The organism is Microbacterium sp. HJ5 (assembly GCF_054824025.1).
The window spans coordinates 1-57,237 of record NZ_JSYE01000034.1; the positions used below are offsets into that span (position 1 = coordinate 1).

Annotated in this window: 52 protein-coding genes and 4 tRNA genes (1 of these 56 only partly in view); 35 read left to right on the forward strand and 21 right to left on the reverse strand. The window is 69.9% G+C overall.

Annotation, left to right across the window (positions count from 1 at the left end; genetic code table 11):
* From OB08_RS14435 to OB08_RS14445, 3 genes are all read right to left on the reverse strand, one after another.
* The coding region (locus OB08_RS14435; RefSeq protein WP_461475899.1) for a biotin/lipoyl-containing protein at positions 1-445 on the reverse strand (445 nt) is incomplete at its 3' end.
* Between the two features lie 61 nt (positions 446-506).
* Positions 507-1,880, reverse strand: a complete 1,374-nt coding sequence (lpdA, locus tag OB08_RS14440; protein WP_461475901.1) for a dihydrolipoyl dehydrogenase — start codon at positions 1,878-1,880, stop codon at positions 507-509.
* Positions 1,880-3,355, reverse strand: a complete 1,476-nt coding sequence (locus tag OB08_RS14445) for a leucyl aminopeptidase (protein WP_461475903.1) — start codon at positions 3,353-3,355, stop codon at positions 1,880-1,882. Before OB08_RS14445 ends, lpdA begins: the two co-directional genes overlap by 1 nt.
* A gap of 85 nt (positions 3,356-3,440) precedes the next feature.
* Between OB08_RS14445 and OB08_RS14450 the strand changes: the two genes are divergently transcribed.
* The 3 genes from OB08_RS14450 to OB08_RS14460 all read left to right on the forward strand — a co-directional run bounded on the left by OB08_RS14450 (position 3,441) and on the right by OB08_RS14460 (position 6,685).
* A complete protein-coding gene (locus OB08_RS14450) occupies positions 3,441-4,364 on the forward strand; it encodes a proteasome assembly chaperone family protein (RefSeq protein ID WP_461475905.1) in 924 nt (307 codons plus the stop codon).
* A gap of 222 nt (positions 4,365-4,586) precedes the next feature.
* Positions 4,587-5,993 (forward strand): RNA polymerase sigma factor, encoded by a 1,407-nt coding sequence (locus tag OB08_RS14455; RefSeq protein ID WP_461475907.1) that lies wholly within the window; start codon positions 4,587-4,589, stop codon positions 5,991-5,993.
* Entirely contained in the window at positions 5,990-6,685 is a 696-nt protein-coding gene (locus tag OB08_RS14460; RefSeq protein WP_461475909.1) for a coenzyme F420-0:L-glutamate ligase, read from the forward strand. The genes OB08_RS14455 and OB08_RS14460 overlap by 4 nt, the downstream gene beginning before the upstream one ends.
* A gap of 66 nt (positions 6,686-6,751) precedes the next feature.
* Here the strand turns inward: OB08_RS14460 and OB08_RS14465 are convergent, their stop codons facing one another.
* Complete coding sequence (locus OB08_RS14465; RefSeq protein WP_461475911.1) at positions 6,752-7,774, reverse strand: sugar-transfer associated ATP-grasp domain-containing protein; 1,023 nt, start codon at positions 7,772-7,774, stop codon at positions 6,752-6,754.
* A gap of 46 nt (positions 7,775-7,820) precedes the next feature.
* Between OB08_RS14465 and OB08_RS14470 the strand changes: the two genes are divergently transcribed.
* Positions 7,821-8,567, forward strand: coding sequence for an alanine racemase C-terminal domain-containing protein (locus tag OB08_RS14470; protein WP_461475913.1), 747 nt, complete (start codon positions 7,821-7,823; stop codon positions 8,565-8,567).
* Positions 8,564-9,610: an alanine racemase gene (locus OB08_RS14475; RefSeq protein WP_461475915.1), complete on the forward strand. Its 1,047-nt coding sequence runs from the start codon at positions 8,564-8,566 to the stop codon at positions 9,608-9,610. The genes OB08_RS14470 and OB08_RS14475 overlap by 4 nt, the downstream gene beginning before the upstream one ends.
* Before the next feature lie 7 nt (positions 9,611-9,617).
* On the opposite strand, the gene OB08_RS14480 is transcribed toward OB08_RS14475, so the two are convergent.
* A complete protein-coding gene (locus tag OB08_RS14480; protein WP_461475917.1) occupies positions 9,618-9,842 on the reverse strand; it encodes a DUF7455 domain-containing protein in 225 nt (74 codons plus the stop codon).
* Between the two features lie 169 nt (positions 9,843-10,011).
* Between OB08_RS14480 and OB08_RS14485 the strand changes: the two genes are divergently transcribed.
* Complete coding sequence (locus OB08_RS14485) at positions 10,012-12,084, forward strand: DNA gyrase/topoisomerase IV subunit B (protein ID WP_461475919.1); 2,073 nt, start codon at positions 10,012-10,014, stop codon at positions 12,082-12,084.
* A gap of 187 nt (positions 12,085-12,271) precedes the next feature.
* Here OB08_RS14485 and OB08_RS14490 read toward each other — a convergent pair whose 3' ends face one another.
* A complete protein-coding gene (locus tag OB08_RS14490) occupies positions 12,272-14,728 on the reverse strand; it encodes a DNA gyrase/topoisomerase IV subunit A (RefSeq protein ID WP_461475921.1) in 2,457 nt (818 codons plus the stop codon).
* 68 nt (positions 14,729-14,796) lie between these two features.
* Here OB08_RS14490 and OB08_RS14495 point away from each other — a divergent pair, with 68 nt between their 5' ends.
* The gene (locus tag OB08_RS14495; protein WP_461475923.1) at positions 14,797-15,912 is read left to right on the forward strand and encodes an alkaline phosphatase family protein; all 1,116 of its coding nucleotides are present in this window, start codon (positions 14,797-14,799) and stop codon (positions 15,910-15,912) included.
* A gap of 18 nt (positions 15,913-15,930) precedes the next feature.
* Here OB08_RS14495 and sepH read toward each other — a convergent pair whose 3' ends face one another.
* Complete coding sequence (sepH, locus tag OB08_RS14500; protein ID WP_461475925.1) at positions 15,931-16,965, reverse strand: septation protein SepH; 1,035 nt, start codon at positions 16,963-16,965, stop codon at positions 15,931-15,933.
* Positions 16,966-17,176: 211 nt separating this feature from the next.
* Here sepH and OB08_RS14505 point away from each other — a divergent pair, with 211 nt between their 5' ends.
* On the forward strand, positions 17,177-17,470 hold the full coding sequence (locus OB08_RS14505; RefSeq protein WP_461475927.1) for a DUF4193 domain-containing protein: 294 nt from the start codon (positions 17,177-17,179) through the stop codon (positions 17,468-17,470).
* Here the strand turns inward: OB08_RS14505 and OB08_RS14510 are convergent.
* Complete coding sequence (locus OB08_RS14510) at positions 17,445-17,933, reverse strand: DUF3093 domain-containing protein (RefSeq protein ID WP_461475929.1); 489 nt, start codon at positions 17,931-17,933, stop codon at positions 17,445-17,447. The two genes, OB08_RS14505 and OB08_RS14510, sit on opposite strands and share 26 nt — an antisense overlap.
* A 12-nt stretch (positions 17,934-17,945) precedes the next feature.
* Here OB08_RS14510 and dut point away from each other — a divergent pair, with 12 nt between their 5' ends.
* The 5 genes from dut (at position 17,946) to dxs (ending at position 24,851) form a co-directional block, all read left to right on the forward strand.
* Positions 17,946-18,428, forward strand: a complete 483-nt coding sequence (dut, locus tag OB08_RS14515) for a dUTP diphosphatase (protein WP_461475931.1) — start codon at positions 17,946-17,948, stop codon at positions 18,426-18,428.
* Positions 18,425-19,024: a DUF3710 domain-containing protein gene (locus OB08_RS14520; RefSeq protein ID WP_461475933.1), complete on the forward strand. Its 600-nt coding sequence runs from the start codon at positions 18,425-18,427 to the stop codon at positions 19,022-19,024. Before dut ends, OB08_RS14520 begins: the two co-directional genes overlap by 4 nt.
* On the forward strand, positions 19,021-19,818 hold the full coding sequence (locus tag OB08_RS14525; protein ID WP_461475935.1) for a DUF3159 domain-containing protein: 798 nt from the start codon (positions 19,021-19,023) through the stop codon (positions 19,816-19,818). Before OB08_RS14520 ends, OB08_RS14525 begins: the two co-directional genes overlap by 4 nt.
* Positions 19,819-19,956: 138 nt before the next feature.
* Positions 19,957-22,791 (forward strand): aconitate hydratase, encoded by a 2,835-nt coding sequence (locus tag OB08_RS14530; RefSeq protein WP_461475937.1) that lies wholly within the window; start codon positions 19,957-19,959, stop codon positions 22,789-22,791.
* 98 nt (positions 22,792-22,889) lie between these two features.
* A complete protein-coding gene (gene dxs, locus OB08_RS14535) occupies positions 22,890-24,851 on the forward strand; it encodes a 1-deoxy-D-xylulose-5-phosphate synthase (RefSeq protein ID WP_461475939.1) in 1,962 nt (653 codons plus the stop codon).
* An 88-nt stretch (positions 24,852-24,939) separates the two neighbouring features.
* On the opposite strand, the gene OB08_RS14540 is transcribed toward dxs, so the two are convergent.
* From OB08_RS14540 to OB08_RS14555, 4 genes are all read right to left on the reverse strand, one after another.
* Positions 24,940-27,084 (reverse strand): 3-hydroxyacyl-CoA dehydrogenase NAD-binding domain-containing protein, encoded by a 2,145-nt coding sequence (locus OB08_RS14540; RefSeq protein ID WP_461475941.1) that lies wholly within the window; start codon positions 27,082-27,084, stop codon positions 24,940-24,942.
* Between the two features lie 12 nt (positions 27,085-27,096).
* On the reverse strand, positions 27,097-28,302 hold the full coding sequence (locus tag OB08_RS14545; RefSeq protein ID WP_461475943.1) for a thiolase family protein: 1,206 nt from the start codon (positions 28,300-28,302) through the stop codon (positions 27,097-27,099).
* Positions 28,303-28,375: 73 nt separating this feature from the next.
* A complete protein-coding gene (locus OB08_RS14550) occupies positions 28,376-29,575 on the reverse strand; it encodes a ribonuclease D (RefSeq protein WP_461475945.1) in 1,200 nt (399 codons plus the stop codon).
* Positions 29,568-30,158 carry a DUF3000 family protein gene (locus OB08_RS14555; protein WP_461475947.1) on the reverse strand — a complete coding sequence of 197 codons (591 nt, stop codon included), beginning with the start codon at positions 30,156-30,158 and terminating at the stop codon, positions 29,568-29,570. Before OB08_RS14555 ends, OB08_RS14550 begins: the two co-directional genes overlap by 8 nt.
* Positions 30,159-30,183: 25 nt before the next feature.
* Between OB08_RS14555 and OB08_RS14560 the strand changes: the two genes are divergently transcribed.
* Positions 30,184-31,404, forward strand: coding sequence for an alpha/beta hydrolase family protein (locus OB08_RS14560; protein WP_461475948.1), 1,221 nt, complete (start codon positions 30,184-30,186; stop codon positions 31,402-31,404).
* Between the two features lie 42 nt (positions 31,405-31,446).
* Here the strand turns inward: OB08_RS14560 and OB08_RS14565 are convergent, their stop codons facing one another.
* Entirely contained in the window at positions 31,447-31,887 is a 441-nt protein-coding gene (locus OB08_RS14565) for a SufE family protein (protein WP_461475950.1), read from the reverse strand.
* 35 nt (positions 31,888-31,922) lie between these two features.
* Entirely contained in the window at positions 31,923-32,825 is a 903-nt protein-coding gene (locus OB08_RS14570; protein ID WP_461475952.1) for a sulfurtransferase, read from the reverse strand.
* Positions 32,826-32,944: 119 nt separating this feature from the next.
* Between OB08_RS14570 and zapE the strand changes: the two genes are divergently transcribed.
* The 3 genes from zapE to OB08_RS14585 all read left to right on the forward strand — a co-directional run bounded on the left by zapE (position 32,945) and on the right by OB08_RS14585 (position 36,005).
* Positions 32,945-33,973: a cell division protein ZapE gene (zapE, locus tag OB08_RS14575; protein WP_461475954.1), complete on the forward strand. Its 1,029-nt coding sequence runs from the start codon at positions 32,945-32,947 to the stop codon at positions 33,971-33,973.
* Positions 33,974-34,133: 160 nt separating this feature from the next.
* Positions 34,134-35,402 carry an ammonium transporter gene (locus OB08_RS14580; protein WP_461475956.1) on the forward strand — a complete coding sequence of 423 codons (1,269 nt, stop codon included), beginning with the start codon at positions 34,134-34,136 and terminating at the stop codon, positions 35,400-35,402.
* 72 nt (positions 35,403-35,474) lie between these two features.
* On the forward strand, positions 35,475-36,005 hold the full coding sequence (locus OB08_RS14585; RefSeq protein ID WP_461475958.1) for a type II toxin-antitoxin system PemK/MazF family toxin: 531 nt from the start codon (positions 35,475-35,477) through the stop codon (positions 36,003-36,005).
* Between the two features lie 65 nt (positions 36,006-36,070).
* On the opposite strand, the gene OB08_RS14590 is transcribed toward OB08_RS14585, so the two are convergent.
* Entirely contained in the window at positions 36,071-38,311 is a 2,241-nt protein-coding gene (locus tag OB08_RS14590; RefSeq protein ID WP_461475960.1) for a glycoside hydrolase family 43 protein, read from the reverse strand.
* A 216-nt stretch (positions 38,312-38,527) separates the two neighbouring features.
* Positions 38,528-38,600: transfer RNA gene (locus OB08_RS14595), tRNA-Val, on the reverse strand.
* 155 nt (positions 38,601-38,755) lie between these two features.
* Here OB08_RS14595 and OB08_RS14600 point away from each other — a divergent pair.
* The 3 genes from OB08_RS14600 (at position 38,756) to OB08_RS14610 (ending at position 39,058) form a co-directional block, all read left to right on the forward strand.
* Positions 38,756-38,828: transfer RNA gene (locus tag OB08_RS14600), tRNA-Gly, on the forward strand.
* Positions 38,829-38,884: 56 nt separating this feature from the next.
* A tRNA-Cys gene (locus tag OB08_RS14605) sits at positions 38,885-38,958 on the forward strand.
* Between the two features lie 25 nt (positions 38,959-38,983).
* Positions 38,984-39,058, forward strand: a tRNA-Val gene (locus OB08_RS14610).
* A 47-nt stretch (positions 39,059-39,105) separates the two neighbouring features.
* Here the strand turns inward: OB08_RS14610 and OB08_RS14615 are convergent.
* Positions 39,106-39,318 (reverse strand): KTSC domain-containing protein, encoded by a 213-nt coding sequence (locus OB08_RS14615; RefSeq protein WP_461475962.1) that lies wholly within the window; start codon positions 39,316-39,318, stop codon positions 39,106-39,108.
* A 141-nt stretch (positions 39,319-39,459) separates the two neighbouring features.
* On the opposite strand from OB08_RS14615, the gene OB08_RS14620 reads away from it, so the two are divergent.
* The 3 genes from OB08_RS14620 to OB08_RS14630 all read left to right on the forward strand — a co-directional run bounded on the left by OB08_RS14620 (position 39,460) and on the right by OB08_RS14630 (position 42,675).
* Positions 39,460-39,852: a hypothetical protein gene (locus tag OB08_RS14620; RefSeq protein WP_461475964.1), complete on the forward strand. Its 393-nt coding sequence runs from the start codon at positions 39,460-39,462 to the stop codon at positions 39,850-39,852.
* A 220-nt stretch (positions 39,853-40,072) separates the two neighbouring features.
* Positions 40,073-42,097, forward strand: a complete 2,025-nt coding sequence (gene thrS, locus OB08_RS14625) for a threonine--tRNA ligase (RefSeq protein ID WP_461475966.1) — start codon at positions 40,073-40,075, stop codon at positions 42,095-42,097.
* Complete coding sequence (locus OB08_RS14630) at positions 42,094-42,675, forward strand: HIT family protein (RefSeq protein ID WP_461475968.1); 582 nt, start codon at positions 42,094-42,096, stop codon at positions 42,673-42,675. Before thrS ends, OB08_RS14630 begins: the two co-directional genes overlap by 4 nt.
* 39 nt (positions 42,676-42,714) lie before the next feature.
* Here OB08_RS14630 and pdxY read toward each other — a convergent pair whose 3' ends face one another.
* Both pdxY and OB08_RS14640 read right to left on the reverse strand, forming a co-directional pair.
* Complete coding sequence (gene pdxY / locus OB08_RS14635) at positions 42,715-43,566, reverse strand: pyridoxal kinase PdxY (protein WP_461475970.1); 852 nt, start codon at positions 43,564-43,566, stop codon at positions 42,715-42,717.
* A 7-nt stretch (positions 43,567-43,573) separates the two neighbouring features.
* Positions 43,574-44,917 (reverse strand): aminotransferase class I/II-fold pyridoxal phosphate-dependent enzyme, encoded by a 1,344-nt coding sequence (locus OB08_RS14640; protein WP_461475972.1) that lies wholly within the window; start codon positions 44,915-44,917, stop codon positions 43,574-43,576.
* Positions 44,918-45,037: 120 nt separating this feature from the next.
* On the opposite strand from OB08_RS14640, the gene pdxS reads away from it, so the two are divergent.
* From pdxS to OB08_RS14700, 12 genes are all read left to right on the forward strand, one after another.
* Complete coding sequence (gene pdxS / locus OB08_RS14645) at positions 45,038-45,928, forward strand: pyridoxal 5'-phosphate synthase lyase subunit PdxS (RefSeq protein ID WP_461475974.1); 891 nt, start codon at positions 45,038-45,040, stop codon at positions 45,926-45,928.
* Between the two features lie 11 nt (positions 45,929-45,939).
* Positions 45,940-46,536 (forward strand): pyridoxal 5'-phosphate synthase glutaminase subunit PdxT, encoded by a 597-nt coding sequence (pdxT, locus tag OB08_RS14650; RefSeq protein ID WP_461475976.1) that lies wholly within the window; start codon positions 45,940-45,942, stop codon positions 46,534-46,536.
* 33 nt (positions 46,537-46,569) lie between these two features.
* Positions 46,570-47,091, forward strand: coding sequence for a hypothetical protein (locus OB08_RS14655; RefSeq protein WP_461475978.1), 522 nt, complete (start codon positions 46,570-46,572; stop codon positions 47,089-47,091).
* Positions 47,092-47,095: 4 nt separating this feature from the next.
* Positions 47,096-47,632, forward strand: coding sequence for a DUF1697 domain-containing protein (locus OB08_RS14660; protein WP_461475980.1), 537 nt, complete (start codon positions 47,096-47,098; stop codon positions 47,630-47,632).
* A 120-nt stretch (positions 47,633-47,752) separates the two neighbouring features.
* Complete coding sequence (locus OB08_RS14665; RefSeq protein WP_461475982.1) at positions 47,753-48,511, forward strand: YebC/PmpR family DNA-binding transcriptional regulator; 759 nt, start codon at positions 47,753-47,755, stop codon at positions 48,509-48,511.
* Positions 48,512-48,605: 94 nt separating this feature from the next.
* Positions 48,606-49,148, forward strand: coding sequence for a crossover junction endodeoxyribonuclease RuvC (ruvC, locus tag OB08_RS14670; protein WP_461476009.1), 543 nt, complete (start codon positions 48,606-48,608; stop codon positions 49,146-49,148).
* A gap of 65 nt (positions 49,149-49,213) precedes the next feature.
* Positions 49,214-49,834, forward strand: a complete 621-nt coding sequence (gene ruvA, locus OB08_RS14675; protein WP_461475984.1) for a Holliday junction branch migration protein RuvA — start codon at positions 49,214-49,216, stop codon at positions 49,832-49,834.
* Positions 49,827-50,855 (forward strand): Holliday junction branch migration DNA helicase RuvB, encoded by a 1,029-nt coding sequence (gene ruvB / locus OB08_RS14680; RefSeq protein WP_461475986.1) that lies wholly within the window; start codon positions 49,827-49,829, stop codon positions 50,853-50,855. Before ruvA ends, ruvB begins: the two co-directional genes overlap by 8 nt.
* A gap of 83 nt (positions 50,856-50,938) precedes the next feature.
* Positions 50,939-51,385 carry a preprotein translocase subunit YajC gene (locus tag OB08_RS14685; RefSeq protein WP_461475988.1) on the forward strand — a complete coding sequence of 149 codons (447 nt, stop codon included), beginning with the start codon at positions 50,939-50,941 and terminating at the stop codon, positions 51,383-51,385.
* A gap of 40 nt (positions 51,386-51,425) precedes the next feature.
* Positions 51,426-53,165 (forward strand): protein translocase subunit SecD, encoded by a 1,740-nt coding sequence (gene secD, locus OB08_RS14690; protein ID WP_461475990.1) that lies wholly within the window; start codon positions 51,426-51,428, stop codon positions 53,163-53,165.
* Positions 53,165-54,154 carry a protein translocase subunit SecF gene (secF, locus tag OB08_RS14695; protein WP_461475992.1) on the forward strand — a complete coding sequence of 330 codons (990 nt, stop codon included), beginning with the start codon at positions 53,165-53,167 and terminating at the stop codon, positions 54,152-54,154. Before secD ends, secF begins: the two co-directional genes overlap by 1 nt.
* 54 nt (positions 54,155-54,208) lie before the next feature.
* The gene (locus OB08_RS14700) at positions 54,209-56,458 is read left to right on the forward strand and encodes a RelA/SpoT family protein (protein ID WP_461475994.1); all 2,250 of its coding nucleotides are present in this window, start codon (positions 54,209-54,211) and stop codon (positions 56,456-56,458) included.
* Here the strand turns inward: OB08_RS14700 and OB08_RS14705 are convergent.
* Together OB08_RS14705 and OB08_RS14710 are read right to left on the reverse strand one after the other, a co-directional pair.
* On the reverse strand, positions 56,445-57,002 hold the full coding sequence (locus OB08_RS14705; protein ID WP_461475996.1) for a hypothetical protein: 558 nt from the start codon (positions 57,000-57,002) through the stop codon (positions 56,445-56,447). The genes OB08_RS14700 and OB08_RS14705 overlap by 14 nt on opposite strands.
* Before the next feature lie 86 nt (positions 57,003-57,088).
* Positions 57,089-57,237 carry the 3' portion of a DUF349 domain-containing protein gene (locus tag OB08_RS14710; protein ID WP_461475997.1) on the reverse strand. Its footprint extends 1,468 nt past the window's final position, so only the last 149 of its 1,617 coding nucleotides appear in the window; the start codon falls outside the window, past its right edge; it ends in the stop codon at positions 57,089-57,091.

The following is a 57,237-nucleotide window of genomic DNA, read 5'->3' on the forward strand; positions in this document are numbered from 1 at the left end:
GAACGACCTCCTTGCCACCGCCGGACGCGGGGGCGGATGCCTGCGCGGGGGCGGGAGCCTCGGCCTGCGCGGCGGCCTCGGCCTGAGCCGGCGCCTCGGCCTGAGCCGGTGCCTCGGCCTGAGCCGCAGGCTCGGCCTGCGCGGCGGGAGCCGGCTCCTCGGCCGGGGCGGCCTGCTCGGGAGCGGGGGCGGCCTCGGAGGCGCCCGCGCCGTCACCGATCTTGGCGAGGACGGCTCCGACCTCGACGGTCTCGTCCTCCTGCACGAGGATCTCTTCGATCACACCGCTGACCGGCGACGGGATCTCCGTGTCGACCTTGTCCGTGGAGATCTCGAGCAGCCCCTCGTCCGCCTGGACCGTGTCGCCGACCTGCTTGAGCCAGCGGGTGACCGTACCCTCTGTGACGCTCTCACCGAGAGCGGGGAGGACCACGGAAGTGCTCATGACGATGTCTCCTTCGGAATGGATATCGGATCTAGCTTAGTGATGCGCCGGAGCCCCGCGGTCAGAGCGCGTGGAGCGGCTTGCCGGCGAGTGCCAGGAACGCCTCTCCGAGTGCTTCGCTCTGCGTGGGGTGCGCGTGGATGAAGGGGGCGATGTCTTCCGGGTGCGCCTCCCAGCCCACCGCGAGCTGACCCTCGGTGATGAGCTCGCCGACGCGGTCGCCGGCCAGGTGCACGCCGATGACGGGCCCGTCCTTGACGCGGACGACCTTCACGATGCCCCCGGTGCCGAGGATCTCGCTCTTGCCGTTGCCGGCGAGGTTGTACTCGTACGAGACGATGCCGTCGGCGCCGTGCGCCTCGGCGGCCTGCGTCTCGGTCAGCCCGACCGAGGCCACCTCGGGGTGGCTGTAGGTCACCTTGGGGATCTGCGTGTCGGGGATGACGACGGGCGACAGGCCCGCGATCTCCTCGGCCACGAAGATGCCCTGCTGGAACCCGCGGTGCGCGAGCTGCAGGCCGGGGACGATGTCGCCGACGGCCCACACGTGGGGCACGCCGGTGCGGAGGCGATCGTCGGTGACGACGAAGCCGCGGTCGATCGTCAGGCCAGCTTCCTCGTAGCCGAGCCCTGCGGTCGCGGGCCCGCGACCGACCGCCACGAGCAGGTAGTCGGCCTCGAACGTCTTCCCGTCCTCGAGCGTCACCGTGACGGCATCCGCCGTCTGTGTCGCGCTCTGGAAGCGGACGCCGAGGGACGAAGCGATCCCGCGGCGGCGGAATGCCCGCTCGAGGGACTTGCTGAGGGCGATGTCCTCGTTCGGCACCAAGTGGTCCAGCGCCTCCACGATCGTCACGTCGACCCCGAACGAGCGCCAGACGCTGGCGAACTCGACGCCGATGACGCCGCCGCCGAGGATCACGACGCGCGATGGGATCTCGTCGATCTCGAGCGCGTGCTCGCTCGTGAGGACGCGGCCCCCGATCTCGAGCCCCGGAAGACTGCGGCTGTACGAGCCGGTCGCCAGCACGACGTCGGTGCCGCGGTAGAGGTCGTCGCCGACGCGGACCGCGGGGCCGGACTCGAGGCGGCCCTCGCCGCTCACGACGGTGATGCCGCGAGCCTTCACGAGGCCCTCGAGTCCCTTGTACTTCTTCGCCACGATGCCCTCGCGGTAGGCGCGGACCCCGGCGGGGTCGACGCCCTCGAACGTGGCACGGATGCCGATGGTCGAGGCGTCGCGCGCGGTCTCGGCGACCTCGGCGGCGTGGAGCAGCGCCTTGGTGGGGATGCACCCCCGGTGGAGGCACGTGCCGCCCACCTTGTCCTTCTCGACGAGGGCGACGGACTTCCCGAGCTCCGCGGCGCGCAGCGCAGCCGCGTATCCGCCGCTCCCTCCGCCCAGGACGACGAGATCGAAGGTGTGGTCGGTCATCAGGACTCCTCTGTCGTGACGAAGCGGATCAGGCTGCGCACCGTCGCAGCGGTCGGCCCCTTGTCGGTGTAGCCGTACCCGCCGCCCTTGTTCATGCCGACGCCGGCGATGTCGAGGTGCACCCAGGGGATGCGCGGCGCGTCGGACTCGTCGCCGGTGCGGCCGACGAAGTGACGCAGGAACAGACCCGCGAACAGCGAACCGCCGGCGGGGTCGCCGATCTTCGCGTTCTGAAGGTCGGCGATGGGGGAGTCGAGCTCGTCGACCATGTGGGCCGGGAGCGGCAGCTGCCACGCGAGCTCGGCCTCGGCCTCGGCTGCGGTGAGATAGGCCGCGACGGCGGCGTCGTCGCCCATCACGCCGGCGTGACGGTTGCCGAGGGCGATCGTGATCGCGCCGGTGAGCGTCGCGACGTCGATGATGAGGTCCGGCCGCTCGCGGCTCGCGGCGACGAGGCCGTCGGCGAGCACCAGACGACCCTCGGCGTCGGTGTTCAGAACCTCGACGGTGGTGCCGTCGAGCATCCGCAGCACATCGCCGGGGCGCGTCGCGCGCCCGGACGGCATGTTGTCGGCGACGCAGAGAAATGCCGTCACCTTCACCGGCGCGCCCAGGGTCGCGACCGCGCGCAGCACGGCGAGCGAAGTGGCGGCGCCGCACATGTCGTACTTCATGCCGACCATCGACGCGGCGGGCTTCAGCGAGAGCCCGCCCGTGTCGAAGGTGATGCCCTTGCCGACCAGGGCGACGTGTCGTGATGCGCCTTCCGGCGCGTACTCCAGGCGGATGAGCCGGGGCGGCCGATCGGAGCCCTGGCCCACGCCGAGGATCCCGCCGTAGCCGCCTTCGCGCAGCGCGTCCTCGTCGAGGACCTCCACCGTGACCGGGAGCCCCTCGACGGACGCCGCCGCGCGCTCGGCGAAGTCGGCCGGCCCGAGCCATTCCGCCGGGATCGAGACGAGGTCCTTCACAAGCGCGACGGCGTCGGCCGCGGCGATGACCGCAGCCAGTGCACCGGCGTCTTCGGGCGCTTCGCCGTGCACCACCACGCGGGATGCGCGCGGCTTGGGGGCCTCGGACTTGTAGCCGTCGAACCGGTAGCCGCCGAGGGCGGCGCCCTCGGCGACCGCCGTCCACAGGGCGGGATCGGCGGACGGCGCGGCGACGGCGACCGTCGCGAAGCCGGTCAGCGAGCGGAACGCGGCGCCCACCGCGTCGCGCAGCGCCGCGGCATCCGGAGCAGGGCCGGTGCCCACGACCGCGAGGGGGAGCGTCGTCGAATCGGGCGCGTAGACGCGCTGCAGCGCGCCGGCCGCGCCGGTGAAGCCGGTCGCGAGGAGGGCGTCGCGCAGGCCCGGCCAGTCGGTCAGTTCGACGCCTTCGTCGGTGTCGAGCGGGGGGAGTGCGATCAGAAGGGCGTCTGCGTCGGACTCTCGGATCGGTGCATCGCTGTACGCGAGGTCGGGAAACGACATGGTCTCCATCCTAGGGACGTCGGGTGTTCGCTCTGAGCGGGACGGTCGCGACCCGGGGGTCGGCGTCGGCTCGTAGCATGGAGGCATGCCCCTGACCGGTCCGCTGTTCGAGCGCTCCGCCTCCGCGCCCCCGGTGCCCCGCGGACTGCCGCTGGTCATCGCCCTCACGGGCTTCACCGACGCGGGGAGCGCCGTCAGCCGGGTGGTGGACTATTTCCGCGACGACCTCGCCCCCACCCCACTGGCCGTCTACGCCAACGATGTGCTGCTCGACTACCGGGCCCGCCGTCCGGTGATCTCGTTCGACCAGGACCACCTGACCGACTACCGGCCGCCTCGCCTCGAGCTGTCGTTCGCGCACGACGCCCTCGGGCAGCCGTTCCTCCTGCTCGCCGGCTACGAGCCCGATTTCGGCTGGGACGCCTTCGCCGCGTCGGTCCTCGCCTTCGTCGACGACTACGAGGTCGCGACGGTCACGTGGGTGCACGCGATCCCCATGCCGGTGCCGCACACGCGGCCGATCGGCACCACGGTGAGCGGCACGCGCTCCGAGCTCACCGAAGCTCATTCGGTGTGGCAGCCCCACACGCAGGTGCCCTCGACCGCCGGTCACCTCCTCGAGTACCGGCTCGCCGAGGCAGGCGTGAGCGTCGCGGGCTTCGTGCTGCTGATCCCGCACTACCTCGGCGACACCGAGTACCCGGCGGCGGCGCTGGCGGCGCTCGACAGCCTGACCGTGGCGACCGGGCTCGTCTTCACCGGCGAGGATCTCCGCGACGAGAACCGCGACTACCTGGCCAAGGTCGAAGACCAGGTGGCCGGCAGCGACGAGCTCTCCCGCATGGTGCAGGGTCTCGAAGAGCGGTACGACGCCTACATGGCGGGCTCGACGCTCGCGACCCCGATGATCCACACCGGAGACCTGCCGAGCGCCGATGAGCTGGCGGCCGAGCTCGAGCGGTTCCTCGCGAGTCGGCCCACCGGCGAGGATGACAAGCGCGGGGCCTGAGCGGAATTCGCGAGCGCTTCCCGGCGTTGAACCGGGGGAGCGACGAGACCCGACGGCGCGAATGCTGGCGGGTCTTCCCAAGTGTGAGATACTGGATGCTCTGACCCGTTGTCAACTGGTTTCCCGAGGTCTCCTCGGCGGAACGAGGACTTGACAAGGGTCTTACTAGTGTCCGAAATCGACCGGGGGCGTGCGGCACACACTCCCGGTGAAAGGCGAAACGTGACCTCAGGCACGAACACCAAAGCCCGCTCGGCCGCGAAGGACACCGAGGCGGACGAGACCGCCACGGCGGCCGAGGCCCCGGCGAAGGCGCCCGCGAAGACCGCGGCGAAGCCCGCTGCGAAGCCGAAGACCGCGGCGAAGGCTGCGCCCAAGGGCGCCAAGGCCGCGCCGAAGACCGCCGCGAAGAAGAACGCGAAGTCCGACGACGAGCTCGAAGACGACGTCGAGCTCGAAGACGACGTCGAGCTCGAGGACGACGTCGAGCTCGAGGACGACGAGGCCGAGGGCGATGCCCCGGCGCGTCCCGCAGCACGCCGAGGCGCCAAGGCGCAGGCCGAGGAGCCTGAGGCCGCCGCCGCGACCGACGACGAAGAGGAGGACGAGGAGAGCACCAAGCCGGCGTTCACCGAGCCCCTCCCCACCGGCGCGATCGTCATCTCCTCGAGCGACGAGGACGATGTCCCCGTCTACTCCACCCAGATCACGGGCGCCACCGCCGACCCCGTCAAGGACTACCTCAAGCAGATCGGCAAGGTGCCGCTCCTGAACGCGGCCGAAGAGGTCGAACTGGCGATGCGCATCGAGGCGGGACTCTTCGCCGAAGAGAAGCTGTCTCACATGTCGCCGGCCGAGAAGTCCTCCCAGATGGGTCTCGACCTCCAGTGGGTCGCACGCGACGGTCAGCGCGCGAAGTCGCACCTGCTCGGCGCCAACCTCCGGCTGGTCGTGTCGCTCGCCAAGCGCTACACCGGCCGCGGCATGCAGTTCCTGGACCTCATCCAGGAGGGCAACCTGGGTCTCATCCGTGCGGTCGAGAAGTTCGACTACACGAAGGGCTTCAAGTTCTCGACCTACGCCACGTGGTGGATCCGCCAGGCGATCACCCGCGCGATGGCCGACCAGGCCCGCACGATCCGCATCCCCGTCCACATGGTCGAGGTCATCAACAAGCTCGCGCGCGTGCAGCGTCAGATGCTTCAGGACCTCGGCCGCGAGCCCACGCCCGAGGAACTCAGCCGCGAGCTCGACATGACCCCCGAGAAGGTCATCGAGGTGCAGAAGTACGGCCGCGAGCCGATCTCGCTGCACACGCCGCTCGGCGAGGACGGCGACAGCGAGTTCGGTGACCTCATCGAGGACACCGAGGCCGTCGTGCCGGCCGACGCGGTCGGCTTCACGATGCTGCAGCGCCAGCTCGAGTCGCTGCTCGACTCGCTGTCCGAGCGCGAGGCGGGCGTGATCCGCATGCGGTTCGGCCTGGGTGACGGACAGCCGAAGACCCTCGACCAGATCGGCGACACCTTCGGCGTGACGCGCGAGCGCATTCGCCAGATCGAGTCGAAGACGATGGCGAAGCTGCGTCACCCGAGCCGTTCGCAGTCTCTGCGGGATTACCTCGAGTGAGCGAGGCGAACGCCGGCAAGGCGCTCACCGTCGCGATCGAGGGCGCGTCGTACGCCCGCATCCCGATCCGCACCCGGGTCGTGATGCCGGGAGACGATCTTGACGCGTTCGTGCGCGAGTACGCCGAGGAGATCGTCCGCGAGGGCGACCTGCTCTTCGTCACCGAGAAGATCGTCGCGATCACGCAGGGCCGTTCCTACCTCGTCGAGGACATCAAGCCGCGCAAGCTCGCGCTGTTCCTCTCCAAGTACGTCACGCGCACCCCGTACGGCATCGGGCTCGGCATGCCCGAGACGATGGAGATGGCGCTGCGCGAGTGCGGCACCATCCGGATCCTGTTCGCCGCCGCGGTGTCGGCCGTGACGAAGCTCTTCGGTCGCAAGGGCGACTTCTACCGCATCGCGGGCGACAAGGCTCGCGCGATCGACGGACCGACCAGCGGAACGATCCCGCCGTACAACAAGGCCGTGGTCCTCGGGCCCGAGCGTCCTCGTGAGGTCGCCGAGCACCTGAAGGCTCTTCTCGGAGGAGTGCCCGAGGTGGCCGTCGTCGACATCAACGACCTCGGCGGCAACATCCTCGGCTCGACGCTCGACAAGGCGGCCGAGAAGCGACTCGTCGCGATCCTGCAGGACAATCCCCTCGGGCAGGGGCACCAGTCGACGCCGCTCGGCATCGTCCGCGCGGTCTGAGCCGCGGCATCCGCTCACTGTGGAAGGGCAGGCCCTCGGGGGCCTGCCCTTCTCCGTCTCCGCCGGTCAGAAGCCGATCGCCTCGCGGTAGCGGGGCTTGTGACCGGTGCGGATGCCGGTGACGCTGGGCTTGTTCTCGTACACGCCCGCGCCCCAGTTGCCCTCGACGAGCACCGGGCCGGTGGGTGTCACGACGATGTCCCAGCCGACGTACTGCACCTGGGGGACCACGCGTGCGACGCGGTCGACGAACGCCTTGACCTCGTCGATCATCGGCAGTTGGAAGTCGGCGATCACGAAGTCGCTGTCGGGGTGGCGCTCGTGGACGTGCGCGTGCGAGTCGTAGCCGGGACCGACAGCGTGGCCGTTCTCGTCGAGCATCGTGTAGAAGCCGCCGAAGGTCATCTGGTCGCTCACCGCGCCGCGGCCGAACTTCTGCGCCATGGCGAGGATGTGGGTCTTCTCGCCGTCGAAGAACGCCGTCACGCGGGTCGTGTTGACCGTGCCGGGGCAGACCGCGGCGAGGTCTGCGTGCTGGCGGATGACCTCTTCGAGGAGCACCTCGCCGCGTTCGAGCAGACCGCGGTGGAAGTCGTTCCAGTCTTCGACGTCGGCCGCGTGGTAGCGGTGCACGCCGGTACCGGCCTGGCCGATCGGCTCCTTGGTGACGATCGTGCCGTGCTTCTCGGTGAAGGCGCGCACGGCGTCGGCGTTTCCGCTCTCCACCACCATCCATTCGCGGTGGAGGTGCTCGCTGAACACACGGTCGAACTCCACCTTGTCGTGGAACATGTGCCGGAAGTTCGGGTGGTCGTAGCGCTGAGAGAGCTGGTTCGAGACCGGGTGTGTCATGTACGTCGCGCGCTCGGCGCGCGTGAGGATCGCGAAGTCGTAGTCGACGTAGTCCTGGAATCCCACCTGGCGGAAGCCGGCCGACCACAGCATGTCGGCGAGCACCGCCGGAGTCCACTTGCCGTGCTGCTGCGACGTCTCCTTCGCGCGCTCCAGGACGGATCCGACGTCGATCCGACGGGCGCGGGCGGCGAGGTAGCGAAGGCGGGGCGTGAGGCCGAGGCCCTGAGAAGGCATGCGTGCTCCGGGAAGAGGGTCGGGGGGTCCCGGATAGTCTAGAGGCGTGAGTTCGGCGAACCCTGGGCACGACGCCGCGGCATCCGTCCATCAGCCGTCGAGTTCGCCTGTCGCCCGCGTCTCCACGTCGATCATCGCCCGCAACGCATACATCGCGATCTCGCGTGTGCCCGCGGGGACGCGCATGGTCGCCGACCTGCGGGCGGACGCGTGGGGCCACGGGGCCCTGGCCGTCGCCGCGGAGCTGCTCGCCGCCGGCGTCGACGGGCTCCTCGTCGACGACGCCCCGGCGGCCCGGGTGCTGTCCGCAGCAGGAGTCGTGGGCGCGACGACCACCGATGTCCCGGACCTCGACACGCTGACACTGTACGGACTGCCCGGCGGCGCTCCGGATGCCGCGCCGGCGATGCGCCTCAGCGGGACGGTGCTCGGGGTCAAGGCACTCCGCGCGGGCGAGGGCGTCTCGTACGGCTACGCGTTCCGCGCCCCCGCCGACACCCGCGTGGCGCTGGTGACGGGCGGCTACGCCCAGGGCATCGTCCGCGAGCTCGGCGGCCGCGCACGCGTGACGATCGGCGGGATGCCGCACCCCGTCGTCGGCCGGGTCGCGATGGACGTCTGCGTGGTCGACGTCGGCGGGTCGGAGGTCTCACGCGGCGACGAGGTGGTCTTCTTCGGAGACCCTCGCGAGGGCGCGCCGTCGCTCGCCGAGTGGACCGAGGCGACCGGCCTCCGGGCCGACGAGCTGATCACCGCCGTCGGCCTCCGCGCGACGAGGGAGTACACCGCATGACCGCCGTCCTCCGCGTCGACCTCGACCAGCTCGCGGCGAACATCGCCCGGGTGCGCGACGTCGTGGCGCCCGCCGAGCTGATGCTCGTGGTCAAGGACGACGGCTACGGGCACGGCCTCGGCCCTGTCGTGCTCCGCGCGCACCGCGAGGGCGTGGCGTGGATCGGGGCGTTCGATGTCGCCACCGGCACCCGCGTGCGTGAGATCCTCGGCGAGACGGTGCGCATCTTCTCGTGGATCGCCGCCTCCCGCACCGAGGCGGCCGCGGCGGTCGCCGCCGACCTCGACCTCGGCGTGGGCGACGCCGGGCTGCTCGAGGACGTCGCCGCAGAGGCGGCTGCGGCAGGCACGCGCGCCCGGGTGCATCTCAAGATCGACACGGGGCTGCACCGCAACGGCGTGCGCCCGGAGGAGTGGCCGGCGTTCGTCGCGCGCGCCGCCGAACTGTCCGACGCCGGACGCCTCGACGTCGTCGGCATCTGGAGCCACATCGCCGAGGCATCCGATCACGACGACGACGAGTCGCGCGCGGCGTTCGACTCCGCTGTCGAGTCCGCGCGCGCTGCCGGGCTCACGCCCACGGTGCGTCATCTGGCGGCCAGCGCCGCGTCGTTCGCGCGAGCGGAGTTCCGCTACGACATGGTCCGTGTGGGGGCGTTCTGCTACGGGATCCGATCCGCCGGCGGCCCGGCGGAGCACGAGCTCGGGCTGCGGCCGATCGGCACGCTCGAGGCGCACGTCACCGCGGTGGGCGACCGTGAGGTGACGATCGACGCGGGAGCGCTCGACGGCCTGCCGTCGACGCTCGCCGCGCGGACGACGGTCGGCACTCCCGGGGGCGCGAGACTGCTCACGACCATCGGCGCGCAGTCGACGGTGGAGAAGTGGGCGGATGCCGCGCCCGGCGATGCCGTCATCGTCTACGGTCCGGGCGACGAGGGGGAGGGCTCAGCCACCGATCTCGCCGAGCGGATCGGGACGATCGGGGAGGAGCTCGCCGTTCGGGTGTCGCCGCTTGTGCCGAGGATCTACTCCGGCGCCTGACCCGCGGTCAGTTGGTCTCGGCCAGGCGCGCCGTCTCGTCGTGCCACGACGTCGCGATCGCGCGCAGCTTCTCTTCGTACTTGCGGCCGTGGTGGGCGCAGAAGAGCAGTTCGCTGCCGTTCACCTCGGCGGCGATGTAGGCCTGGGCACCGCAGGAGTCGCAGCGGTCGGCTGCCGTGAGGCGGTAGTCGAGGACGGCGCCCATCTCGGTGGGTGTCGAAAGAGTGTTCATCTCGGTGCCTCCTCGTATTGATAGAACTCCGGTGCGGGTCATGAAATACAACCACGCGTTGGATCAGAGAATGCCGCGAACGACCCACATTTCGCTGAGCGCGTACGGCGCGGCGGCAGGAAGCGTGTCGGACGGGAGGCGTCCGCCGCCCCGGATACCCTTGAGGATTGTGACCGCCGAGTACTCCGCCCATCACCTCCAGGTGCTCGAAGGACTCGAAGCAGTCCGCAAGCGCCCCGGCATGTACATCGGCTCGACCGATTCGCGCGGGCTCATGCACTGCCTGTGGGAGATCATCGACAACTCCGTCGACGAGGCCCTCGCGGGCCACGGCTCGCGCATCGACATCGTGCTGCACGCCGACGGCAGCGTCGAGGTGCGCGACCGGGCGCGCGGCATCCCCGTCGACATCGAGCCGCGCACCGGCCTCTCCGGCGTCGAGGTCGTCTTCACGAAGCTCCATGCCGGCGGCAAGTTCGGCGGCGGCTCGTACGCGGCGTCGGGCGGCCTCCATGGCGTGGGCGCCTCGGTCGTCAACGCCCTGTCCGAGCGGCTCGACGTCGAGGTCGACCGCGGCGGCAAGACATGGGCGATGTCGTTCCACCGCGGGGAGCCGGGCGTTTTCTCCAACGGCTCTCCGACCTCGGCGTTCACGCCGTTCGAGAAGAGCTCCGAGCTCCGCGTCGTCGGGCGTGCGCCGAAGGGCGTCACCGGCACGCGCATCCGCTACTGGGCCGATCAGCAGATCTTCACGAAGGATGCCGCGTTCAACATCACCGAACTCGAGCAGCGCGCACGGCAGACCGCGTTCCTCGTGCCCGGGCTCGAGATCGTCATCCGCGACGAGCGCGAGGCCGAGCCGGTCGAGACCAGTTACCGGTTCGACGGGGGCATCTCCGAGTTCGCCGACTTCCTGGCACCGGACGCTCCCATCACGGACACGTGGCGGCTGACGGGCTCCGGGAAGTTCACCGAGACCGTGCCCGTGCTCCAGCCGACCGGCGCGATGGTGCCCACCGAGGTCGAGCGCGAGTGCGAGGTCGACATCGCGGTGCGCTGGGGGACCGGCTACGAGACGACGTCGCGCTCGTTCGTGAACATCATCTCGACGCCCAAGGGCGGCACGCACCAGCAGGGCTTCGAACTCGGCCTCATGAAGGTGCTGCGCACGCAGGTCGAGCAGAACGCCCGCCGCCTGAAGTTCGGCGCGAACGACAAGCTCGAGAAGGACGACATCCTCGCGGGTCTCTCGGCCGTGCTGACCGTGCGGATCCCCGAGCCGCAGTTCGAGGGGCAGACCAAAGAAGTGCTGGGTACCCCCGCGGTGCGCCAGATCGTCGCGAACGTCGTGACGCGAGAGCTCACCGCCCGCTTCACGTCGCCCAAGCGCGATGACAAGGCGCAGACCTCGCTGCTGCTCGACAAGGTCGTCGCCGAGATGAAGGCGCGCATCTCCGCCCGTGCGCACAAAGAGACCCAGCGTCGCAAGAACGCCCTCGAGTCCTCCTCGCTGCCGGCGAAGCTCGCCGACTGCCGCACCAACGACGTCGACGCGTCCGAGCTGTTCATCGTCGAGGGCGACTCGGCTCTCGGCACTGCGAAGCTGGCCCGCAACAGCGAGTACCAGGCCCTGCTGCCGATCCGCGGAAAGATCCTGAACGTGCAGAAGGCGTCGATCAGCGACATGCTCTCCAACGCCGAGTGCGCCGCGATCATCCAGGTCATCGGCGCGGGCTCCGGCCGGTCGTTCGATCTCGACACCGCGCGCTACGGCAAGATCATCCTGATGAGCGACGCCGACGTCGACGGCGCGCACATCCGCACGCTGCTGCTCACGCTCTTCTTCCGCTACATGCGCCCGCTTATCGACGACGGGCGCGTCTACGCCGCGGTGCCGCCACTGCATCGCGTGGTGGTCATGAACCCCGGCACGAAGCCCAACGAGACGATCTACACGTACTCCGAGCAGGAGCTGCACGGCCTCCTGAGCAAGCTCACGAAGGCCGGCAAGCGCTGGCAGGAGCCGGTCCAGCGCTACAAGGGCCTGGGCGAGATGGACGCCGACCAGCTGGCGACGACGACGATGGACCGCGCGGGCCGCACCCTGCGACGCGTCCGCATGCAGGACGCGGAGGCTGCGGCATCCGTGTTCGAACTCCTCATGGGCAACGACGTCGCACCGCGCAAGGAGTTCATCATCGACTCGAGCGACCGACTCGCGCGCGAGCGCATCGACGCCTGACGCGACGAACGAGCGTCACTCTTCGCGCCACTCCTGCGGGATCTTCCCGTCTGCGGGGGCCGGGATCACGCCCTGATACGGCGTCAGAGTCCAGCGCTCGCCCTCTGCGGAGTTTCGTGAAGAGCAACCGCTGCTCACCGCGCGATCACCGCGGCGGATGCCGCGCCGACGCGCCCCGGCCGCGTCATCAGCGGATTCCGGTGCCCACCGCGCCGATGACGCCGTCGAGCGGTGTGCCCGAGGCGTCGCGCTTCGCGCCGGACTCGGGAAGAGCGCGCGTGGCTCCGTCAGCGCCCACGGCACGCGGATCCGAGCCGACCCAGGCGAGCGTGAGCGCGTCTTCGCCCTTGAGCAGCCGCTGCGCGCGCACACCGCCGGTCGCCCGGCCCTTCGCGGGGAACTCGGTGAACGCCGAGACCTTCGCACTGCCGGCGTCGGTCCCGGCCAGCGCGGACGTCGAGCCCGCGACCGTCACGACGACGGCATCGAACTCGGAGGCCCCGACGACGTGGAAAGCGATGACGTCGGCCCCGTCGGCGAGCCGGATGCCCGCCATGCCACCGGCCGCACGGCCTTGAGGACGCACAGAGGACGCGTCGAACCGGAGGAGCTGCGCATCGTTCGCGACGAACACGAGCTCCGCGCCGTCGGACGCGGGTGCGGCGCCGACCACGCGGTCGCCGTCGCGCAGAGCGATGATCTCGATGTCGTGCTTGGCGCCCAGCTCGCTCGCCGCGACGCGCTTGACGACACCGTGGCGGGTGCCGATCGCGATCGGCGGACCTTCCTGCAGCGACACGATCGCGACGACGTGCTCACCCGTGCCGAGGCCGAGGTACTGGTCGGCGCGAGTGCCGGCCGCCAGCTGGACGGAGTTGCCGGGCACGGACGGGAGGTCGACCGGGGAGAACCGCACAAGGCGGCCGGCGCTCGTCACGGCGCCGACGTCGCCGCGCGTCGTGGCGTCGACCCACGACCGGATCGCGTCGTGCTTGGCGCGGCGTGCAGGGGGGACGATGCCGCCGTTCGGCGCATCGGCCGCGAGCTCGGCGCGCACCATGCGGCCCGTCGCGGAGAGGAACACCCGGCAGGGCGCGTCGGCGATCTGGAGGTCGGCGGCGGCGGCGGCCGCGCGTGAGCGCGGTGCGACCGGGCCGCCGTTGAGGAGGAGGGTGCGGCGCGGAGTGCCGTACGTCTCGGCCGCAGCATCGAGTTCGCGCGCGACCTGCGCGCGCAGGAGGATCTCGCTGCCGAGCAGCTCTTCGAGCTCGGCGATCTCCGCCGTGAGCTTGTCGCGCTCGGACTCGAGCTCGATGCGCGAGAAGCGGGTCAGCCGCCGCAGCCGCAGCTCGAGGATGTACTCGGCCTGCGGCTCGGAGAGGTCGAAGACGTCGATGAGGCGCCCTCGGGCCTGCTCACCGTCGTCAGACGTGCGGATGACCTGGATGACCTCGTCGATGTCGAGGATCGCGATGAGCAGTCCCTCGACCAGGTGCAGGCGCTCCTTGCGACGCGCGAGGCGATAACTGCTGCGACGCGTCACGACGCTCAGCCGGTGACCGAGGTAGACCCGCAGCAGCTCGCGCAGACCGAGGGTCTGCGGCTGCCCGTCGACGAGCGCGACGTTGTTGATGCTGAACGAGTCCTCGAGAGGCGTCAGGCGGTAGAGGTGCTCGAGCACCGCCTGCGGGTCGAACCCCGTCTTGATGCCGATGACCAGGCGCAGGCCGTTGTGACGGTCGGTGAGATCGGTGACGTCGGCGATGCCCTGGAGCTTCTTCGCGGTGACGGCGTCCTTGATCTTCTCGATGATCCGCTCGGGACCGACGAGATAGGGGAGCTCGGTCACCACGATGCCGGTGCGGCGCGGGCCGAGCGACTCGATCGAGACCTTGGCGCGGGTGCGGAAGCTGCCGCGCCCCTTGGCATAGGCGTCCTTGATGCCGTCGAGCCCGACGATGATGCCGCCCGACGGGAGGTCGGGGCCGGGGACGAACTCCATGAGCTCTTCGACGGTGGCCTCGGGGTTGTCGAGCAGGTGGATCGCGGCGCCGACGACCTCGATGAGGTTGTGGGGCGCCATGTTTGTCGCCATGCCGACCGCGATGCCCGTGGCCCCGTTGACCAGCAGGTTCGGGTACGCCGCCGGAAGCACCTCGGGCTGCTGGAACTGCCCGTCGTAGTTCGGGATGAAGTCGACGACGTCCTCGTCGAGGTTCTCGGTCAGGGCCAGCGCCGGGGCGGCGAGCCGCGCCTCGGTGTAGCGGGGTGCGGCGGGACCGTCGTCGAGCGAACCGAAGTTCCCGTGTCCGTCGACGAGGGGCACGCGCAGCGAGAACGGCTGTGCGAGGCGCACGAGGGCGTCGTAGATGGGGGCGTCGCCGTGGGGGTGCAGCTTTCCCATCACCTCGCCGACGACGCGGGCGCTCTTCACGTGACCGCGATCGGGGCGCAGCCCCATGTCGGCCATCTGATAGAGGATGCGGCGCTGAACGGGCTTGAGCCCGTCGCGCGCGTCCGGAAGCGCGCGCGAGTAGATCACCGAGTAGGCGTACTCGAGGAACGATCCCTGCATCTCGGTCGAGACGTCGACGTCTTCGATGCGGCCGTGGTCTACGGGGGAGTCGGTGGGGGATGCAGGCATGACGATGTGGCCTCGGGTGACGGCGGAGCGGCGAGGGTCGTCCGGCGGTGTGTGCGAGACTGACCCCGATGTCCTTCAGCCTACCCGCGGACCCGCCGCGATCCCGGAGCCTCACCGGTGTCGTTCCGCAGATGTCGGCGGCCCTGGACGGGCTCTCGGACTGGTTCGCACCGGCGCGCAGCGCCGTCGTCTTCGTGATCGACGGGCTCGGTTCGCACAACCTCGCGGCCCGGGCCGGCCACGCGCGCTTCCTCGCCCAGGCGGGGGGCAGGCGCGACGTCGCACGGAGCGTCTTCCCGTCCACGACGGCCTCCGCGCTGACCAGCCTCCTCACGGGAACCCTGCCCGGCGAGCACGGCATCGTCGGCTACCGCGCGCGGATCCCCGGAACCGATGCCGTCCTCAACCAGCTGCGCGGCTGGGACACCGACGGGCTGCCGCTGGACTGGCAGCGCGCGCAGCCCCTGTCCACGTCGCTCGGGCGGCCGTTCTTCGTCGTCTCCAAGCGCGAGTACGTGGGCACGGGATTCACGGCGGCGACGCAGGCGGGCGCCGAGTTCGTCGGAGCCGACGACCTCGCGGAGCGCGTCACCACCGCCGCCCACCTGGCGGCGCGGCATCCTGGCGCTCTGGTCTATCTGTACGCGCCGGAGCTCGACGGTGTCGGTCATCGCCACGGCTGCGAGTCCGACGAATGGGTCGCGATGCTCGAGCGGGTGGATGCCGCCGCCCGGGCGTTCTCGCAGGCGCTGGCGCCCGGCACCGGGGCGGTCATCACGGCCGATCACGGCATGGTCGACATCCCGCGCCACCGTCAGGTGCTCCTGGGTGAGGGCGACGCGCTCCTCGAGGGTGTCCGGCTGATCGGCGGCGAACCGCGCATGCTGCACCTCTACGCCGAAGAGGGCGAGGCGGCCGCGGTGCTCGCCGCCTGGCGCGAGACGGAGGCCTCGCGCTCGTGGGTGCTCTCGCGTGACGAGCTCGTCGACTCGGGTGTGATGGGGCCCGTCGCGCCGGCGGTGCGCGAGCGGATCGGCGACGTCGTCGTCGCCGCGCGTGCCGGAATCGTCTACTACGACGACCGCGTCGCCGACAAGGCCCCGCAGAAGATGGTGGGGCAGCACGGATCCTTCAGCACCGAGGAGCGGATCGTGCCGCTTCTCCGGCTGGGCGCATTCGCCTGAGCGCGGGTCGAGCGACGATCAGTCGTCGGTGCGCGCGCCGAAGACGATCTCGTCCCACGACGGCATCGACGTGCGTCCCTTGCGGCGCCCCGCCTCGGCGACCGCGGAGGGCACCACGTCGTACTCCGCGGTGTCGGACTGATCGTCGGAGGGCGCCTCGTCGTACCCCGGCTCGAGCGCGTCGAACAGGGCGACGGGGGAGTGCGTCCGCGAAGGCTCCACCTCGTCGGCCCCAGGGAGCGGCTCACGCTGCCCGCGGCGGCGGCGCAGCGCTTCGAGCAGGTCGGCCGTCTCGGCCGAGGTGACGGCCGGCTCGTCGGCCCGCTTGATGGCGGCCTGTTGCACTGCGGGCGCCGCGGGGGCGGGAAGGTCCGGTGACTCGAGGTCGGCATCGGGCATCTTGCGAGGCCCGAAGGCTCCGCTGTCGAAGCGCGAATCGTCCTTCGGGGCCACGGTGTCGAGTGCGCGCAGCCGGGGGATCAGCCCATCGGGAAGCGACCCTTGACGCGAGAGCTGAATGGCATCCGCGTTCAGCGGCGACAGGGTGCTGCGGCGCGGGTCGAAGCCCCAGCGGGCGTCATGATCCACCTCGTTGGAGGTGAACTCCAGCTTCACGATCCAGCCGGTCGGCTCTTTCCAGCTCGTCCACCGCTCGCCCGAGGCGACGGCCTCGTGCAGCTTGGCGCGCACGGCAGAGCCGAACGTGGGGTGCTTGTCGGTCTCGAAGTCGCCGCCCAGCAGGACGGGAACCGCCAGAGCCTGACCCACGATGTGCTCTCGTTCGGCGAGCACCGGTCCCTCGAATCGCATGACGTCCTCGACACGGGCGCCCAGCAGCTCGGCCACCTCGCCCGCCGACAAGCCGGCACGGATGTGCGACTGGATCTCGCGCGGGCTCGGCCGCGCCGCCTGGCTGTCGGCGTCGCGGTCTTTGCGCGCCTTGCGAAGCTCGATCCGCAGCACCTCGTCGACGGCGAGGGCGAACCTCTCGCCGGACTCGGTGGCCAGGACGAGCTTGTCGTCCTCGGTTCCGATGACCTTGAGCTGTTCCATGCGAACGCCCCTCCGATCCTGCGTGTCCCGCCCATGCTGACACAGGGCGAGTCCGCCGCCGGGAATATCCCGCGCGTGGCGCGAGTTTCAGGCGAACGCACGGTCGGGCATCCGCTGTCATGCATTTGCGAAAACGGATCCTGTCATGCAAACTATCGCCGCCCGAAAGGGCGAGCGCACCCGCGATATCCGGAAGTTGAGACGTTCACGCATGGCCACCGATTACGACGCCCCCCGCAAGACCGAGGACGACAGCGAGTCGATCGAGGCTCTCAAGGAGCGCGTGCCCGACAAGCTCTCGGGAGCGGTCGATGTGGAGGACGCCGACAACCCCTCGGGCTTCGAGCTGCCCGGGGCGGACCTCTCCGATCTCGAACTCGACGTCGTCGTCCTGCCCGCGCAGGAGGACGAGTTCACGTGTGTGAACTGCTTCCTCGTCAAGCACCGCTCGCAGCTCGATCACGACACCAAGAACGGCCCTATCTGCTCGGAGTGCGCCGCGTGATCTGAGCCCGGCGCACCGCTGCGGCGAGGCGGTCCGGCGTGCGCGAGGAGACCACCCACGCGGGCGCCGGGTCGTCGGGGTCGGTCACGGGAACGACGACCACCCCGTCGATGCCGCCGCGCAGCATGTGCCACGCCCGCGGGTCGAGGGCGGAGCCCCGCTGGATCCTGGCGTCCTCGCCCGCGAACACGGACGGCTCGCCCAGCAGCTCCACCGGGATGTGAGCCCTCCCCGCGCGCAGTTCGCCGTCGCGCACACTCACGACCGGAGATCCGGCGATGAGCAGGGCGACCACGGCGACGCCCACGGCGGCGCCGATCACCAGGGCGACGGTGGTGTCGATGGGCGCGAACACGAGGGCCGCCATCGGGGCGGCCACCGCCGCGCTCACCATCACCCAGAGCGAGGGGCCGAGCCTCTCGCGGTACTCGCCGGACCCGACATCGTGCGCTGTCTTCTGCATTACCCTCATTGGGTGACTGAAACGGTGGACGTCCCCATTATCGCCTCCGACGTTCCGGCGTACGCGCACCCCGGCGATGCGGGCGCCGACCTCGTAGCCGCCGAGGCTGCCCGCCTCGAGCCCGGACAGCGCGCGATGGTCGGCACCGGAGTGCGCATCGCCTTGCCCGATGGCCACGTCGCCTTCGTGGTGCCGCGCAGCGGGCTCGCCGCCAAGCACGGCATCACCGTGGTCAACGCCCCCGGCACGGTCGACGCCGGGTACCGCGGCGAGATCAAGGTCATCCTGCTCAACACCGATGCCGAGCACGCGCACGACATCGCCGTCGGCGACCGCATCGCCCAGATCATCGTGATGCCGGTGCCGCGTGCCCGGTTCATCCCCGTGGACGCTCTGCCCGAGAGCGCCCGAGGCGAAGGCGGCTTCGGATCCACCGGCTTCGGCTCCGCCGCGGTCGGCTCCACGGACGCCCAGAAGAACGGAGTCCCCGCATGACCGATCCGACGCCCGCAGACGCGCCGCGCAAGGACGCGCCCGACGACCGAGCGGTCGCCGGGCCGTTCGACGAGTCCGAGGCGAACCCGGTCCGCCCGTACATCGACCTCGGCGGCATCAAGATCCTTCCCCGCGAGGGCCTGAACCTGCGGCTCGAGGTCGAGGAGCAGACCAAGCGCATCGTCGCGGTCGGACTCGACTACGCAGGCTCGACGCTGCAGGTGCAGCCGTTCGCCGCTCCGCGCACCGCCGGCCTGTGGGCGGAGACGCGCGAGCAGATCCGCGGTCAGATCCGCCAGCAGGGCGGCCGCGTCGAGGAGCGCGAGGGCCCCCTCGGTCCCGAGCTCCTCGCCGAGGTCCCCGTCGTCGCCGGTCCCGAGGGCACGGCGGGCAAGCGCCTCGCGCGCTTCGTCGGCGTGGACGGGCCCCGCTGGTTCCTGCGCGGCGTGATCGGGGGCGCGGCCACCTCCGACGTCGAGGCCGCCGCCGCAGTCGAAGACCTCTTCCGCTCCATCGTCGTCGTGCGGGGCGGCTCGCCGATGCCGCCGCGCGACCTCATCCCGTTGCGGATGCCCGCCACCCCGGGCGTCGCGTGACCGACGAACCGCGACCGGCGGTGCCGGGCGACGAGCAGCGCAGCCCCGATCTGACCCCGCCGCCGGCGGCCGAGGCATCCGCTTCCGAGATGCTCGGCGCTGCGCTGGGCGGCGCCGCGAAGCGCGCGGGCCTCGACCCCGCCGCCGGCGCGTCGACCGGCCATGTCGTGTGGGCCGCCATGGGCGGCTGGCGCGGCGTGCTGGAGTCGGTGCTTCCCGGACTCGTGTTCATCGTCGTCTACACCGTCACGATCGATCCCGAGACGGGTGACGGCGACCTCTGGCTGTCGCTGGGCCTGTCGGTCGGCATCGCCGCGATCTTCACGATCGCGCGCCTCATCGCGAAGCAGCCGATCACTGCGGCCATCGGCGGGCTCATCGCCGCCGGCGTGGCAGCCGCCTTTGCGGCGTTCACGGGCGAAGCATCCAACAACTTCATCCCCGGTTTCATCACGAACGCCCTCTACGGCACCGCCTTCCTGGTATCGGCGCTCATCGGCTGGTCGCTCATCGGGCTCGCCGTCGGTTTCCTCATGGGCGAGGGCACCGCGTGGCGCGCCGACAAGCGCAAGCGACGCGTCTTCTTCTGGCTCGCCATCGCATGGGCCTCGCTGTTCGCGGCGCGACTGCTGGTGCAGCTGCCGCTCTACTTCGCCGACAACGTCACCGCTCTGGGCACGCTCAAGCTCGTCATGGGGCTTCCGCTGTTCGCACCGCTCGTGGCCGTCACGTGGCTCGCCGTGCGCGCGCTCTACCCGCATCGCGACCGGGCGGGCGGCACGTCGCAGGAGTGATACATTTATCTTGATATCAAGATAAATTGACCCCGCCGCGGATTAGGTGATCCTCACTAGCCGAGGGATCCAGGGCGGGGGAAGATGGGGAGAGTGCCGGGCTCCGGCCCGCTCCCGCCGCCGACGAAGGAGACAGACGTGTCCACGGTTGACAGCTTCGGTGCCAAGAGCACCCTGACGGTCGGCAGCACCGACTACGAGATCTTCCGCATCGACACCGTCGACGGTCACGAGAAGCTCCCGTTCAGCCTCAAGGTGCTGCTCGAGAACCTGCTCCGCACCGAGGACGGCGCGAACGTGACGAAGGCCCAGATCCAGGCGCTGGGGTCGTGGGATGCCGACGCCGAGCCCGACACCGAGATCCAGTTCACGCCGGCGCGCGTGGTGATGCAGGACTTCACCGGCGTGCCCTGCATCGTCGACCTCGCCACGATGCGCGAGGCGGTCACCGCACTCGGCGGCGACCCGAACCGCATCAACCCGCTGTCGCCCGCCGAGATGGTCATCGACCACTCCGTCATCGCCGACCTCTTCGGCACCGAGAACGCCCTCGAGCGCAACGTCGAGATCGAGTACGAGCGCAACGGCGAGCGGTACCAGTTCCTCCGCTGGGGCCAGGGTGCGTTCGACGACTTCAAGGTCGTCCCGCCGGGCACCGGCATCGTCCACCAGGTCAACATCGAGCACCTCGCGAAGGTGATCTACGACCGCAGCGTCGACGGCGTACTGCGCGCCTACCCCGACACGTGCGTCGGCACCGACTCGCACACGACCATGGTCAACGGCCTCGGCGTCCTCGGCTGGGGTGTGGGCGGCATCGAGGCCGAGGCCGCGATGCTCGGCCAGCCCGTGTCGATGCTGATCCCACGTGTCGTCGGCTTCAAGCTCACCGGGGCGATCCCCGCCGGGGTCACCGCGACCGACGTCGTGCTCACCATCACCGACATGCTCCGCAAGCACGGCGTGGTCGGCAAGTTCGTCGAGTTCTACGGCGCGGGCGTCGCGTCGGTGCCGCTGGCCAACCGCGCCACGATCGGCAACATGAGCCCCGAGTTCGGGTCGACCGCGGCGATGTTCCCCATCGACGACGTCACGCTCGAGTACCTGCGCCTGACCGGCCGCGACGAGCAGACCGTCGCCCTCGTCGAGGCGTACGCCAAGGAGCAGAAGCTCTGGCACGACCCGTCGGTCGAGCCGACGTTCAGCGAGTACATGGAGCTCGACCTCTCGACGGTCGTCCCCTCCATCGCCGGCCCCAAGCGCCCGCAGGATCGCATCCTCCTTTCGGAGTCGAAGGCGCAGTTCGAGAAGGACATCCTCAACTACGCCACCGCGAGCACGTCGGAGGACATCGTCGACCTCGAGTCGAAGCACTCCTTCCCGGCGTCCGACCCCGGCGCCGTCCCCGGCGAGGAGGAGCCGACGACGCGCGAGGTGCACATCAACAGCGGGAGCCCGGCCGAGTGGTCGCAGCCCGTCGACGTGACCACGCCCGAGGGCGAGTCCTATGTCCTCGACAACGGCGCGGTCACGCTCGCCGCGATCACGTCGTGCACCAACACGTCCAACCCGTCGGTGATGATCGCCGCCGGCCTGCTCGCCCGCAAGGCGGTCGAGAAGGGCCTCAAGCGCAAGCCGTGGGTCAAGACGACCCTCGGCCCCGGCTCAAAGGTCGTGACCGACTACTACGAGAAGTCGGGCCTCGGCAAGGACCTCGAGGACATCGGCTTCTACACCGTCGGCTATGGCTGCACGATCTGCATCGGCAACTCCGGACCCCTCATCGAGGAGGTCTCGGCCGCGATCAACGACCACGACCTCGCCGTGACGGCGGTCCTGTCGGGCAACCGCAACTTCGAGGGCCGCATCAGCCCCGACGTGAAGATGAACTACCTGGCGTCGCCGCCGCTCGTCGTCGCCTACGCCCTCGCCGGGTCGATGAACTTCGATTTCGAGACCGACCCCCTCGGCAAGGACCTCGACGGCAACGACGTGTTCCTCAAGGACATCTGGCCGGCGCCCGACGAGGTGCAGGAGATCATCGACTCGTCCATCTCGCGCGAGCAGTTCATCAAGCAGTACGCGACCGTGTTCGACGGCGACGAGCGCTGGAAGAACCTTCCGACGCCCACCGGTCCGGTGTTCGAGTGGGACGCCGACTCGACCTACGTGCGCAAGGCGCCGTACTTCGACGGCATGAAGATGGAGCTCACCCCGGTGTCCGACATCGCCGGGGCGCGTGTCCTCGCCACGCTGGGCGACTCGGTCACCACCGACCACATCAGCCCGGCCGGCAACATCAAGGCGGGCACCCCCGCCGCTCAGTACCTCACCGAGCACGGCGTCGCGCAGAAGGACTTCAACTCCTACGGCTCGCGCCGCGGCAACCACGAGGTCATGATCCGCGGCACGTTCGCCAACATCCGCCTGAAGAACCTGCTGGTGAGCGCGGTCAACGACGGCGCGGTGGTGGAGGGCGGCTTCACGCGCGACTTCACGCAGGAGGGCGGTCCGCAGTCGTTCATCTACGACGCGAGCCAGAACTACCAGGCGGCGGGCACGCCCCTGGTGATCTTCGGCGGCAAGGAGTACGGCTCGGGCTCGTCGCGCGACTGGGCGGCCAAGGGCACGAGCCTGCTGGGCGTGAAGGCCGTGATCACCGAGAGCTTCGAGCGCATCCACCGCTCGAACCTCATCGGCATGGGCGTCGTCCCGCTGCAGTTCCCCGCCGGCAAGACGTGGGAGTCGCTGGGCCTCGACGGCACCGAGATCGTCTCGATCGCTGGTCTCGAGCAGCTCAACGAGGGCGTCACGCCCAAGACGGTCCGCGTCACGGCGGCGCCGAGCGAGTTCTCGGCGCCCGGCAAGGAGACCATCGAGTTCGACGCGGTCGTCCGGATCGACACGCCCGGTGAGGCCGACTACTACCGCAACGGCGGCATCCTGCAGTACGTGCTGCGTTCGCTCGTCTGACAGCTGATTCACGGGGGACCGGATGCTGCAGCATCCGGTCCCTCCTTCATGCCGCGGGTAGACTCGAAGGGCCCTTCCGGGGCCGGAAAGGAGCCGGGATGTCGCTGCTGTCGTCCATTGCCGGACCCCGCGATCTCGACGCACTGAGCACTGCAGAGCTGCAGGAGCTGGCCGACGAGGTCCGCGCCTTCCTCATCGAGAACGTCTCACGCACAGGCGGCCACCTCGGCCCCAACCTCGGCGTGGTCGAGCTCACCATCGCGCTGCACCGTGTGTTCGACTCGCCGAACGACCCGTTCATCTTCGACACCGGCCATCAGTCGTACGTGCACAAGCTGCTCACCGGGCGACAGGACTTCACGAACCTCCGCTCGCGCGGCGGACTGGCCGGCTATCCGCAGCGCGCGGAGAGCCCGCACGACGTCGTCGAGTCCTCGCACGCGTCGAGCTCGCTGAGCTGGGCCGACGGCGTCTCACGCGCTCTCACCCGCACCGGCCGGAAGGACCGGCACGTCGTCGCGGTCGTCGGCGACGGTTCGCTCACCGGCGGCATGACGTGGGAGGCGCTGAACAACATCTCCGACGACAACGACCGCAACCTCGTGATCGTCGTCAACGACAACGGCCGCTCCTACGCCCCGACGATCGGGGGCATGGCGCGGTACCTCAATCGCGTGCGCACCGCCGACACGTACCGCAACCTGCACCGCGGCTCCGACACGCTGTTCCGCAAGCTCGGTCCTGCTGCGCGCGCGGTCTACCGGGGGGTCCGCGGCGGAACGCACGGCTTCCTCTCACGGTTCACCAACAACGCGGCGCTGTACTCGAATCTCGACATCAAGTACCTCGGTCCCGTCGACGGGCACGACCTGCCGACGCTGATCGAGACGCTCGAGCTCGCCAAGGAGTACGGCGCTCCGGTCATCGTGCACGCGATCACCGAGAAGGGCCGCGGCTATCAGCCGGCGCTCGACGACGAAGCCGACGCCTTCCACGCGGTCGGCAAGATCGACCCGCTGACGGGCAAGACGGTCGGGGGCTCGGGCGGGGCACCCGCGTGGACCGACGTCTTCGCCGACGAGCTGGTCTCGGTGGGGGAGAGCCGCGACGACGTCATCGCCATGACGGCGGCGATGCTCCGGCCCACCGGTCTCCTGCCGTTCGCGCAGCGGTTCCCCGATCGTGTGTACGACGTGGGCATCGCCGAGCAGCACGCCGTCGCCTCGGCCGCCGGTCTCGCGTTCGGCGGCCTACACCCCGTGGTCGCGATCTACGCGACCTTCATGAACCGTGCCTTCGACCAGGTGCTCATGGACGTCGCGCTGCATCGCGCGGGCGTCACCTTCGTGCTCGATCGCGCCGGCGTCACCGGCCCGGACGGCCCGAGCCACCACGGCATCTGGGACCTCGCCATGCTGCAGCTCGTGCCGCACATCCGCATCGCAGTGCCCCGCGACGCCGAGCGCCTGCGCGAAGAGCTGCAGGAGGCTGTCGCCGTCGACGACGCCCCGACCGTGATCCGGTTCCCCAAGGGCGGCGTGAGCCCCGAGCTCCCCGCATTGGAGCGCCTGGACGACGGCGTCGACGTGCTCGTTCGCTCGGACGCCCACGATGTGCTGATCGTCGGCATCGGCCCGATGGCGCACACCGCGGTCGACGTCGCCGCGCGCCTGCGCGACCAGGGCATCGGCGCGACGGTCGTCGACCCTCGGTGGGTGGTGCCCGTGCAGCGGTCGATCGTCGAGCTCGCGGCATCCCACCGCCTGGTGATCACGATCGAGGACGGCATCCGCGTTGGCGGCATCGGCACCCGCGTGCGCCAGGTGCTCCGCGAAGCCGGCGTCGACACGGCCGTGGATGAACTCGGCGTGCCCGACGAGTTCATCGATCACGCCAGTCGCGAGCAGATCCTCGAGGACTCCGGGCTCACGCCGGCCAAGATCGCGCAGGATGTCGTCGCGCAGGTCCTGGGAACCCGCATCCCCGTGGCGCGCGGCGCCGCGACGAGCGAGATCCCCACGATCGGATCGTTCGCCCGCAGCGAGGAGAAGCAGCGCTGACCGCCACGGCCGTACCGGTCGCCACGCACGCGTGAGGGCGGTTCCCCGAAGGGAGCCGCCCTCACGCGTCGGCGGCGTCGGCCGGGCGTCAGCCGCCGATGCCCTTGATCACCGGGTGGTGGAAGGTGTCGCTGAACACCCGCTCCGAGGCGCCCTCGCGATCGAGGTACGGCGAGGCGCCGCCGTCGATGAAGGGCCAGCCGGCGCCGAGGATGAGGCACAGGTCGATGTCCTCGACCTCGGGGACCACGCCCTCGTCCAGCATGAGCTTGATCTCCTGAGCGAGCCCGTCCTGGACCCGCTGCAGGATCGTCGCCGCCGAGGCGGGGGACGATCCCACCGCGGGCTTGAGGAGCTTCTCGGCCGCCTTGGTCCAGCCCGTCACACGGCCGCCCTTGTCCTTCTCGACGACCTCCGGGAGCTCCGCCAGTGCGTGGAAGTTCTCGTTCGCGTAGAACCGGTCGGGGAACGCGCGCACCATCGTGTCCTGCACGTGGGCGGCGACCTTCCAGCCCACCAGATCGATGAGCTGGAACGGGCCCATCGGCAGGCCGAGCGGCGCGAACGCCTTCTCGACCTCGACGACGGGGGTGCCTTCGTAGACGGCACGGGCCGCCTCGCCCATCACCTTGGCGAGCAGGCGGTTCACCACGAACCCGGGCGCGTCGGCGGTGAGGACCGCGTTCTTTCCGAGGTTCTTCGCGACCACGAATGCGGTCGAGAGCGCGGCATCCGCCGTCTGGGGTGTCTTCACGATCTCGATGAGCGGCATGACGGCCACCGGGTTGAAGAAGTGGAACCCGACGAGGCGCTCGGGGTGCGCGAGCTTCGCGCCGATCTCCTCGACCGACAGGGAGGAGGTGTTCGTCGCGAGGATCGCGTCCTCGGCGACGATCTGCTCGATCTCGCCGAAGACCGCCTGCTTGACCCCGACCTCTTCGAACACGGCCTCGATGACGAAGTCGCAGTCCGCGTACAGGCTCTTGTCGGTCGTGCCCGTCACCAGCGCACGGAGCTTGTTGGCGCTGTCGGCGTCGAGGCGTCCCTTGGCCTCGAGCTTGCCGATCTCGTCGTGGATGTACGCCACGCCCTTGTCGACACGCGCCTGATCGAGGTCGGTGATGAGCACGGGCACCTGCAGCTTGCGCACGAAGAGCAGCGCGAACTGGCTCGCCATGAGTCCGGCGCCGATGATGCCGACCTTCGTGACCTTCTTGGCGAGCACCCTGTCGGGGGCGCCGACAGGACGCTTCGCGCGCTTCTGCACGAGATCGAACGCGTACATGGACGCCGCGAACTGGTCGCCCGCGACGAGCTCGGCGAGGGCCTCGTCCTCACGCGCGAAGGCTTCGGCCTTCGTGCCGCCCTTCGCCTTGTCGAGCAGTTCGAGGGCCTTGTAGGGAGACGTCGGCACGGTGCCGATCTTCGATTCGAGCATGCCGCGCGCCACCTTGACGGCGATCGGCCACTTCGTGAGGCGCTCGATCTTGCCGGGCTCGTTCTTGCGGTCCACCTTCGTCTTGCCGGTGAGCACGCCGTCCGCCCAGGCGAGCGAGTCCTCGAGGTAATTCGCGGCGGGGAAGATCGCGTCCACGATGCCGTAGTCGAACGCCTGCTGCGGCTTGAGCATGCGGTTCTGCTTGAGCGGGTTGGAGATCACGACCTCGAGCGCGTTCTCGATGCCGATGAGGTTCGGCAGGAGGTATGCCCCACCCCACCCGGGGATGATGCCGAGGAACACCTCGGGGAGCGCGATCGCCGCGGCCGAGGCATCCACCGTCCGGTACGTCGAGTTGAGCGCGATCTCGAGACCGCCGCCGAGCGCGAGCCCGTTCACGAACGCGAACGAGGGCACGCCGAGCGATCCGAGCTTGCCGAACACGTGGTGGCCGAGCTGTGCGATCAGGCGTGCGTTGTCCTTCGATCCCACGCGCGAGATGTCGGACAGGTCGGCCCCGGCCGCGAGGATGTACTGCTTGCCCGTGACCGCGACGGCCTGGATCTCGCCGGCCGACGCGCGGGTGCGCAGGGAGTCGAGGACCTCGCCGAGCTGTGTCAGCGTCGTGGGACCGAGCGTGTTGGGCCGCGTGTGGTCACGTCCGTTGTCGAGCGTGATGAGCGCGAGCACCCTGCCGGAGGCGAGCCGGACGTCGCGCACGCGCGAGTGCGTGACGACCTCTCCGTCGGCGAGGGCGTTCAGCGGCGAGAAGTCGATCTCGTCGTAGTTCGTCATTGCGGAGGGCTCCTACTTCTTCTTCTTGCCGTCGTAGTGGGGGTTCTCCCAGATGACCGAGCCGCCCTGACCCAGCCCCACGCACATCGCGGTGAGGCCGTAGCGGACATCGGGGCGCTCGGCGAAATGCGCCGCGAGCTGGATCATCAGCCGCACGCCCGAGGCGGCGAGAGGGTGCCCGAAGGCGATCGCGCCGCCCCACGGGTTCACACGCGGGTCGTCGTCGGCGATGCCGAAGTGGTCGAGCAGCGAGATGACCTGGATCGCGAACGCCTCGTTGAGCTCGAACAGCCCGATGTCGTCGATGGTCAGGCCGGCCTTCTTGAGCGCCTTCTCGGTCGACGGGATCGGGCCGATCCCCATGATCTCCGGCTGCACGCCGGCGAACGCGAACGAGACGAGCCTCATCTTCGGCGCGAGGCCGAGCTCCTTCACCGCACCGCCGCCGGCCAGCAGCGACATCGTGGCACCGTCGGTCAGAGGCGACGAAGTGCCGGCCGTGACGCGACCGTGAGGCCGGAAGGGCGTCTTCAGCGCCGCGAGGTCTTCCATCGTGGTCTGGGGGCGGCGGCCCTCGTCCTCAGTGGCGAGGCCCCACGAGCCCTCGGCATCCTTGATCGCGACCGACACGAGGTCGGGCTGGATCTTCCCGGCGTCGTAGGCGGCCTGCACCTTGTGCTGGCTCAGCATGCCGTAGCGGTCGGAGCGCTCCTTCGTGAGGTGCGGGAAGCGGTCGAAGATGCGCTCGGCCGTGACGCCCATGTTGAGCGCGCCGGGGTCGACCATCTTCTCGGCGACGAAGCGCGGGTTGGGGTCGGCGTTTCCGCCGATCGGGTGGTGCCCCATGTGCTCCACGCCGCCCGCGAGGGCCACGTCGTACATGCCCATGCCGATCGAGCCCGCCATCGTCGTGACGCTCGTCATCGCGCCCGCGCACATGCGATCGATCGCGAAGCCGGGGACCGACTGGGGGAGCCCGGCGAGGATCGCGACGCTGCGCCCGAGGGTCAGCCCCTGGTCGCCGGTCTGACTGGTCGCGGCGATGGCGACGTCATCGATCCGGTCCTTGGGAACGCCGGGGTTGCGCTCCATGAGTCCGATCGTCGCCTTCACGGCGAGGTCGTCCGCTCGGGTGTTCCAGTACATGCCCTTCTCGCCGGCGCGCCCGAAGGGGGTGCGCATTCCATCGACGAAGAAGACGTCCGAGATCTCGGCCACTCTGCCTCCAAAAATAGGGATGCCGTCAGCCTAGGATCGCGCCGGAACGCGCGAGAAAACGGGTGGGGGAAACCTACGAATCCGTTTCGGACGCCGTCGACGCCGCTTGCACGGATCCCACAAAGGCATCGGCGATCACCTGTGAGGTCTGGTCAATCTGCCAGCGGCGCGCACCGAGCACGAGCAGAGCTTCCCCGACGGATGCCGCGGTGAGCGGCTCGGGCGGAGCACACGCGACGCGGCGCAGCAGCTCGGGGGTCAGCAGGTTCTCCGTCGGCATGCGCAGGTCTTCGGCGAGATGCTCGACAGCCGGCCGCGCGGCCTTGAGACGGGCATCCGCTTCGGGGTTGCGGTCGGGCCACGCGCGGGGCGGTGGAAGCGTGTCGCCGCCGGTGGCGCGCTCGAGCGGGAGATCCTTCGAGGCGCGCCCCTCTTCGAACGCCGCCCACCACCGATCGAGCTGAGAGCGGCTGGCCCGTCCGGTGAACTCCTTCACGGAGGCCAGGTCCTGCTTGGACTTCGGGTCGGCGATCACGGCCGCCACGAGGGCACGGTCGGGAACGAGTCTCCCGGGCGCCACGTCCTCTTCGCGGGCGTAGTCCTCGCGCGCGGTCCAGAGGGAGCGCGCCACGGCGAGGGCCTTGCGCCCGCGCACGGTGTGCAGGCCGCTGAGCCTGCGCCACGGCTCCTCGCGCGGAGGCTTGGGCTCACGGTCGAGGACCGCTCGGAACTCCTCCTCGGCGAACTCCGTCTTGCCCTGCTCCTCGAGCTCGGCCACCAGCGCGTCGCGCACGTCGACGAGGTGCTCGACGTCGAGCGCGGCGTATTCCAGCCAGGACTGGGGGAGAGGCCTCGTCGACCAGTCCGACGCGGAGTGAGCCTTCGCGAGCGAGATGCCGAGAGTGTCCTCCACGACGGCGCCGAGGCCGACCCGGTCATGGCCCAGGAGCCGAGCCGCGAGCTCGGTGTCGAACATCGAGGCGGGCTCCAGCGCGAGTTCGCGCAGCGACGGCAGATCCTGGCTCGCCGCGTGGAGCACCCACTCCTGGTCGCCGATGGCGGCCTGCAGAGCACTGAAGTCGCCGATGGGCGGCGGGTCGAAGAGGAACACCCCCGCTCCGCGTCGGAACACCTGGATGAGATAGGCCCGCTGCGAGTACCGGAATCCGGACGCCCGCTCGACGTCGACGGCGACGGGTCCGTACCCTTCCGCCAGACGTCGCGAGGCGTCGATCAGGTCTTCGATGCGATCGATGACGACGTATTCAGTCACGCGTCGCCCTGCGTGAACCCAGCATTGCGATCCCTTCCGAGCCCGGCGGGAGACCCGCGAGCATGCACACCAGCTCAGCCCATGCTTCCACGTGCGGCGCGATCTCGCCTTCCGGCGACCACGAGGCGCGCAGCTCGATCTGTGCGCCATCGCCCTCTGCGGCCAGCGTCCCGAACCCCTTCGAGAGCGTCTTCGTGGCGGTGCCGGAGGCTGAATGGAAAGCGGCGCGCCGCGATTCGAGCGCATCGGTCAGCCAGGCCCAGGCCACATCGGCCAGCAGCGGATCGACGCCGATGTCGGGCTCGAGGGGCGCCTGCGCGAAGCACACGATGCGCCACGGTCCGTTCCACTGAGTCGGCTCGTCCGGGTCGTGGAGCAGGATGAAGCGCCCCGTCCCGTAAGCGGAGTCGACGCCCTCCTCTTCCGGACGCACGTCGCCCGCGAGCGCCAGCGCGAAGGCCGCCAGGCCTGTGGGCGCCGGGATCTCGCGGACCGAGAGGTCTCCGCGGAACTCGATCGCCCGCACCTGCTCGGCCACATGCGCGAACGGCGTGGTAGCCGCGGGAGGACGATGCTCAGCCACGCGGACAGACTAGAGTGAGGCCTCGATGGTCGCCTCCAGGCGCGCCGCGTACGGCGGCGCATCACCCAGTCTCCTCGCCGGGATCCGGGCCGCGCTGACTGTGATCAGCCTGGCCCTGGCCGGCGTGCTCTCCGCCATGGCGGTCGCCTCGGTGCACATGGCCCGCCGGGTCGTCACACCCGCCGTACGGCTGCCGGACACCCGCATCCTTTCTCTCGACACCGCCGCGCAGACGATCACCCTCGCGCGAACACCGGACACCGAGCTGCCCGGGCGCTACGGCCTGTTCACGAGCGGCACCGAGGCGTATGTCAAGCTCGGCTCGGTCCTTTCCGAGAGCGAGACCAGCGTGAAGCGGAAGCTGCTCACGCACGTGGGATCGGACGCGCGCCTCTCACCGGAAGCGGCCTTCAGCGGCTGGTACTACGACCGGCCGGAGCAGCTGCACCTCGCGTTCAGCCCCGAGCTCATCGGCTCCTCGGTCGGCCCGTGCCCCGCGTGGCTCTTCCCTGCGGGCGACGGCGACGTGTGGGTCATCCAGGTCCACGGCCGCGGCACGACCCGAGCCGAGTGCCTTCGCGCCGTCCCGCTGTTCCACCAGGCGGGGATCACGTCCCTCGTCGTGTCGTATCGCAACGACGGCGAGGCTCCTCGCAGCCGCGCGGGCACGTACACGCTCGGCGCCACCGAGTGGCGCGACGTCGACGCCGCGGTCGGATTCGCCCGGCGGCGCGGCGCGAAGCGCATCATCCTCATGGGGTGGTCGATGGGCGGCGCGATCGCTCTCCAGGTCTCGCTCAACTCCGCGCACCGCGACACGATCACCGGCCTCATCCTCGAGTCGCCCGTGGTCGACTGGCGGATCGTGCTCGAATACCAGGCGCGCCTCATGCGGGTGCCCCCGACGGTCAGCGGCTTGGCGATCGGCGCGCTGCGCAGCGAGTGGGCCACCCCGATCACTCGCGCCGGCAGCGCCATCCCCTTCGATCGGCTCGACGTCGTGGCGCGCGCGGGGGAGCTGCGGCATCCGATGCTCATCCTGCACAGCGACGACGACGGCTTCGTGCCCTCCGACGCCTCCCACGATCTGGTGACGGCCAGACCCGACATCGTCGAGCTCGAGGTGTTCGAGGTCGCGCGGCACACCAAGCTGTGGAACTACGACCAGGAGCGCTGGAGCGCGCGCATCCGACGGTGGCTCACCGCGCACGACCTGGGCGCAGTGCCCGCGCCCGCAGAGGACTGACCGGGGCGAGGCATCCGCTCCCCGTCTTCCCGGTGCCGGGCGTCAGGCCGAGGTCTTCGCCCGCACCTGACGCTTGGCGCGCATGAGCATGCCCGTCATGCCCGAGACGCGCAGCGGCGACACGACCCGGGTGAGACCGATGCTCTGCGGGAAGTCGGCCGGGATCGCGAGGACCTCGTCGGCCGTCAGTCCCGTGATGCCCTGCGCGAGGATGCTCGCGAAGCCACGGGTGGTCGGCGCCTCGGCCGGAGCGGTCGCGTGCATCGCGACCACGCCGGCCTCGTCGACGTCGACCACGATGAACACGGGGGACTGGCACTCGGCCACGCGCTCGTAGAGCTCCGGATGCCCCTCGTACTCGGCCGGCACGGGCGGCAGCTCCTGCGAGAACTCGAGCAGCAGCTGGAGCCGGTCGGGCTCGGGCAGCTCGAGGAACTCGTCGCGGATCTCGGCGAGGCTCGGGGGAAGGGCGGTATCGGTCATCCCCGCCATCTTTTCACGGGACCGGATGCCGCGGCTCAGCGCGCGGGCACCTCACCGGGCTCCGCTCCCGCGACGATCGGCACGCGCACGGCGCTGCCCCACTCGGTCCACGACCCGTCGTAGTTGCGCACGTCGTGGAACCCGAGCAGGTGCTTGAGCACGAACCACGTGTGGCTGGACCGTTCGCCGATGCGGCAGTAGGCCACCACGGAGTCGCCGTCCTTCAGGCCGACCTCGTCGCGGTAGATCGCATCGAGCTCGGCGCGCGTCTTGAAGCCGCCGTCCTCCGCGACCGCGCGCGCCCACGGGACGCTCCTCGCGGTCGGGATGTGTCCGGCGCGCAGGGCGCCCTCCTCGGGGTAGGCGGGCGCCGAGGTGCGCGAGCCGTCGTACTCCTCGGGCGAGCGGACGTCGATGAGCGGGCTGCCGAGATGGGCGAGGACGTCGTCCTTGTACGCGCGGAGCGTCGAATCGTCCCGTTCCACGGGGGGATATGACGTCTCGGGACGCTCGGTGCGGTCCGTCGTCATCGGCCGCCCCTCGGCGATCCACTTGTCCCGACCGCCGTCGAGAAGGCGCACGTCCTCGTGGCCGAAGAGCGAGAAGACCCACAGCGCGTACGCGGCCCACCAGTTGTTCTTGTCGCCGTAGATGACGACGGTGTCGTCGCGCGCGATGCCCTTGCGGCTCAGCAGCGCGGCGAAACCCGCGCCGTCGACGTAGTCGCGAACGACCGGGTCGTTCAGCTCGGTGTGCCAGTCGACCTTGACCGCGCCGGGGATGTGGCCGGTCTCGTAGAGCAGCACGTCCTCGTCGGACTCGACGACGACGAGCCCCGGCGCGCCGAGACGCTCCTGCAGCCAGTCGCCGGTCACGAGCCGGCCCGGCTCTGCGTACTCGGCGAACTTCGCGGACGACGTGTCGGTCTCGATGGCCATGCGTGCTCCTCGGGTCGGGGCGCGGAAGTGCGACGACTAGGGTTGAACCGTCCGCTTCGACCTTAGATTCCCGCACGCGGACCCGTCCTCTTCCCGTAAGACTCCGACACAGGATCCGCATGACCGTCTCCACCGCCCGCACCGGCATCGTCCACCTCGTGGAGCGCACGCCGCAGCTCGCGGGCGCCGAGATGGTCGCGGCCCTCGTCCCGCCGCCCCAGTTCGCCGACGCCACGTTCGACACCTACTGCGCCGATCCCGCGTTCCCCTCGCAGCAGCAGGCGAAAGACCTCCTGATCGCGTTCTCGGGCGCCGGGCAGCCCGCGAAGGGCGGCTTCTTCCGCAAGGCGAAGCGTCCGGAGCTCAAGCCGGGCGTCTACCTCGACGGCGGCTTCGGCGTGGGCAAGACCCACCTGCTGGCGTCGATCTACCACGCGCTGCCCGCCCGGCGGAAGTACTTCGGCTCGTTCATCGAGTACACCGCCCTCGTGGGGGCCCTCGGCTACCAGAACACCGTCGAGCTCTTCCGCGGCGCCGACCTGCTGTGCATCGACGAGTTCGAGCTCGACGACCCGGGCGACACGATGGTCATGACGCGTCTGCTGGGGGAGCTGGTCTCGTCGGGCACCCGCCTGGCCGCGACATCGAACACTCCGCCCAACGCCCTGGGCGAGGGGCGCTTCGCCGCCCAGGACTTCCTCCGCGAGATCCACGCGATGGCCTCGAGCTTCCAGACCATCCGCATCGATGGCACCGACTACCGTCATCGTGCGGTCGACGGCCACGCGGCGGTGCTCACCGATCCGCAGTACGAGGCGGCGATGGCGGATGCCGCGGCCTCGGGCCTTGCCTCCGACGACGTGTTCGGCGACCTGGTGGCCCATCTCGCGCGCGTGCACCCGTCGCGCTACATCCGGCTGCTCGAGGGGCTGACCGCGGTCGGCCTCCGCGATGTCGCGCCGTTCGAGGACCAGTCGGCGGCGCTGCGCTTCGTCGCGTTCATCGACCGCGTGTACGACGCCGAGCTTCCGATCCGCGCGACGGGCGTCTCGCTCGACCTCGTGTTCCCCGAGGAGATGCTCGCCGGCGGCTACCGCAAGAAGTACCTGCGAGCGATCTCGCGCCTCGTGGCCTCGACTCTGGCCTGATTCACGGCACCCGCCCGTCGGCGCGAAACACGATGTTTACGCGTACGCGCGTCGTGTAACCAGCGGGAAACACAGGATGAACCGCGGCGGAAACGGGCCGTCGCGACACTGGGGGAACCCGACGCTATACCTGCGTCCCTGCAGAGAGGTTCACCCCGAGATGGATCAAGGCAACACCGCATTCATCCTGATATGCGCGGCGCTCGTGCTGCTGATGACGCCCGGACTCGCGTTCTTCTACGGCGGACTCGTCAAGGCGAAGAGCGTCATCAGCATGATGATGCTCAGCTTCGGCGCCCTCGGCCTGATCGGCGTCCTGTGGGTCGTCTACGGCTACGCGATCGCGTTCCCCGGTTCTGAGGGCCTCGTCGCACCGTGGTCGATCGACTGGAACAACATCGGGCTCTCGGCGCTCATCGAGGTTCCCGAAGGCTCCGCCTTCCCGCCCCTGGCCTTCGTCGCCTTCCAGGCCACGTTCGCGATCCTGACCGTCGCGCTCGTGTCCGGCGCCATCGCCGACCGCGCGAAGTTCGGCTCGTGGCTCATCTTCGCCGCGATCTGGGCGACGATCGTCTACTTCCCGGTCGCCAGCTGGGTGTTCAACTTCGGCCTCGCCGAGGACGGCAGCTTCGCCTACGGCGGCTGGATCACGTACGGCATGCAGGAGTGGTTCGGCCTCGGCGCGATCGACTTCGCCGGTGGTACCGCAGTGCACATCAACGCCGGTGCCGCAGCCCTCGCGCTCGCCCTGGTCCTCGGCAAGCGCGTCGGATTCCAGAAGGGCGTGCACGTCCCCCACAACCCGCCGTTCGTCCTGCTCGGCGCGGGACTGCTGTGGTTCGGCTGGTTCGGCTTCAACGCCGGCTCCGAGCTGGCGGCCGACGGCACCGCGGCGCTCGCGTTCGTGAACACCATCGCGGCTCCGGCCGCGGCGCTGCTCGCGTGGCTCGTGGTGGAGAAGATCAAGGACGGCAAGCCCACGTCGGTCGGCGCCGCCTCGGGTGCGGTCGCGGGTCTCGTCGCGATCACCCCCGCCTGCGCCTCGCTGACGCCGATCTGGGCCGTCGTGCTCGGCCTCATCGCCGGCGCGGTCTGCGCCCTGGCGATCGAGCTCAAGTTCAAGTGGGGCTTCGACGACTCGCTCGACGTGGTGGGCATCCACCTCGTGGGCGGTCTCATCGGAACGCTGTACCTGGGCTTCTTCGCCACCAACACCGGTTTGTTCACCGGCGGTGACGGCACCCAGCTGCTCGTCCAGGCCATCGCGGCCGTGGCGGTTCTCGCCTACTCCTTCGTGCTCGCCTGGGTCATCGGCTTCGCGATCGAGAAGACCATCGGGTTCCGGGTCAAGAACGAGGACGAGGTCGCCGGCATCGACACCGTCGTGCACGGCGAGGAGGGCTACGTGCTCGAGAGCACGCGCGCCTGAGTCGTCTCGCACAGCAGGGGAGGGGCGCCGCGGATCTCCGCGGCGCCCCTCCTCGTTCGTTATCGTGACCTCGTGACCGAACGACCCCGCCTGCTGACGCGTCTCGCGCAGCTCTTCCGCTCCGACTCACCGCCGAAGAGCGACACACCCGGCGTCGCCCCGGAGGGTGTCGAGCCCGGCCGAAGCGGCGAGACGGCGACCGTCGAGATCGTCCCGCCCGGCCCGGGCGATCTGCGCATCGCCTACGCCCCCGATGTCGACGGCGACCCCGACGCGGGCGAGGTCATCTGGACCTGGGTGCCCTACGACGAGCGCGACGGACGGGGCAAGGACCGGCCGGTGCTGATCATCGGGCGCGAGGACGCCGACCGGGTGTACGCCGTGAGACTCACCAGCAAGTCCCATGACGGCGATCGCGACTATCTGGCGCTCGGCTCGGGTGCGTGGGATTCTCAGGGGCGCGCGTCCTGGGTGGACGTCGAGCAGATCTACCGCGTGCATCGCTCGGGAATGCGTCGCGAGGCCGCCGTCCTCGACGGGGACCGCTTCGCGACGATCGCGGGCGCACTCCAGCGCCGCTACGGGTGGACGATCGACGTGTGACGAACGAGAAGGGGCGCGCCCCCGGTGAAACCGGAGGCGCGCCCCTTCTCGCGTCGACCGTGGGCTCAGCCGCAGTTCGCGGCGGCGTACTCGACGCTCCGCTCCACAGTCAGCTCCTCACCGTCGATCGTCGCGGTGCTCGTGACCGTCACGGCGCCGGACGGGATGCTCTCCGAGCGCGTCGCGAAAGGCTGCGAGCGGCTCTTGCCCTCGCCGAGCGAGGGGACCGGACGAGATCCGTACTCCGTCTCGACCGTCGAGGTGACGGGTGCACCCTCGATGTTCGTCAGGGTCACGAGCTGCATGACCCTGGCTCCGACGCAGCGGTGATCGACGGTGATCGAGACGAGCCCGGTCCCCTCCACGACGGCGGTCTCCGTCGTCTCGTTGCCGGCGTTGTCGAGCGCGCGCACCGTGACCGTGCGATCGACGATCGACGGTTCGAGCGTCGTCGTGGCGGCGCACGGCGTCCACTCGCCATCGTCGACGCGAACCTCGCACGACGCCACGCCGGAGCCCTCGGAGCCGTTCGACGCCGCGGGGTCGGTCGCCGAGACCGACAGCTCCCACTCGTCGACCTCCACGTCGACGACCGGGTCCGTCGTGTCGAGCTTGTACGCGGCATCCGTGGTCCACAGCATCACGGCGTCGCCCCCGAGCGAGGCATCCCGGTACTCGACCTGAGCCCAGTTCGTGCCCTCGGCCGCGTCGAGCGGGAGCGTCATGCCCTGCGTGATCCCGCTGGTGATGGTGTCGGGCGAGACGACGCGCGGGCCGTCGTTGTGGCCTTCGATCAGCCGCAGCCACGACGGGGACAGGCCCGTGCCGTTGAAGTCCGTCCAGTCGACCTTCACGCGAGGAGCCTCATTGACCCAGGTGTCCTCGGCGACCGGAGCACCCTCCGCATCGACGAGCGACGCCTCGACGTGAACGGGGGAGTTGTAGTGCGCCATCACGCCCTCCCACTCCTCGAGCGTGACGGGGAGAACCGAGCCGTGGCGCGGGCTGACCGGCAACGACCAGTACGGCGAGCTCTCCGACCGTGCGGTGCAGTCGCGGGAGAGGCCGGTGGTGTTGCACCAGGACTGACCCAGGTACTCCCATTCGTTCGGCGCCTTGTCCATCGAGTCGGACCGCCACGCCACGTACCCTCCGCCGGAGGCGTAGTCGATGAAGACGTACCACATGTCCTCGACGTTGTCCTTGAAGACGAGGGGGCCCTCCAGGTTGCCGCCGGTGAGGCCGGGGATCTGCCACTTGCTGGACCCGTCGGGGTTGCCCACCATCGTCCACGCGTTGGGGCTCTGCGTCAGCGGCGTGATCGGGTTGCGGTTCGTCACGTACGGGATCGTCTCCTCGACACCCCACGTGTCGTAGAGGTCGTCGAGGGAGTCGATGTACTGGAGGAGGACCCGGAAGCCGTTCTCGTCCTTGGTGAGACGGTAGATCCGGTCATCGGTCGCGATCATCGTCGAGTCGATCATGCCCCAGCCCTGCCGTCCGGTGGAGCGGTCGAGGTTCACCCACGTGGTCGGCTCGCTGAAGGTCACGAAGTCCTTCGTGGTGGCGACGCGGATGCGGTTGTACGAGATCTGCGACGTGTTCCTGTTCTGGATGTCGTCGGTGGGGTACAGGTTCGACGCCCAGAAGACGATGTACTGGCCGGACTTCTCGTCGTAGAAGGCCTCGGGCGCCCAGACGTTGCCCGCATGGTCGTCCTCGACCTTGATGAAGCGCGGCTCGGACCAGGTGACGAGGTCCTCCGACTCGTAGACGACCAGGTTGCGCGAGCCCTTCGACTGGCGGTAGGACCAGGACTGGCCGTCCTGATAGGTCTTGAGGTCGGTCGCGAGGAGGTAGAAGCTCTCGCCGTCGGCCGACCTGATAAGAGAGGGGTCGCGCAGACCCTGCTGGCCCTGCGGCGGGTTCACCGTCTGGAGGATCGGCTGCGAGACGGACGTGCCCTCGTCGTAGTTCAGCTCGTACCAGTTGAGCGGATCGTTCCCCTTGGACGCGCTGATCCAGATCTGCTCGCCGTTGCGCCCCCCGTCGTCGCCACCGTGGAACGACGCGAAGACATAGCGCTCATACTGCTCGTCGGCGCCCGCAGGCGCGGCATCCTGGGCCGCTGCGCCGACCCCGGCGGTGACCTCGGTCGCGGCCGCCTGCTGCGGCAGCTGCGCCATGGCCGGCGACGCCGCCAGCATGGCCACGCCCAGCGCTCCCGTGGTGGCGATCGTCAGAATGCGAGCGGCCGCGCGGCCGCGTCGGGGTTTCAGCGAGGTGAGAGATGAGGAGTACGGCATCGGTGCCCTCTTTCCCGGGAGGTTCGGTCGACCCGCCTCCGTGCGGATCTGGCGCCCATGCTAGGCGGTTACCGCTCACATCGGCGCTGCATGAGACGTTCCTCATGCAGCGTCGGCCCACTCGTGCGCGAACCGGATCACCGGCGTGCTCGTTGCGGACGCAACGGTTCCGTCGTGGAAACGACGGAACCCCCGCCGCGGCAGGGGTTCTTTCGGTGGGCGATACCAGACTCGAACTGATGACCTCTTCCGTGTGAAGGAAGCGCGCTACCAACTGCGCCAATCGCCCGTGACCCGTGGGGGCCGAGACTCGATACTACCGGATGCCGGGGCGTGCCTCGGACCGGATCGGGAAGACACGCGCGGGCCGCGCCCGGTTTTGCACTGCGCCATTCGTGGGCTAAAGTCGTTCAAGTGCCCGGGTGCGAAACCCGGGAACGAAATGCGGATGTAGCGCAGTTGGTAGCGCATCACCTTGCCAAGGTGAGGGTCGCGAGTTCGAGTCTCGTCATCCGCTCGAGTGCAGGGATTTCCTCTCGAGGAAGTCACGGCACGTGGGGTCAAACCACACGCGGTGGCGTGGCCGAGCGGCTAGGCACCGGCCTGCAAAGCCGTTTACACGGGTTCGAATCCCGTCGCCACCTCCACTCATCAACTGAACAGCCCTTTCGGGCGCGATTGGCGCAGCGGTAGCGCGCTTCCCTGACACGGAAGAGGTCACTGGTTCGATCCCAGTATCGCGCACCACCTGAAACCCCCGGTCGCCCGGGGGTTTCGTCGTCTCCGGCCGCGCGTCAATGGCGATGCTCGGCCGGGTAGACGTCGCGGATGCGATCGCGGAAGTACCGGCCGGCGCTCTCGGCGTCGACGAGCCCGCGGTGCACCGACGGCGGCACCGCGTAGTAGCGGTAGATCTCGCCGGACGTGAACTCCAGCTCCAGGACCGAGAGCTGCGCGTCGTACCCCGCTGACGCGATCGCGCCGGACTCGAGAGGCCGCCGTCTCATGCGCACGAGCGTAGCCCGCGGCATCCGCTCACCGGTTTGACTTGCCGAGGGCGATGACGGATTCTGTGAAGGCCGTCCCCTCGCCCCTTTTGTCACGATGGAGTGTCAACGCGGTCTCTCCGACGTCCTCTCGTCGCGCTCGTGAGCATGGTCGTTCTGCTCGCCGTCCAGGCGCTCGCAGATCCCACCGGCCTCCTCGCCCTGGTCGGCTGGTCGTGCGCCGCGCCCCGCTGGCGCGAGGTCTGGACCCTCGCACCGGTCCTCGTGTTCGTGCCCGTGATGCTCGGTGTGTCGTGGTGGGTGGCGACACGCGCCGGCGACCGGTTCTGGACGCTGGCGGCCGGGTTCGTCCTCGCGATCCTTGTCGCTCAGGCTGCGGCGTGCCTCGTGATGACGTGGGATCTCGCGGTCGCGGCGTGGGCGTGGGCGTACATCGTCGCCAAGGCCGTGCCGGCGGCCCTGATCATCGCCGCGGCGGCCCGCTGGCTCGGCGGCCCGGCTCGCGGGATCGCCGCGAGCCGGGCGCGACCCTGACGGGCTGCGCCGAGGGCGCGTACACGCTGTCCACAGTGGAGTAGCCCCGGTCACGCCCCGAAGGTCTGGATAGACTCGGACGCATGGAACTCGTCGTGTCGCTGCGCGCGTCCCTGGTCGCCACGACCGGCACGCGAACGCTCGGCGCCTGAGCGGGCAGGACGCGTGGTGCGTCCGAAGCTGAGTAGCCTTGATCCGAGCCACCTCCAGGAGAGTTTCCGTGACTGACGTGTCGTACCCCGCCGACGGCTTCGCCCTTTTCCCCGACCGCTCCGTGGTCGCCCTTCGCGTGAACGGCGAGCTCAGAGACCTCGCCACCCGCGTGGAGGACACGGACGAGGTCGAGCCCGTCACCATCGACAGCCCCGACGGGCTGAACATCCTCCGCCACTCCGCCGCGCACGTGCTCGCGCAGGCGGTCCAGCGGATCAACCCGCAGGCGAACCTCGGCATCGGCCCGCCGATCACCGACGGGTTCTACTACGACTTCGGCGTCGAGCACCCCTTCACCCCCGAGGATGTGAAGGCGATCGACAAGGAGATGCAGCGCATCATCCGCGAGGGGCAGCGCTTCGTCCGCCGCGTCGTCACCGACGAGGAGGCGCGCGTCGAGCTCGTCGACGAGCCCTTCAAGCTCGAGCTCATCGGGCTCAAGGCCGGGGGCGCGGAGAAGACCGAGGGCGCCTCGGTCGAGGTCGGCGCCGGCGAGCTGACGATCTACGACAACGTCGACCGCGACGGCCAGACGGTCTGGAAGGATCTGTGCCGCGGCCCTCACCTTCCGAACACCCGCATGATCGGCAACGGCTGGGCCCTCCAGCGCGTGGCCGGCGCGTACTGGCGCGGAAGCGAGAAGAACCCGCAGCTGCAGCGCATCTACGGCACCGCCTGGCCGTCGAAGGACGAGCTGCGCGGCTACCAGCAGCGTCTCGAAGAGGCCGCCAAGCGCGACCACCGCAAGCTCGGCAAGGAGCTCGACCTCTTCTCGTTCCCCGACGAGATCGGCTCGGGTCTGTCGGTGTGGCACCCGCGGGGCGGCATCGTGCGCGGCGAGATGGAGCAGCACGCGCGCCGCCGCCACGTCCAGGGAGGCTACACCTACGTCTACACGCCGCACATCTCGAAGGAGGACCTCTTCCTCCAGTCGAATCACCTCGTCACGTACAAGGAGGGGATGTTCCCGCCCATCGTGATGGACGAGGAGCGCGACGAGCACGGCGAGATCACCAAGCACGGCCAGGACTACTACCTGAAGCCGATGAACTGCCCGATGCACATCCTGATCTTCAAGGAGCGTGCACGCAGCTACCGCGACCTGCCGATGCGCCTCGCCGAGAACGGCACGGTCTACCGCAACGAGCTGTCCGGCGCCCTGCACGGCCTCACCCGCGTGCGCGGCTTCACGCAGGACGACTCCCACCTCTTCGTCACGCCCGAGCAGCTCGAAGAGGAGACCACCCGCGTCCTCGAGTTCGTCATCTCGATGCTGCGCGACTTCGGCCTCGAGGACTTCGAGCTCGAGCTGTCGATGCGCGACGACGAGAAGGAGAAGTGGATCGGGTCCGACGAGTTCTGGGAGTACTCGACGAACGCCCTGCGCAACGTCGCGAACGCCAGCGGACTCAAGGTCACCGAGGTCCCCGGCGAGGCGGCCTTCTACGGCCCCAAGATCGATCTCAAGACGAAGGATGCGATCGGCCGCACGTGGCAGCTGTCGACCGTCCAGGTCGACGTCAACCTGCCTGAGCGCTTCGAGCTGGAGTTCACCGACCGTGACGGCCAGAAGAAGCGCCCGATCATGATCCACCGCGCGCTCTTCGGCTCGATCGAGCGGTTCTTCGCGATCCTGCTCGAGCACTACGCGGGCGCGTTCCCCGTCTGGCTCGCGCCCGTGCAGGTCGTCGGCATCCCGGTCGCGGAGGACTTCGCCGACTACCTCGGCGAGGTCATCGCGCAGCTGCGGAGCGAGGGCGTCCGTGCCGAGCTCGATCACAGCGACGACCGCATGCAGAAGAAGATCCGCACGCACACAACGCAGAAGGTGCCGCTGCAGCTCATCGCGGGCGCGCAGGACCAGTCCGCAGGCACGGTGTCGTTCCGGTTCCGAGACGGCTCGCAGGAGAACGGCGTTCCCATCGCCGATGCGGTGCGCCGGATCCACGAGGCGATCGCGGACCACACGCTCGTCAACTCCGCGGAGGACTTCGGGGCGACCCCAGCGGCCGCAGCGGAGGCCTCGGCGTGACCTCCGTCGACGGGCCCGGGCCGGGCACGCCGCAGGCGGCGCCCGATCCGGCGCTCGTCGACGCCGCAGAGCTCGCCGGCGTGCCGGACGGCTTCCAGCGCCTGTGGACCCCGCACCGCATGGCCTACATCCAGGCCGGACCCGAGGTGCTTCGCAAGGAGTGCCCGTTCTGCGAGGCGCCCCACAAGTCCGACGAGGACGGCCTGATCGTGGCCCGCGGCCGCACCGCCTACGCGCTGCTCAACCTGTTCCCGTACAACTCGGGACATCTGCTGGTGTGCCCGTACCGGCACATCGCGACGTTCGACCAGGCGACCGACGAGGAGGTCGCCGAGATCGGGCTGCTCACGCAGCAGGCGATGCGCGTCCTGCGCGGGGTCTCACGCTGCGACGGCTTCAACATCGGCATGAATCAAGGAGCCGTCGCCGGTGCCGGCGTCGATGAGCACCTGCACCAGCACGTCGTGCCCCGCTGGTCGTCCGACGCGAACTTCTTCCCGATCATCGCGCGCACGAAGGCGCTGCCGCAGCTGCTCGGCGACGTGCGCCGCGCGGTCGCGGACGCCTGGCACGCCTGACGGCGCGGAGCGGATGCCTCGGCCGAGGCATCCGCTCGCTCAGGCGACCTGACGGACGTCGAACTGCATCCGCGGGTGCGCGTACGACTCCTGCGACTCGACGAGCTGCAGCTCACGCTCACCCGAGGCATGCGTGCGCTCGAGGAGGTCGAAGACGCTCGAGGTCGTGCGGGCGAGCGCCTCGGCGAGACCGCCGGTGCGCCGGTAGTGGGCTGTGAAGAGCGCGGCGGTGACGTCGCCCGAGCCGTTGGCCTTCATCGGGATGCGCGGGGTCTGGACGATCCAAGCGCCGGAGTCGTCGACGGCGAGCATCTCGATCGTGTCGGCCGGCGCGTCGGGACGCTCCACACTCGTCACGAGCACGGTGCGGGGGCCGGTCCCGCGCACGAGCTCGACGGACGCGAGGGTGGACTCGAGCGTGTCGGGCTCGGTGCCGGTGAGGAACCCGAGCTCGAACTGGTTGGGAGTGATGATGTCGGCGGCGGGAACCACGCGGTCACGCAGCAGGATGGGGATCGCCGGCGCGACGAAGCACCCGGACTTCGCGTTGCCCATCACCGGGTCGCACGAATAGACCGCCGACGGGTTGGCCGCCTTGACGCGCTCGACCGTCTCGAGGATCACGTCGGCGATGCCCTCGCCCCCCTGATAGCCCGACAGCACGACGTCGATCCCGGGGAACACACCGCGTTCCTCGATGCCGAGGATGACAGCGCGGACGTCGTCGGGGCTGATCAGCGGGCCGCGCCACGCGCCGTACCCGGTGTGGTTGGAGAAGTTGACCGTGTAGACCGGCAGCACCTCCACGCCGATGCGCTGGAGGGGGAAGACGGCGGCCGAGTTGCCCACGTGTCCGTAGGCGACCGCGGACTGGATCGAGAGGATCTTCACCGGTCGATCATCCCACCTCGGCGAGGACGGGCCGCCCGCGCGCCGCGCGGACCGCGGAGGCGAGGTCGGCCGCGAGCTTCTCGGCGTCCTCGTCGTCGAGATCGTGCACTGTGAGCCGCAGCCGCTGCGACGGCGTGCCGACCGCGAGCACGAACTCGTCGCCGGTGCGCGCGAGCCACCCGCGGCGCATCAGCTGCTCCGAGACGGATCGCGCGGGGACCGGGAGGGGGACCCAGAGGTTCAGGCCGTCGCCGGCCTCCGCCGGCACGCCGTGCGCGTTCAGGCGCTCGGCGAAGGCGGCGTTGCGCTCGGCGTAGTGCGCGCCGGCGTCCGCGATGGCCGCCGCGGTGCCGGCATCCGTCACCAGCGCGTGCACGAGCCGCTGCAGGAGGTGGCTCACCCAGGTCGTGCCCGGCGTGAGGCGCATCGCCAGCCGCTCGGCCGTCTCGGGATCGGATGCCGTCACGGCGAGGCACATGTCGGGTCCGAGGAACTTCGACACGGACCGCACGAGCGCCCAGCGGCGGTGGTCGGGCCCGATCAGCGAGTGGTAGGGCCGCCGCGAGAGCATCGAGAAGTGGTCGTCCTCGATCACCAGGACGTACGGGTGGTCGCGCAGCAGCTCACGCAGCTCGGCCGCCCGCCGCTCCGAAAGGCTCGCGCCCGTCGGGTTCTGCGCCCGCGGCGTGCACACGACGGCGCGGACGCCCTCGTCGAGCGCCCGGCGCAGCCCCTCGACCGTCATGCCCTCGTCGTCCACGGGCACGGGCACGGGGCGGTAGCCGCCGAGGCGCACGGTGTGGATGCTCGCGAGGAAGCACGGGTCCTCCAGCGCCACCGCGTCGTCGCGGGTGAGCGCCTGCGCGAGCAGCCGCTCCACGGCATCGGCGGCGCCGCTCGTGATGGTGAGGCGAGCGGATGCCGCGGGCCCGAGCCCCTCCGTCATCCATCCGTGCGCCCATGCCTCGAGCTCGCGGTCGATCACGGGCTCGCCGTACAGCACCGGTCGGCCGGCGGCTGAGGCGAGCGCCTGTTCGAGCCCGGGGATGAGGTCGGGATCGGGGTTTCCCGTCCCGACGTCGCGCAGCACGCTGTCGGCAGCGAAGCCCTCCTGCGCCACGACGGCGTGGTCGGCGACGAGCGTGCCGCCCCGGCCGCGCGTGACCACCATGCCGGCCTGCGCGAGCTGGCGGTACGCGGCGACGGCGGTGTTGCGGTTGACGCCGAGGTCGTCGGCGAGCGACCGGACAGAGGGGAGTGCGTCTCCGGGACGAAGGGTGCCGCGTTCGATGAGGGAACGCAGGCTGTCGGCGATCTCCGATGCGGATCGGCCGGTGATCTCGAGGTCCATGGCACCGCCCTTCGTCGATCGAGTCTAGGACGCGGTACATGATATCTTTTGGCCTAGGTCAATACCCGATCTGACATTCTGCGTCGCGCCGCCGCGCGCGGCCCACCGAAGGGATTCCTTGTGAGCACAGTCGACACGGGCACCGGTCGCGTCAAGCGCGGCCTCGCCGAGATGCTCAAGGGCGGCGTCATCATGGACGTCGTCACCGTCGAGCAGGCGAAGATCGCCGAAGACGCCGGCGCCGTCGCCGTCATGGCGCTCGAGCGCGTGCCCGCCGACATCCGCGCCCAGGGCGGCGTGTCGCGCATGAGCGACCCCGACATGATCGACGGCATCATCGAGGCTGTCTCGATCCCGGTGATGGCGAAGGCGCGCATCGGGCACTTCGTCGAGGCGCAGGTGCTGCAGGAACTCGGCGTCGATTACATCGACGAGTCCGAGGTCCTGTCGCCGGCCGACTACGTCAACCACATCGACAAGTGGGGCTTCACCGTCCCCTTCGTCTGCGGCGCGACCAACCTCGGTGAGGCGCTCCGCCGCATCAACGAGGGTGCGGCCATGATCCGCTCCAAGGGCGAGGCAGGCACGGGCGACGTCTCGGAGGCCACGAAGCACATCCGCAAGATCACGAGCGAGATCAACCTGCTGAAGTCCATGACGAAGGACGAGCTCTACGTGGCGGCGAAGGAGCTGCAGGCCCCGTATGAGCTCGTCGCCGAGGTCGCGGAGACCGGCAAACTGCCCGTCGTCCTGTTCGTCGCCGGCGGTGTGGCCACCCCCGCCGACGCCGCCATGATGATGCAGATGGGCGCCGACGGCGTCTTCGTCGGGTCGGGCATCTTCAAGTCTGGAAACCCCGCGCAGCGCGCCGCCGCGATCGTCAAGGCGACGACCTTCTACGACGACGCCAAGGTCATCGCCGATGTCTCGCGCGGCCTCGGCGAGGCGATGGTCGGCATCAACGTGTCCGATCTCCCGGCCCCGCACCGCCTGGCCGAGCGCGGCTGGTAGACCGCACCGTCGTGTCGACCCACCGTCCCCACGTCGGTGTCCTGGCTCTCCAGGGCGACGTCCGCGAGCATGCGCGCGTGCTCTCCGGGCTCGGCGCCGAGGTCTCCCTCGTGCGCCGGCCCGTCGAGCTCGCGGCGGTCGACGGGCTCGTCGTTCCGGGCGGGGAGTCCAGCGTCATCGACAAGCTCTCGCGCGCGTTCGGCATGCGCGAGCCCGTCCGCGACGCCATCGCCGCAGGGATGCCGGTGTACGGCACGTGCGCCGGGATGATCCTGCTGGCCGACCGCATCACCGACGGCATCGAGGGGCAGCAGACCTTCGGCGGACTCGACGTCACCGTCCGGCGGAACGCCTTCGGCAGCCAGGTGGACTCGTTCGAGACCGACCTGGCGGTGCCCGCGCTCGGCGCGGAGCCCGTGCACGCCGTCTTCATCCGGGCACCGCTCGTCGAGGAAGCCGGCCCCGGCGTCGAACGGCTCGCCCAGCTCGACGACGGGCGGATCGTCGCGGTGAGGCAGGGGAGTCTGCTCGCGACGGCGTTCCATCCCGAGGTGTCGGGCGAGCACCGCTTCCATAGGCTCTTCCTCGAGACGGTGCAACGGGCATGACGCGGGCAGTCGCATCAGGTTAGATTCGGTCGCATGACGATCAACGACTGGTGGCGCGAGCATCCCGAGGAGCGCTACTGGATGATCGCCCCATCGAAGGGGATCGTGGGCGACGCGCTCTCGGCCCCGAAGTCGCAGGACGATCGTCGGTTCGAGTGGTCTCACGAGCTCGTCGGCTACACCGAGCCCGGGGACACCCTTTTCGTCTGGGACCGCACGCTGCCCATCCCCGGCATCGGGGCATGGGGACGCGTCCTGGGACCCCTCGGCGAAGAGACCCGCACGCGCCGCGGCGACGAGCTTCCGCATTGGCGCATGCCCGTCAGCGACACCCTGCGACTCGCGAGTCCCATCACGCTGTCCGGTCTCCGGCGGATCGGCGGAGAGATCGTGGCGGTGCGCGACGAGGTCGAGGCCCTGACGGAGGGGCCGGTGTACTTCCCGTTCATCGGATCGCCCGAGACGCTCGCTCCGGCGCCCGCGTACCTCACCAAGGTGCCGCGCGACCTCGTCGCGCTGCTCTCATCGCGGTTCGGGTTCGAGTTCGCCCTCTGATCCGATGACGACGACCTGGATCGCGCTGCTGCGCGGCGTCAACGTCGGCGGCATCACCATCCGCAGTGCGGAGCTCGCGCCCGTGTTCACCGACCTGGGTTTCCGCGCCGTTCGCACCGTGCTAGCGAGCGGCAATGTCATCTTCGAGACGGATGCCGCGGCATCCGCTCGAGCGAAGCTCAAGATCTCGATCGAGAAGGCGCTGCGCGGGAGGTTCGGCTACGACGCGTGGATCGTCCTCGTCACCGAGGACGAGCTGAGGGCGGCCGCGGACGCCTTCCCCTTCGACGAGGACGATGCCTCACGCCAGCCGTGGGTGATCTTCTGCGTCGACCAGGCGACGCGCGACGAGCTGGTGGCGGCCGCCGAGGCGATGGATGCCGCGGCCGACCCCGTCGCGCCCGGTCCGGGTGTCGTGTACTGGAACCCCGTGAAGGGCACGACCGTCGACACGCCGTTCGCGAGGCTGCTCGCGAAGGCCGCATACAAACCGCGGACGACGAACCGCAACCTCCGCACCCTGCGCAGGATCGCCGGCTGACCCGCTCGCCCCGCCGCACGCGCCGAGCCCACAGGTTTAGAATGGTCAGCCGGTGGCGCAGCCCCGACGCGCGATGCCGCGGTCGGACCCGCCGACCACCGCGAGCTGATCAGGAGAAGTATGTCCGGGCATTCCAAGTGGGCGACGACCAAGCACAAGAAGGCCGTCATCGACGCACGCCGCGCCAAGTCGTGGGCGAAGCTCATCAAGAACATCGAGGTCGCGGCGAAGCTGGGCGGCCCCGACCTGCAGGGCAATCCGACGCTGTTCGACGCCGTCCTCAAGGCGAAGAAGACCTCGGTCCCCAAGGACAACATCGACCGCGCCATCAAGCGGGGCGCCGGCATCGGCGGCGAGTCGGTGGAGTACTCGTCGATCATGTACGAGGGCTACGGCCCCAACGGCGTCGCGCTGATGATCGAGTGCCTCACCGACAACAAGAACCGCGCCGCGGCCGAGGTGCGCACCGCGCTCACCCGCAACGGCGGCACACTCGCCGATCCCGGCAGCGTGGCGTACAACTTCACGCGCAAGGGCGTCATCGTCGTGTCCGGTGAGGGCACGAGCGAGGACGACGTCATGATGGCGGTCCTCGAGGCCGGCGCCGAAGAGGTGGAGCCGCACGCCGAGGGATTCGAGGTGATCACCGAGGCGACCGATCTCGTCACGGTGCGCAGCGCCCTGCAGGACGCCGGCATCGAGTACGAGTCCGCCGACGTCGAGTTCGTGCCGAACCTCAAGGTCGAGATCGACGCCGACACGGCGCGCAAGATCTTCCGTCTCATCGACGCCCTCGAAGACAGCGACGACGTCCAGAACGTGTTCAGCAACTTCGACCTGAGCGCAGACGTGCAGGCAGAGCTCGAGAACGACGAGTAGTCCGCGACCCGTGGCGCGCCTGGACCCCGGGCCGCCCGGGCGCGCCTAGCGTGGGGGAGTGGCCTCCCCTTCCTCTCGCGGCGTGCTCCGCGTCATGGGCGTCGACCCGGGACTCACCCGGTGCGGCGTGGGGGTCGTCGACGTCGCACCCGACCGCTCCGCCCGCCTCGTCCACGTGGGTGTCGTCCGCTCGCATCCGGATGCGGCCATCGAGCAGCGCCTGGCGCTCATCGCCGCGGGGCTCCGTGCCGTGATCGACGAGCACGCTCCACAGGTGGTCGCCGTCGAGCGCGTCTTCGCACAGCACAACCGGCAGACCGTGATGGGCACGGCGCAGGCGAGCGGCATCGCTCTGCTCGTCGCCGGCGAGCGCGGCCTCCCCGCCGCGACGCACACGCCGTCCGAGGTGAAGGCCGCCGTGACCGGCTACGGCGCGGCCGACAAGCGCCAGGTGCAGACGATGGTCGCCCGCGTGCTCCGCCTCGACGAATTGCCGCAGCCCGCCGATGCGGCGGACGCGCTGGCTCTGGCCCTCTGCCACGCGTGGCGCGGCGGACGCGCCGCCTCCGCCGCATCCGGTCCGCTGACCCCGGCGCAGCGCGCGTGGGCCGACGCGGAGCGCCTCGCCCGACGCTGAAGCTGCAGGTAGCCGCTGAGCGTGTCGCTCGAACAAACGTCCGAACACGGCCGTAGGCTCGAACCATGATCTCCTCACTGCGGGGCACCGTCGTGCACGTCGCGCCGGATTCCGTCGTGATCGAGGTCGGCGGCGTGGGCCTCACCGTGGCCGTCACGCCCCAGATCGCGCACGCCGCGCACGTCGGCGAGCCGATCATGCTGCACACCACTCTCATCGTGCGCGAGGACGCGCTCTCCCTTTTCGGCTTCGAAGACCGTGAGGAGCTGGTGGTCTTCACGCAGCTGCTGGGCGTCACCGGCGTCGGTCCGAAGTCCGCTCTGGGCGTTCTCGCGACCCTCACCGTCGCGCAGATCGCCGACGCGGTCGGCGCCGACGACGATGCGCCGTTCCGTCGCGTCTCGGGCATCGGCCCGAAGACGGCGAAGCTCATCGTCGTGCAGCTCGCCGGCAAGATCGTGGCTTCGCGTCCTGCCGTCGCGGGTCGAGCGGACGTCTCGCCCGCCGTCCCCGCACAGGTCGTGCAGGCCCTGGTCGGCCTCGGCTGGTCGGAGCGCGTTGCCGCCGAAGCCGTCGAGTCGGTCGCCGCCGACGCCTCCGCGTCCGAGGCCGCATCGGTGCCCGCGCTGCTGCGCCTCACGCTCTCGGTGCTCGGGCCCGCGCGCAAGGAGCCCGTCGGTGGATGAGTTCCGCGACGCCGCCGAGCCCGTCGACGAGACCGAGCTCGCGATCGAAGGAGCCCTGCGCCCGACCTCGCTCGCCGAGTTCGTCGGTCAGCAGAAGGTGCGCGGCCAGCTGCAGCTGCTCCTCGATGCGGCGCGCATCCAGCAGCGTCCACCCGACCACATCCTGCTCTCCGGTCCGCCCGGGCTGGGCAAGACCACCCTCGCGATGATCGTGGCGCACGAGAGCGGGAGGCCGCTGCGCCTGTCGAGCGGTCCCGCGATCCAGCACGCCGGCGACCTCGCGGCCCTGCTGTCGAGCCTCACGCCGGGCGAGGTGCTGTTCATCGACGAGATCCACCGCATGGCCAGGTCAGCCGAAGAGATGCTGTACCTCGCGATGGAGGACTTCCGCATCGACATCATGGTCGGCAAGGGCGCCGGCGCGACCAGCATCCCGCTGGATCTCGCTCCGTTCACCCTCGTCGGCGCCACCACCCGCTCGGGACTGCTGCCCAACCCGCTGCGCGACCGGTTCGGCTTCACCGCGCACCTCGAGTACTACGAGCCCGAAGAGCTGGAGCGGGTCATCGAGCGCTCGGCCGTCATGCTCGGCGTGTCGGTCCCCGGCGAGCCGCGCGCCGAGATCGCCCGCCGCTCGCGAGGCACACCGCGCATCGCGAACCGCCTTCTCCGGCGCGTCCGCGACTACCTCATCGTGCACGGCGACGGCAAGGCGGCCGACGCCCGAATCGTCGATGCGGCCCTCGAGCTCTACGACGTCGACGCGATCGGCCTCGACCGGCTCGACCGGGCGGTGCTCGACGCGCTCGTGCGTCGGTTCCGCGGCGGCCCGGTCGGACTCGGGACGCTGGCCGTGGCCGTCGGGGAAGAGGCCGACACGATCGAGTCGGTCGTCGAGCCCTACCTCGTGCGCATCGGATTCATGGGGCGCACGCCGCGCGGGCGCGTCGCGACGCCCGAGGCGTATGCGCATCTGGGCGCCCGGCCCGTCGAATCGGTGCTCGACTTCGATGACCTATAATCGCTGGAGGCTTTCGCCCACCCTCCTTCTCACAGGCAGCGCCGCCCTGGTGCGCGCCTGACCCGAAAGGTCACCTCACCTCCATGAACGACTTCTTCACCAACTACGGCCTCATCATCCTGCTGGTCGTGCTCCTGGTCTTCATGTTCTGGAGCTCGCGCCGTCGGATGGCGAAGCAGAAGCTCGAGCAGGAGGAGCGCGCGCGCAACACGGTGCCCGGCGCCGAGGTGCTGCTGCAGGGCGGGCTGTACGGCACGATCGTCTCGTACGACGCCGACAACCTCGACCAGCCGGCGATCGTCGAGATCGCGCCCGGCGTCGACATCAAGGTCCACAGCCAGGCCATCCTGCGCATCGTGGCGCCGACCGACGACGTCCAGACCGAGGACGACTTCGTTCCGGAGGCGACCACCCCCGCCGTCGCTCCGGCGGCCGACGAGTTCGCACCGGCCGATGACACCCACGCCACGGGCGAGGCGGCCGACGCCGCCGACCCGGACGCCGAGCCCGGCACCAAGCCCCAGGCCTGACCACCGGCCCGTTCGGGCTGCCTTCCAGAAAGCGGAATCAGTGGCGACTTCCACTCCCGTCCGGCATGCGTGGCGCGCGCTGACCGGTCTCCTCGTCATCACGGCGCTCCTCGCCGCGATCAACGCGCTCGGCGTCTACGTGTTCCAGCAGAGCTCCTGGACCCCCGAGCTCGCGCTCGACCTCCAGGGCGGCACGCAGATCGTGCTCGAGGCGCAGACCGAGGACGGCGCGTCGCCGTCCGAGGAGCAGATGAACCAGGCGGTCACGATCATCCGCCAGCGCGTCGACGCCTCGGGCGTCGGCGAGGCGGACGTCACCACGCAGGCGGGCAACCAGATCGTCGTGCAGATCCCCGGACAGGCCGATGAGGAGACCCGCAACCGCATCGAGGCCTCCGCGCAGCTGCAGCTGCGGTCGGTGCTCTACACCGGCTCGCCCGTGACGTCGTTCGTCGGCGAGGACGGCAAGGAGACGCCGTTCCCGACGCCCGACCCGACGCTGCAGGCGACGCCGACGGCCGAGCCCACCGACGGCAGCGACGTCGCGTGGATCACGCCCAAGCTGCAGGCCGAGTTCCTCGCCTACGACTGCGCGAACCCGTCGAACGACCCTGCCGACGCCCCGACCGACCAGCCGCTCATCACCTGCGATGCCGACGGTGCGTACAAGTACATCCTCGGCCCGGTCGAGCTCGACGGATCGTCGATCGACGACGCCACCTTCGGCCTGCAGCAGCAGAACGGCCTGTGGGCGGTCAACCTCCGCTTCGACGAAGAGGGCACGCGCATCTTCGGCGAGATCAGCCAGCGCCTCTACGGCGCCGAGCCGCCGCTGAACCAGTTCGCCTTCGTGCTCGACGGGTACGTGCTCTCGGCGCCGTCGATGAACGCCGTCATCCTCGGCGGAGACCCGAGCATCACCGGAAGCTTCACGCAGGAGACCTCCAAGGTCCTCGCCGACCAGCTCAAGTACGGTGCGCTGCCGCTGAGCTTCAGCGTCGAGAGCTCCAACTCGATTTCGGCCACGCTGGGCTCCCAGCAGCTCCAGATCGGCCTCATCGCGGGTCTCATCGGTCTCGCGCTCGTCGCGGTCTACTCGCTGATCGTCTATCGCGCGCTCGGCTTCGTGATCATCGCGTCGCTCGCGGTGATGGCCGTCCTTACCTATCTCACGCTCTGCATCCTCGCGTGGCGCATGGGCTTCCGCCTGTCGCTCGCCGGCGTCGCGGGTCTCATCGTGACGATCGGTTTCACGGCGGACTCGTTCATCGTCTACTTCGAGCGCATCCGAGACGAGCTGCGCGACGGCAAGTCGATCACGAGCGCCGTCGAGGACGGCTGGGGCCGCGCCAAGCGCACGATCTACATCTCGAAGTCGATCAATATCCTGGCCGCCGTCGTGCTGTACATCCTCGCCGACGCCACCGTGAAGGGCTTCGCGTTCACGCTCGGCCTCACGACGGCGATCGACGTGCTCATCTTCATCCTGTTCACCCACCCGGTCATGCAGCTCCTGGCACGCACGAGGTTCTTCGGAAGCGGGCACCCGCTGTCGGGTCTCGACCCGACCGCGCTCGGAGCCGTCTACCGCGGGCGCGCGCAGTTCCGTGAGCCCGTCGCCGCCACGGCGACCACGGCCGCCGGCCGGCGCGCGGTCAAGTCCCGCAGCGAAGCCGCCCGACGCCAGACGATCGCCGAGCGCAAGCAGGCGGAGCTCGCCGCGGCGTCGACCTCCGACAAGAAGAGACCCGGCACGACCGCCAAGGAGGGAGACGACTGATGCGCTCCATGAGCCAGTTCGGAAACGACCTCTACACAGGCAAGACCTCCTTCCCTTTCATCGGGCGGCGTCGCCTGTGGTTCCTCATCGCCGCGGTCCTGGTGATCGGCTCGGCGCTGGTGCTCTTCGTGAAGCCGCCGCAGTTCTCGATCGAGTTCACCGGCGGGTCCCAGTTCACCGTCAACGGGGTGGAGAGCGCAGACCAGCTGATCGCCACCGAGGCCGTGCAGTCGGTGGTCCCCGACGCGACGACGAAGGTCGTCACGATCGGCCAGGACGCGGTGCGCGTGCAGACCGACCAGATGACGGATGCCGAGAGCCGTGAGGTCTCGGCGGCCCTCGCGGCGGCTTACGACGTGCCCGAGTCCGAGGTCAGCTACTCGTTCATCGGGCCCAGCTGGGGCGCCGACGTCACCCGCACGTCGCTGTGGGGTCTTGCGATCTTCCTCGCTCTGACCTTCCTCATCCTCGCGATCTACTTCCGCACGTGGAAGATGTCGGTGTCGGCCATCATCGGCCTGGTCGACGTGCTCGTCATCACGATCGGCGTGTACGCGCTCTTCGGGTTCGAGATCTCGCCCGCCGCCGTCATCGGCTTCCTGACGATCCTCTCGTACGCGCTGTACGACACGACCGTCGTGTTCGACAAGATCAGGGAGAACACGAGCGAAGACGGAGAAGTGTCGGGCCGCACGTTCGGCGAGTCCGTCAACCTCGCCGTCAACCAGACGCTGGTGCGGTCCATCAACACGACGGTGGTGGCGATCCTCCCGACGGGTGCGATCCTCTTCATCGGCGTGGTGTGGCAGGGCGCTCAGACGCTCACCGACCTGTCACTCTCGATCTTCGTCGGAACGATCGTCGCCGCGTACTCGACGATCTTCGTCGCGTCGCCCCTGTACTCGCTCCTCCGTGAGGGCGAGCCGGCAGTCAAGGCGCGCGACGAGCGGGTCCTGGCGGCACGGGAGCTCGCGGGCACACCGGCCTGACCGCGACGGGCGCGGGCGTAGGATTGTGAGATCCAGCGGAGGGGAGGGGATCGGATGACCGAGACCGTCCCTCCCGCCCAGACCTCCTCGCTGCGCCGGCTCGTCCCGCGGATCTTCTCGAGGTCTGCTCGCCGCGACGACGTCGAGCAGCTGCTGCGGACGGTACGCACGCACCATCCCAAGGGCGACCTGTCGATCATCGAGCGTGCGTACGCCGTCGCCGACAACGCGCACACCGGGCAGACCCGCCAGAGCGGCGAGCCGTACATCACGCATCCGCTCGCCGTCGCGCAGATCCTGGCCGACCTCGGTCTGGGTCCCAAGGCGATCGCGGCGGCGCTCCTCCACGACACCGTCGAGGACACGGGGTACGCGCTCGACGCGCTGACCGCCGAGTTCGGCGACGAGGTCGCCATGCTCGTCGACGGCGTGACCAAGCTCGACAAGGTCAAGTACGGCGAGAGCGCGCAGGCCGAGACCGTCCGCAAGATGATCGTCGCGATGTCGCGCGACATCCGCGTGCTGCTCATCAAGCTCGCCGACCGGCTCCACAATGCGCGGACGTGGGGATTCGTGCCGCCCGAGAAGGCGCGCAAGAAGGCCACGGAGACGCTCGAGATCTACGCCCCGCTGGCCCATCGGCTCGGCATCCAGGCGATCAAGTCCGAGCTCGAGGACCTCTCGTTCGCCGTCCTGCATCCGAAGCTCTACGCCGAGATCGAGAGCCTCGTCAAGCAGCGCACCCCGCAGCGCGAGCAGTACGTGCAGAACGTGATCGACGCGGTCGACACCGACCTGCGCGAGCTGCGGATCCGCGGGCGCGTGATGGGGCGGCCGAAGCAGCTCTACTCCGTGTACCAGAAGATGGTCGTGCGCGGGCGCGAGTTCGACGACATCTACGACCTGATCGGCATCCGGATCCTCGTGGGCAGCGTGCGCGACTGCTACGCCGTGCTCGGCGCCATCCACGCGCGCTGGACCCCGCTCCCGGGGCGGTTCAAGGACTACATCGCCACGCCGAAGTTCAACCTCTACCAGTCGCTGCACACGACCGTCATCGGTCCGGGCGGACGCACCGTCGAGATCCAGATCCGCACCAACGAGATGCACCAGCAGGCCGAGTACGGCGTCGCGGCGCACTGGAAGTACAAAGAGCGGATGAACGGCGGCAAGTCCGACGCCAAGGCGCTCGACACCGACATGGCGTGGCTCGCGCACATCTCGGACTGGCAGGCCGAGACCGCCGACCCCGGAGAGTTCCTCGATTCGCTGCGCTTCGAGATCGGCGCGAAGGAGGTCTACGTCTTCACGCCCAAGGGGCGCGTGATCGGCCTGCCCTCCGGCGCCACGCCGGTCGACTTCGGGTACGCGGTGCACACCGAGGTCGGCCACCGCACGATGGGCGCCAAGGTCAACGGCCGCCTCGTGCCGCTCGAGTCCGAACTCAAGAGCGGCGATGTCGTCGAGGTGTTCACCTCCAAGAATCCGGATGCCGGGCCCAGCCAGGACTGGCTCGGATTCGTCAAGAGCACGCGGGCCCGCAACAAGATCCGCGGGTGGTTCACGAAGGAGCGCCGCGAGGAGGCGATCGAGCAGGGCAAAGAGGCCATCGCCCGCGCGATGCGCCGCCAGAACCTGCCCCTGCAGCGCCTGATGAGCCAGGACTCCTTCACCGAGGTGGCGCATCAGCTTCGTTACGAGGACGTCTCGGCCCTCTACGCCGCCGTGGGCGAGGGTCACGTCTCGACGCAGTCGGTGATCGAGAAGGTCACCGCGCTCGTCAGCGCGAACGACACGAACACGGGTCCGATCGAGCTGCCCGGCATGGGGCGGCCGCGTCAGCCGCGGGGCGGCGATTCCGGCATCCTGGTGCGCGGGGCGCCCGACATCCTGGTGAAGCTCGCCAAGTGCTGCACGCCGGTTCCCGGCGACCAGATCATGGGGTTCGTGACGCGAGGCAGCGGCGTGTCGGTGCACCGTGCCGACTGCACCAACGTCACGTCGCTCATGGCCGACCCCGAGCGCATCATCGACGTGGAATGGGCTCCGACCACGAAGAGCGTCTTCCTGGTGCAGATCCAGGTCGAGGCGCTCGACCGCTCGGGCCTGCTCAGCGACGTCACGCGGGTGCTGAGCGAGCACCACGTCAACATCCTCTCGGCGTCGGTCTCGACCTCGAGCGACCGCCTCGCACTGAGCCGCTTCGTGTTCGAGATGGGCGACATCGTGCACCTCGACCGCGTGCTCAACGCGGTGCGCCGCATCGACGCCGTCTACGACGTGTACCGCGTCACCTCGTCGTAGCCGCAGCCTCCGCCGCCGCGAGACCTCGCAGGAGCACGATCGCCGCGTGCTTGTGGGGGAGCACTCCGCGCTCGAGACGATCGATCGCCGCGTCGATGAGCGCCGGTCGACCCTCGACGAGGAGCCGTGCGGCGCGGGCGTGGTCGTCGTCGGCGACGCGGCAGAGATCGACCAGCGTGCGCAGGAGCGTCGTCACCCGCACCCCGCCGACCAGCTCGAGGTCATCCTGGTCGACGGCCAGGTCGCGATAGACGAGGTGCCGCACGGGAACGTGATGGATGCGGCGCGCCACGGCCCGCTGGACCGTGTGCATCGCGGGCGGCTCGGGGAGCGCACCGTGCACCCAGGCGGCGGTGAGATGGGTGGCGGCGAGCGTGTCGCCGAGGAGACCGGTCAGCGACCCGGCGCGCAGCGCGTGCGTCTCGACCGCGTCGGCGGGGATGAAAGCGTCTCCGAGCTCCACCACGTCGCCGTCGAGCCGCGCAGCCGACAGCTCGGCGAGGGACAGACGGTCATCGACGAAGTAGAGGAACGGGGATGCCATAGCGGCAGTGTGCCGCACGACCGACGGGCGGCGGACGCTGCTCCGGTGAAGCTGTGGAGAACATCCGCCGCGCCGGCGGTCGGGGGTCAGCCGCCGAGGGCCTTGAGCCAGGCCTTGCGGGCCTCGAGCGCCTCGGTGGCGTTCGCGATGGCCTTCTTGTCGCCCGACTTCTTCGCCGCGGCGAGTTCGTCCTCGAGCTTCTGGATCGCGTCGGTGAGCTGGCGGGTCATGTCGT

Bases quoted from the DNA above. Each gene is read 5' to 3' on its own strand.
- lpdA (WP_461475901.1), bottom strand. From the start codon at position 1,880: ATGACCGACCACACCTTCGATCTCGTCGTCCTGGGCGGAGGGAGCGGC.
- OB08_RS14445 (WP_461475903.1), bottom strand. From the start codon at position 3,355: ATGTCGTTTCCCGACCTCGCGTACAGCGATGCACCGATCCGAGAGTCC.
- OB08_RS14450 (WP_461475905.1), top strand. From the start codon at position 3,441: ATGCCCCTGACCGGTCCGCTGTTCGAGCGCTCCGCCTCCGCGCCCCCG.
- OB08_RS14465 (WP_461475911.1), bottom strand. From the start codon at position 7,774: ATGCCTTCTCAGGGCCTCGGCCTCACGCCCCGCCTTCGCTACCTCGCC.
- OB08_RS14475 (WP_461475915.1), top strand. From the start codon at position 8,564: ATGACCGCCGTCCTCCGCGTCGACCTCGACCAGCTCGCGGCGAACATC.
- OB08_RS14480 (WP_461475917.1), bottom strand. From the start codon at position 9,842: ATGAACACTCTTTCGACACCCACCGAGATGGGCGCCGTCCTCGACTAC.
- OB08_RS14490 (WP_461475921.1), bottom strand. From the start codon at position 14,728: ATGCCTGCATCCCCCACCGACTCCCCCGTAGACCACGGCCGCATCGAA.
- OB08_RS14495 (WP_461475923.1), top strand. From the start codon at position 14,797: ATGTCCTTCAGCCTACCCGCGGACCCGCCGCGATCCCGGAGCCTCACC.
- sepH (WP_461475925.1), bottom strand. From the start codon at position 16,965: ATGGAACAGCTCAAGGTCATCGGAACCGAGGACGACAAGCTCGTCCTG.
- OB08_RS14505 (WP_461475927.1), top strand. From the start codon at position 17,177: ATGGCCACCGATTACGACGCCCCCCGCAAGACCGAGGACGACAGCGAG.
- OB08_RS14510 (WP_461475929.1), bottom strand. From the start codon at position 17,933: ATGCAGAAGACAGCGCACGATGTCGGGTCCGGCGAGTACCGCGAGAGG.
- OB08_RS14520 (WP_461475933.1), top strand. From the start codon at position 18,425: ATGACCGATCCGACGCCCGCAGACGCGCCGCGCAAGGACGCGCCCGAC.
- dxs (WP_461475939.1), top strand. From the start codon at position 22,890: ATGTCGCTGCTGTCGTCCATTGCCGGACCCCGCGATCTCGACGCACTG.
- OB08_RS14540 (WP_461475941.1), bottom strand. From the start codon at position 27,084: ATGACGAACTACGACGAGATCGACTTCTCGCCGCTGAACGCCCTCGCC.
- OB08_RS14560 (WP_461475948.1), top strand. From the start codon at position 30,184: ATGGTCGCCTCCAGGCGCGCCGCGTACGGCGGCGCATCACCCAGTCTC.
- OB08_RS14565 (WP_461475950.1), bottom strand. From the start codon at position 31,887: ATGACCGATACCGCCCTTCCCCCGAGCCTCGCCGAGATCCGCGACGAG.
- OB08_RS14570 (WP_461475952.1), bottom strand. From the start codon at position 32,825: ATGGCCATCGAGACCGACACGTCGTCCGCGAAGTTCGCCGAGTACGCA.
- zapE (WP_461475954.1), top strand. From the start codon at position 32,945: ATGACCGTCTCCACCGCCCGCACCGGCATCGTCCACCTCGTGGAGCGC.
- OB08_RS14580 (WP_461475956.1), top strand. From the start codon at position 34,134: ATGGATCAAGGCAACACCGCATTCATCCTGATATGCGCGGCGCTCGTG.
- OB08_RS14590 (WP_461475960.1), bottom strand. From the start codon at position 38,311: ATGCCGTACTCCTCATCTCTCACCTCGCTGAAACCCCGACGCGGCCGC.
- OB08_RS14615 (WP_461475962.1), bottom strand. From the start codon at position 39,318: ATGAGACGGCGGCCTCTCGAGTCCGGCGCGATCGCGTCAGCGGGGTAC.
- OB08_RS14640 (WP_461475972.1), bottom strand. From the start codon at position 44,917: ATGGACCTCGAGATCACCGGCCGATCCGCATCGGAGATCGCCGACAGC.
- OB08_RS14655 (WP_461475978.1), top strand. From the start codon at position 46,570: ATGACGATCAACGACTGGTGGCGCGAGCATCCCGAGGAGCGCTACTGG.
- OB08_RS14660 (WP_461475980.1), top strand. From the start codon at position 47,096: ATGACGACGACCTGGATCGCGCTGCTGCGCGGCGTCAACGTCGGCGGC.
- OB08_RS14665 (WP_461475982.1), top strand. From the start codon at position 47,753: ATGTCCGGGCATTCCAAGTGGGCGACGACCAAGCACAAGAAGGCCGTC.
- ruvC (WP_461476009.1), top strand. From the start codon at position 48,606: ATGGGCGTCGACCCGGGACTCACCCGGTGCGGCGTGGGGGTCGTCGAC.
- ruvA (WP_461475984.1), top strand. From the start codon at position 49,214: ATGATCTCCTCACTGCGGGGCACCGTCGTGCACGTCGCGCCGGATTCC.
- OB08_RS14685 (WP_461475988.1), top strand. From the start codon at position 50,939: ATGAACGACTTCTTCACCAACTACGGCCTCATCATCCTGCTGGTCGTG.
- secF (WP_461475992.1), top strand. From the start codon at position 53,165: ATGCGCTCCATGAGCCAGTTCGGAAACGACCTCTACACAGGCAAGACC.
- OB08_RS14700 (WP_461475994.1), top strand. From the start codon at position 54,209: ATGACCGAGACCGTCCCTCCCGCCCAGACCTCCTCGCTGCGCCGGCTC.
- OB08_RS14705 (WP_461475996.1), bottom strand. From the start codon at position 57,002: ATGGCATCCCCGTTCCTCTACTTCGTCGATGACCGTCTGTCCCTCGCC.